This window comes from Ekhidna sp. (assembly GCF_040220215.1).
GTDB lineage: Bacteria > Bacteroidota > Bacteroidia > Cytophagales > Cyclobacteriaceae > Ekhidna.
In genome coordinates, this window is record NZ_JAVJTR010000016.1 from 173,015 (window position 1) to 230,685 (window position 57,671).

Consider the following 57,671-nt stretch of genomic DNA (forward strand, 5'->3'; position numbering starts at 1 on the left):
ATGGGTATTGGGCTTTGCTATTAATGGTAGCTGCAGGGGTGGCTCATAGCTACAAAGCAGGGCTATATGAATTTTATAAATCTGAATACCTATACCTGGTAGGGAAATCACCTGCTGGTTATATTCCTCTTACTAAAGATGAAATTAAGCCAACCGGGGATAAATGGTTTCATAAAATCATCCATTATATTAATCTGGATTATACAGGAAAGCAGATTGGGTCTACTACACGATCAGTGTATGAACGTAAGAAAATGCGTCAATTATCTAAGGATATCCCTGAGAAATTTGATCCGCTCTATTCTGAAATGAACTTGAAAATGTTGTTTTGGTGGGCCTGGTTGGGTGGGAGTAACACCCATAGAAACGCTATGATTGTATCTGCCCTGCTCGGTCGGTTTGACCTTTACCTTGCACTCAGTTTAATTTGGACGGTTGGATACTGGCCACTAAACCGAATGCAGAGGAGTTATGATCGAAAATTGCTAAACGAACTAGCCAATAATTAGGCAGTTTTTTGCAAAACTACATTGATTGAATCCTGAACTGTGTTCATTTCACCAATCACGTCATCATCAATCATGATGTCAAATTTATCTTCAATATCAAGTACGATATCTACAATGTGAGCTGAATTGATCATCAAATCGTTGATCAGATGCTTATCTTCAGACACCTCATTTGCGGTGATATCCTCAGGTAAATAAGGCTTAATGATATTAATAAGGTCGGTTTTTACAGTTTCTCTTGTCATTATTCTTTGTATTTCCGTAAAACGAGTGCGCAATTTAAGTCACCAAAGGCAAAATTAGCCTTAATAACAGTGTTTACTTCCTTGCTTTGGCAACTCGTCGGAATACAACCCCCAAAAATTTCTGATAAAATTTCAGGGTGAATATTTTCTACGTTCAGATTAGCATGAACAAAGTCTTTATATAGCTGCAAAACGCTGGCAACTAATTCTACAGAACCAGCTCCTGCAACAGCATGTCCAATCATAGACTTTGGAGTGTTGATCATCGGAAAATCCTTGCCTGATCTTCCCAATGCACTTACCCAATTTCTTATTTCTGCCGGATCACCCTTCGTGGATGTAAGATGACCGTTGATTAAGTCAATTTCATCAGGTGTGATACCAGCGTTTTTCATTGCTCGCGTGATGCAATCCTGAACTGCTTCCGGATTTGCAGCAGTCATTGTGCCACCATTTCTTTGACCACCGGAATTCACGTGTCCACCCAGGATTTCACCGTAAATTTTTGCTCCTCTTGCTTTTGCACTTTCTAATGTTTCAAGCACCAGTGCTCCAGATCCTCCGGAGGGTACGAATCCGGTGGATGAATCACTCATCGGCCGTGAGCCAAATGCCGGATTATCGTTTGAGTCAGAGCACAACACTCTCATGGCATCAAATGCGGCCCAGATGTATCTACCATCACCCTCTGTGCTCCCGCAAATCATTTTGTCAGCCTTTCCGTCTGCTAAATATTCATATCCCATAAGCACAGCTTCTGAGCCAGTGATACATGCAGAGGAGTTTGATTGGATGCGATTGCCTAGTCCTAAAATTGAGTTGAGGTAAGCAGCAGCTCCACTATTCATGCATTCGGAAAGGGTTCTGGACCCAAGCCTTCTGCTTTCACCATTATCAATTGGGTAAGAAGGAAACTCACGATTAATGAAGCTATCGAAGCTAAGGTCACCTGCTCCAAAAATCATCCCTGAATTAAAATCGCGCTCTTCAGTATTGGGTTCAAGACCTGCATCCTTCCATGCCTCAACGCCTGAAAGCATCGCATACAAAATGCCTTTATTGGTAATTTTTTCTGCAAGTAATCTAGGAAGATGATCCCCCAGGTTTACGGAGGCAAGATCCGGTGCACCACCGATTTGACATTTAAGGTTTATTTTGTCAAGCTCTTCCCAATGTTTGATTCCGGATTTCCCTTCACGCAATGCTTTCTCGAAATTATCAACACCAATCGCATTGGCGGATACTACTCCTAGTCCGGTAATTACAACTCTATGTTTTTTCAAAATTTACGCTTCTGATTTTACAACCATTCCGGCAAGTTCGCCTTTGGCCACAACCGTTCCGTCGGTTTTTTTGCATGTGACCGTGCATTTCAACTTACTGAAGCGAAAATAGACTTTTTTTGATTCAACAATAAGTTTGTCTCCTGGGATTACTTTGGAAAGAAAGTCAACATTGGCACTCGTGAAGGCAGGAAGTACTTTGGAATCTTCGCCCAAATTCATGAGATACATCGCCAAAGTGACCAGTCCTATTTGGCACATTATTTCGGTTAAAATCACCCCTGGAACTATGGGATTGCCAGGAAAATGACCTTCAACGAAGAACTCATCCTCACGGATGGTATAGGATCCGATTGCTCCTTCATCATCCAACGAAATGATTTCATCAACAAACAAAAAGGGTCTTTTGTATGGTAGCAGACGTATGATGTTTTCGTAAACTTTCATATCAAATGTTCACCTCCATCTACATGAATCAAAGAGCCGTTGATCCAACTAGCCTCCGGTTGGGCTAAAAGAAAAACAGTATTGGCTACATCTTCCGGAGTGGTTAATCGTCCATACGGATTTCGCTTTTTTGATTGTTCAATCAGTTCTGCAGAACCCGGAATTAATCGAAGTGATGGTGTGTCTGTGACACCAGCCTGGATGATGTTAACTGTTATTCCTTTAGGAGCTAATTCAATGGCCAAATATTTCGAAAGGGTTTCGAGTGTTGATTTAGCCAATGCGACCGCTCCATAGCCTTCCCAGAATTTGTCATTTCCTTCGGATGTAAGGGTGAGTATTTTGCCTCCCTTTGAAAGCATTCCGCTTGCGAGTAATTCATCTAACCAGAGTTTTAAGTTAGTGCCCATAGCCTCTATAGTTAGCGCCAAATCTTGGGATGTTAATTTCGGCCCATCGGCAATGAATGGCTTTAAGTTTCCTCTGGACACAGCATGTAAAACCACATCGAAATTCGGAGTGCCTTTATCCTTAATTGCTGTGATGCATTCTGAAATTTTTTCAGGATTAGTTGCGTCTATGTTGAAATTAGAAATTGAAACTCTAAACTCATCTCTTAATTGAGTGATCGTTTCTTCTAATTCCATTACTCCCTGCTTTCGATCCCTGTGAACAATGGAGATGCTGCATTGATGAGATGCCAATTTCTTCACAGTTGCTAAACCAATGCCGCTGGAACCTCCAATAATCAGTGCGTGTCTGCCTTTCATTTCCATTTTGTGAAACTACTAAACTCAATCTAAAAATGTTTGATGAAACAACTACGCTTTATTTTTCCGATATCTAGATCAAACTCACTCCACGTATTTAAAACATTACTATTGTTTTCCAGCATTGGTCCGGATGCCATGTATTTAATCCCTTTTTTCTCGTAGACTTTTTGCAGGTAGTCAAAAATGAGAGCATGTATTCCTAATTTTTGATATTCGGGTTTAACTCCTATTAAAAAAAGATCAGCAGTGTCATTAAAGTAGAATGACTTCAGCACATGGATAAAACCAAACGGATACAAAGAGCCTTTAGCTTTTTGGAAAGCTTTTGAGAGGGATGGTAATGTCAATGCAAACCCGACCACTTTATCCGCTTCATTCACAATGATGCAAACGAACTCTTTACGAATAAAACCGAAGTACTGCTCCACATAATAGTCGATTTGCTTTTGGGTCAATGGTATGTAGCCATAAAGGTCAGAATAGGCTTCATTCAATACTTCAAAAACACCCGGAGCATACTTTAAAATTTCTTTCGTGTTTTTAAACTCCTTTACTTTTACTTTGAACCGTTCCTCAATGATGCGAACGGCCCGACTTACTTTTTCGGGATTTTTTTCCGGAGCTTTTCCTCGTAACTCTACCCATGTTGCGGCAATCTCCATATTCCAGGCTCTGAAATGGTCTATGTAATAGGAATGATTGTAAATAGTTGCCTGAGTAGCGATTTGATTAAACCCCTGAATAAGTGCACCTTCAAAATCAAGATCGGTGAATCCCATGGGGCCGTGAATGGCTTTGGCTCCTTTTCCTTTTGCCCATTTTTTGGCGGTTTCTAGGAGGAGGTGAGAAACTTCTTTATCATTAATGAAATCTATCCAGCCAAAACGAGCCAGGGACTTCTTTTTCAATTCTTTTTCAAGGACTATTGCAGCAATACGACCGACAATTTTCCCATCTTTTTCTGCTACCCAGTATTGTGCTTCAGCATGATCGAAAGCCGGATTCTTTTCTTTTAACAGTGTGCTCATCTCGAATTCAATCAAGGGTGTCACGTAATATGGATTGTCTTTATAAAGTTCAAAAGGGAACTTGATGAAGCGTTTAAGTTCCTTTTTGGAGTTAACCTCCTTTATTTCTATCGTCATTTAGATTAGGTTGTTTTCCCTGTAATATTTCAAAGCATCCTTAAACCCCTCTTTCAACGATATCTCTGCTTTTACGGTTGAGTGTTTTAAATCTGTCGTGTGAAGATCCCAATGTTGGGATATTTCATCAAATTTTTCGAGTGTTATTCCCGGTCGCTTTTTAATGAGTTTATGCCAGACATCCGAAGATCCCATTGAAAACTTGGCTAGCCATTTAGGCAAAGGGAACTTTCGTACTTTTTTATTGAAAAGCTCCTGAAAAATCTCAATAAAGTCCTGATGAAGGTAGGTGCTTCCATCATTGTAATGAATGATTCCGGCATGGTTTTGCATATCCTGAACAACCATTTTAGCCAAATCTGCAGCATGAATCATGCTCATGCGCTGCTTGCTGTCTGTTACAGGATACACACCAAGTTTTGCACCTTTGAATAGTGGAAGAAATGCCTCATCACCAGCTCCGTAGATTGCCGTTGGCCTTACAAGCAGGTAATTAGCCATTTTTTCTTGAATGACTTTTTCTGCCTGTAACTTACTGCTTCCATAATGGGAAACAGGCTTGTTGATGCTGGCAGGTCCTTGCGCAGCATAAGAGGACGTATAGATGAATTTCCCTGATTCTTTTAAAAGTTTGGTTTCAACCAGAGCTTCTGTTATTGCTGTGGTGATACCAACATTGACCAGGTAATACTCCTCATTTTTGAGGCTGACCGTCATGCCTGCATTATGAATGAAGTAATCTAGCTCTCCGAGTTTGTTTTTGATTCCTTCAAATTGTTCTGCGAGGTTTTTTCGATAGTCGAGGTGATGGATGGTGAGGTTCTGATGATCGGGAAGAAAGGACGTATTAGCATTTGCTCTTATAAAAGCATGAACCTCCATCTGCTGATGAAGGCACTCTTTTACTAAATAAGACCCTAAAAAACCATTGGCTCCAGTGATTGCAACTTTCAACTTAAGCCACTTCGGTTTGACGTTTTACATCAAGTTCATTTGCCACCTTGACTATTTTGTCAATAGCAATGTCGATTTGTTCGATGGAGTGGGTAGCCATCAATGAGAATCTAATGAGTGTGTCTGTTGGGGCAACTGCCGGAGCTACCACAGGATTGACGAAAACACCTTCTTCAAAGAGACGCATGGTCATTTTGTAGGCCTTCTCATTGTCTCTGATATAGATAGGGATAATTGGAGTCTCAGCATACCCTGTGTCAAATCCAAGCTCTTTTAGTCGCTTAAGAGAGTAATGTGTGTTTTCCCACAATTTAAGTCTTCTGGAATCATCTGTTGACATAATGTCCAATGCAGCAATGGTTGCTGCGGTAGATGAAGGAGTCATACTTGCACTAAAAATCAGTGAACGTGCAACGTGACGAATGTATTGAATGGTCTCTCTATCACCGGCCACAAATCCTCCCAGAGAGGCAAGCGATTTACTAAATGTTCCACCGATCAACTCTACATCATCAGAAATCCCAAAGTGGTCAGGAGTACCTCTTCCATGGTCTCCCAATACACCTATTGCATGCGCACAATCACTCATGACAGAGGCTTTGTATTTTTTTGCAAGTGCTACAATTTCCGGAAGCTTGGCAATGTTTCCTTCCATACTAAAGATGCCATCAACCGCGATAATACGGTGATTTGCATCCTGAAGATTAGCTAATTTCTTTTCTAAAGCTTGCATGTCATTGTGACGGAAAACGACTGTAGAAGCATCACTTAATTTTGCTCCTTCGTATAATGAAGCATGGTTAAGCCTGTCTAGAAGAAGTGCATCTCCTTGCTTAGCTACTGTTGGAAGAACGCCGAGATTAACCTGAAAACCTGTACTGAAAACAAGTGCTTCTTCTTTATTGAGGAATTTAGCAAGGTTATATTCAAGAGTTTCATGCATATCAGTTGTCCCGTTCAAAAAACGTGAGCCTGAACAGCTTGAGCCATATTTTCGAACAGCAGCTTCTGCAGCTTCAATTACCTTGGGGTGTGTAGTAAGACCCAAATAACTATTGGATCCGAACATAAGCACGTCTTTCCCATTTACTTTTACCTGCGTCTCCTGCTTAGACTGGAACGTTCGGAAAAATGCATAGTATCCGTTCTTTTTTGCATCTTCCGCAAGCTTGAAACTTGAAAATCGTTCTCTCAAAAAATTCCCCATTCTGCAAATTTAGTTATATCACTTGGAAACATTTTCGTAACATTGACTTTTGAATCGAATCCTTTGTCAATTTTGACATATTTGTAAAAATCCACACAATTTGAATCTTGTAATATTAGCTGCTGGTAAAAATACCCGATTAGATACAGGCATACCAAAAAGTCTCGTCACTTTAAATGGTGAGACTTTAATGGCTCGTCACATTCGAATCTTTAAGCGCTTTGGCGTTAAAAAATTCTGCATTATTTCCGGCTATGGTGCCGAAAAGTTACAAAACGCTCTGCCCGGTCTTCAAAGCACTCACGATGCAGACATAACCATATTGCATAACGATAGGTTTGATTTAGAAAACGGATTCTCTGTTTTCAGGGCTAAAGAGTGGGTTGAGAAAAACAACATGGGAGATTTTTTCTTGACCATGGGCGATCACATCTTCGATCCTGCCTTTGTTGAGGAGTTTGTGAAGAAGTCGTCAGGTTTGGGAACGACCCTTCAATTAGCGGTGGATATGCCTGGAGAATCGAACAAACATATTGACATAGATGATGTAACCAAAGTACTGGTTGACGATGAAGGATTTATTGATTCAATAGGGAAGAAGATTCCTGATTATAATCGATACGATACCGGCTTATTTCGATTGAAATCAGAGGTGTTTGATGTTTTTCAGAAATCTTTTGATCAGAAAGAATACACCATTTCTGAGTCAGTGTCAAAGTTGATGGATAGCCATGAGGCTAAGTCGGTTTTGGTAGAAGGGTACACCTGGAATGATGTAGACAATCCAGATGACCTTCAAAGTACCATTAAACTGATGGACGAATCCAGACTTTAGATCAATCGTAATAATCTAAACCAAGATTAGTAATCAAATCTTCACCTGCCATATATCTCAACGTATTCTTTAGCTTCATCAACTGAACAAAAATGTCATGCTGAGGCTTCAATCCTTTTAGGGCTTGGGGTGACTTCAGATAGAATGATAACCACTCCTGAATGCCTTTCATGTTTGCTCGCTGAGCAAGATCAAGAAATAAAGCTAAGTCAAGAACGAGAGGTGCTGCGAGAATAGAATCCTTACATAGGAAATCGACTTTGATTTGCATTTTGTATCCAAGCCAGCCTTTGATGTCGATGTTGTCCCATCCCTCTTTATCATCACCTCTTGGTGGATAGTAGTTGATTCTTACTTTGTGGTACAAGTTGCCATAAAGTGAAGGATGTAATTCCGGTTCAAGAATCTGCTCCAACACTCCAAGTTTGGAAACTTCTTTTGTTTTAAAATTATCCGGATCATCTAATACCTCTCCGTCCCTGTTTCCAAGTATGTTTGTTGAGAACCATCCATCAATCCCCAACGACCTTGCTTTCAATCCTGGAGCAAGGATAGTTTTCATTAGAGTCTGACCTGTTTTAAAATCCTTTCCACAAATAGGAGCACCGGTTTGTTTTGCGAGCTCAACCAGGCAATCAACATCACAAGAAAGGTTCGGAGCACCATTGGCATACGGCACACCCATCTTGATCGCCGCGTAAGCATAGATCATACTTGGTGGAATATCCGGGTGGTTATTTCTAAGCCCTTCCTCAAATTTTTCGATGGTCGAGTGCACTTCGCCTTCCTCAATGTAGATTTCTGTTGATCCACACCATACCATCACAACTCGCTCACAGTTGTTTTCTTTTTTGAAGTTTTTAATGTCTTCCATTAGCATCTCTGCTAATTCCATTTTGTTAGCACCAGTTTTTACATATGTGCCGTTCAGTCTTTTGACGTAATTCTTGTCAAACACTGCCTTCATTGGCTTGATTTGCTCCAACTCACCCTTCAGATCGTTCAAAAGATCCTTGTCTAAAACTTTAGCATGCATGGCCGCTTCGTATGCATTGTCCTCGAAAACATCCCAACCACCTAGTGCTACATCTTTGAGTGATGCCAGAGGAACAAAGTCTTTAATGAGTGGATTTCTTTTTTCAGTTCTTTTGCCCAAACGGATCGTCCCCATTTGAGTAAGTGACCCAATTGGCTCTGAAAGGCCTTTTCTTACACTTAATACTCCGGCCATAAACGTAGTTGCTACGGCCCCCATTCCGGGTGTGAGAATTCCTAATTTACCGTTTGGTTTTTGGATAGTTGCTTTATCTGACATGTGTTCGTTCTATTAAAACTTGAAGCTTTGTTCCTCTGTCATAATAAAAAGCCTATAGCCCCAAAAGACAAAAGAAATTTTGCGCAAAATAAATTAAACCATACCGGATAAGCTCAATATTTTAATAATTTGATTGCAAAGTGGATACTTTTAATTGTTTTTATAACTTAATCATGTTTGAGAATTGGTTCATTAAATGACTGCAGAGTTTATTAAGCTATATCCGGAAAATCCTGAGCGAAGAAAAATCGTTGAGGTGGTTAAAATTTTAAGGAATGGAGGTATTATCATCTATCCCACTGATACGGTTTATGGTTTGGGGTGTGATATTTTCAATCAAAAAGCGATTGAGCGAATCAGGATTATTAAAGGAATAAAAGGGAAGCACCTTAATCTTTCTTTCATTTGTTACGACCTCAGCCATATTTCGGAGTATACTAAGCACCTGGATACACCGACCTTTAAATTGATGAAGAAGGCGCTCCCCGGCCCATTTACTTTTATTTTGGAGTCTTCTTCTAAGGTTCCTAAAATTTTGAATGTGAAAAAGAAAACGGTTGGGATCAGGGTGCCGGACAATAATATTCCGAGAGAGATTGTGAGAGAACTTGGTAACCCAATAATAACTACCTCCATTCACGATGATGAGATTCACGACCATGCTACAGACCCGGAGCTGATTTATGAGGATTTTAAAAATTTGGTAGATGTGGTAATTGATGGAGGGTTTGGACAGGTACATCCGAGTACCGTAGTTGATTGCACCGGAAGTGAGCCAATAATTGTGAGAGAGGGAATGGGGGACGTGAATATTATTGCATGAGTAGGATTGTTATCGAACCCCATTACCTCGGGAGCCTTGAATATTTCGTGCTTTTGGCTCAGAATTCAGATATCTGTTTTGAAATACATGACTCCTTCTCAAAGCAGACTTTTCGAAACCGGGCTTATTTTCTTTCGGCTAATAAAATTCAACCACTGATTGTTCCGGTGAGCTATTCTAGTGGAACGCTTACAAAGGATGTAGAAGTGGATTATTCTCATAGATGGATAAAGGATCATTGGGGTGCATTTTATTCTGCATATGGCAAATCTCCATTCTTCGAATATTTTGGAGAGGAGTTTAAAGCTTTATGGGATAGGAGACTTACAAGTCTTGTTGAATTAAATCTGGCCTTTATGAAAATGGTGTTAAAAATCCTGCAGCTCGATATTCAGATTTCATTCACATCAGAGTTTAGAAAAACTTACGACCAGGATCACAGGAATGTCGTCAATCCCAAGAAACCATTTTCTGATCGAAAAATATACAGCCCTACAGCTTATTCACAGCTTTTTGGTGATACCTTTGTGCCTAATCTGAGCATTGTAGATTTGATCATGAATGAAGGCCCGAATGCGGCACAAATTTTGAAAAGCTCACAACGAAAAAACTGATCAGACTTTAGCAGTACATCGATCCATCAAGTATTTCGACGAGAGAATGAACAAATCTGAAACTGCTCACGTTTTTTCATCTACATTAAAGGGATATTTCTTCGTATATCCTATATTTTTACTTTAAAGCGAAAGACAAAACGCATGTCAAAAGAGGCAAAATTTTCAAATAGAGTCAAAGAAGTCATCTCACTAAGTAGAGAGGAGGCACTACGTTTGGGTCACGACTACATTGGCACAGAACACCTCTTACTGGGGATGATCAGAGAGGGAGAAGGCGTAGCTGTTAGCGTAATGAAAAAACTTGGCTTGTCCATGAAAGAATTACGTTCTGCAATTGAGCAGGCTACCAAAGGAACGGCAACCAGCAATGTTAAAAACCTGGCGAACATCCCGCTTACCCGTCAATCAGAAAAAGTTTTAAAGATCACATATCTGGAGGCTAAAATCTTCAAAAGTGCTTTGATTGGAACTGAGCATTTATTGCTCTCCATTCTAAGAGATGAAGATAATCTGGCAACTCAGATTCTGGAGAAGTTTGAGGTAAACTACGATCTGGTAAAAGAGATGCTGGAGTATCAAACCGAAAACCCGATGGCTTCAGCAGATACAGATGATCCCAACGATGAAGGAGATGAGCTTTATTCATCTACACCACGTGGATCAGGGAGGTCTGCAGGAAAAGATAAAGGAAGTGAAAAGTCACGTACTCCTGTGCTTGACAACTTCGGAAGAGATTTAACAAAGCTTGCTGAAGAAGATAAGCTGGACCCGATCATTGGTCGGGAAAAAGAAATTGAGCGAGTGGCTCAGGTTTTGAGTCGAAGAAAGAAAAACAATCCAATTCTAATTGGAGAACCGGGAGTTGGTAAAACTGCAATTGCAGAAGGCCTGGCGCTTAGAATTGTTCAGAAAAAAGTTTCCAGAATTCTTTTTGGAAAAAGAGTTGTAACGCTTGATCTGGCTTCATTGGTCGCAGGGACAAAGTATCGTGGACAATTCGAAGAGCGAATGAAAGCGGTGATGAACGAGATTGAAAAATCCCCGGAGGTTATTCTTTTTATTGATGAGCTTCACACGATTGTAGGAGCAGGGGGAGCGTCCGGATCACTTGATGCCTCTAATATGTTCAAGCCTGCTCTTGCAAGGGGTGAGATTCAATGTATCGGAGCGACAACTCTTGATGAGTACAGACAATACATTGAGAAAGATGGTGCACTAGCGCGACGTTTTCAGATGGTGATGGTGGACGCAACTTCCCCGGAAGAGACTCATCAGATTCTGGATAACATAAAAGATAAGTATGAGAGTCATCACCATGTGAATTATACTCCTGAAGCGATTAAAGCGTGTGTAACTCTCTCAGATAGATATATTTCTGATCGATTCTTACCGGATAAGGCTATTGATGTAATGGATGAAGCCGGGGCGCGGGTTCATATCAATAATATCAATGTTCCAAAAATCATAACTGAATTGGAGGAGCAGATTGAGGATGTGAAGAAGGAGAAGAATAAGGTCGTAAAAAGTCAAAAGTATGAGGAGGCTGCTCAACTCAGAGATAAGGAGAAAAAGCTAATTGCTCAGTTGGAGAGTGAGAAAACCCGATGGGAAGAAGAGACCAGAACCAAGAGATATGAGGTAGGTGAGGATAATGTGGCGGATGTAATTGCCATGATGACCGGAATCCCAACCAAGCGAATTGCCGAGAATGAAAGCGCTAAGCTTTTGACCATGGGCAAAGAGCTGGAAGGAAGTGTGATTGGTCAGGCTGAGGCAATTAAAAAGCTATCAAAAGCCATTCAACGAACAAGAGTAGGGTTGAAGGATCCAAGAAAGCCAATTGGCTCATTTGTGTTCCTCGGTCCAACTGGAGTTGGTAAAACAGAAATGGCGAAAGTGCTCTCTACTTTCCTATTCGATAAGGAAGATTCCTTGATTCGAATTGACATGAGTGAGTACATGGAGAAGTTTTCCGTATCAAGACTGGTAGGAGCGCCTCCGGGATATGTAGGGTATGAAGAAGGCGGACAACTTACCGAAAAAGTAAGAAGAAAGCCATATAGTGTGGTACTCCTTGATGAAATTGAAAAAGCACATCCGGATGTTTTCAATATCCTGCTTCAGGTGTTGGATGATGGTGTGTTAACAGACGGTCTTGGGAGAAAAGTAGATTTCAGAAATACTTTAATCATCATGACCTCCAATATTGGGGTGCGGGATTTAAAAGATTTTGGTGCAGGAATTGGTTTTGCTACGCAAAGCAGAAAAAACAACATGGATGACATTATGAAGTCAACCATCCAGAATGCCCTAAAGAAAACGTTCAGTCCTGAGTTCATGAACAGATTAGATGACGTTATCATATTCAACTCTTTGGACAAAGAGGATATTTTCAAAATCATTGATATCACTTTAGGGAAGTTATTCTCCAGAATCACTGATCTTGGATATGCTATAGAGCTTACTAAAAAGGCGAAAGAATTTCTTGCTGATAAGGGTTATGACCCACAGTATGGAGCAAGGCCTTTAGCCAGAGCAATACAAAAGCATCTTGAAGATCCGATAGCTGAGGAAATCTTGAAAGGAGAAATTCAGGAAGGCGATACGCTGGTTGCAGATTGGGATGGAAAGAAAGAAGAGCTGGCAATCAAGCTTAAAAAGAAAAAGACTCCTAAGGCACAGGATAAGAAAGAGAAATAAATTATAAATAGGGGATCACGAATAGTGATCCTCTATTTTGAACATTTGGTTTATATTATAAACTATTTTATGTTTGTATCGTATTTATAGTAAAAACCTATAAAATCATGAGCAATAAAGAATTATCGAAAGACGAGAGCCTGGCATTGATCACAGACATGATCGGTCAGGCTAAGCGAAACGTTGCAAAAGGTGGAAGCTTCTACTTTTTGCTTTGGGGCTGGGTAGTGATGATTGCCAATCTGGGTCATTACCTGATAGCTAAGTTCGATTGGTATGAGCATCCTTACATTGTATGGGTACTAACGATCCCTGCCGGAATAATTTCGATGGTATACGGTGCTAAGAGAAGCAATGAAGCCAAAGTGAAAAGTCATCTGGACAGGCTGTATAGTCAAATATGGTTGGCTGTATTTATAGGCGTATTAATCATCTTGTTTTTTATGGATAGTGTGAACTATAATGTGAACGCTATTATTTTAACTTTTGCCGGAATTGGAACCTTCATTTCAGGTCAGGCATTACGATTTAGCCCTTTATCCATGGGAGGAATTGCCTTGTGGATTGCGAGCGTTGTTGCTTTTAACCTCAACCCTACGGATCAATATATAGTAGGAGCAGTGGGTATTTTAGCAGGCTATTTGATTCCTGGATATTTACTAAGAAGAGCAGAAAAATGAGCGACTTTGCACAATTGGATCCTCTGTTACATTCGCAGTTAAGATTGGCTGTTATGTCATTATTGATTGGAGTGGATTCAGCAGAGTTTGTATTCATCAAGGAAAAGACGGGTGCTACGGCCGGAAACTTGAGCGTGCAATTAGATAAGCTTTCTAATGCTGGTTACATAAGCGTTACGAAATCTTTCAAAGGGAAGAAACCACTTACGACGTGTAGCATTACGAAAGTAGGAATTAAGGCTTTTGAAGATTACGTAAATAACCTTAAACAATACATTGATTAATATTTTTTTGAACTTATGGTTTATAAAATAAACCACTTTAGAAATAATGTAATTATGAAAACTATACTAACAATTATGATGCTAATGATTGCAGGGCTTTCGTTGGCACAAACATCTAAACAAACACAATATGCAGCCTATCTGAAGGCCAGCAAAATAATGTGGGAGAGAAGCATTGATCAGGCTAAAAGTGAGAGTGGTGAAGAAAGTTTCCAGACGGCAATGGCAATGTATGGACTACTGAATAACACAATGGCAACCGAAGATGAAGACACATTTGATGAGTACAAAGATTTCACAGTTGAACTTTTGGAAAAGCTAATTGAAGAAAACCCGGAATGGGGTGAACCAAGAGCAGTACTGTCATCGACCTATGGTTTGGTGATGGCTTATAGTCCAATGAAGGGGATGTTCCTCGGGATGAAAAGCTCCTCATTAATGGAGGAAGCTATGAGACTACAACCTGAGTCTCCTCTGGTGCAAAAGCTGTTCGCGGGATCAAAACTCTATACCCCTGAGATGTTTGGAGGTGACCCTGAAGTTGCTGTTTCAACGTTTCAAAAGGCACTTGAGATATATGAACAGTCAGATACCACAGAAAACTGGCTTTATCTGGATACCATGATGGGGTTAGCATTAGCTTATCGCAAAACAGATCAGAATGAAAAAGCGAAGGCAACTCTGGAAAGAGCTGTGGCAATAGAGCCACAATACCACTGGGCTAAGTCTGTATTGGAAAAAATCAATAAATCATGAAGAGCAGAGTTGCCATATTATTCTTTGTACTTGCTACCAGCTTCCTTTCTGCTCAGCAAATAGTAAGCGGGGAGGTTGTTGACGGTGATACAAAGGAAGGGTTAATTGGGGCACATGTCTATCTGCTTAATAATTGGCGTAAAGGGGCGATTACCGATATGGAGGGTAGGTTTACTTTGGAACTGACATCAGAGGAAATGGAGGACTCATTGATTGTTTCGTACGTTGGTTTTCAGGAAGTGATAGTGCCAGTAACCGATGGTATTACTATTGTGATGGAACCAATTGAAAGAGAAGGGGAAACGGTGGTTGTCACTGCAAAGCCGCTTATCGCTGAGGAATTTAAGTACATGGAGATCAAAAAGATTGACATCTATACAAACCCTTCCGCAAAAGCAGATCCCATGCTTGCGGTGAACTCACTCCCATCATCTACCACCACCGATGAGTCAGCGAATATTAGTTTGCGTGGGAGTAGTCCCATTGAAACAGGCGTGTTTCTTAATAATGTGCCTATATACGATGGCATACGCTATTCACAACTCAATGGCATTGGCACTTTCAGCATATTCAACACCTCTATAATTCAAAATGTGACCGTATTTCCGGGAAACCCACCTCTTGAGTTTGGGAATGCTACTTCCGGTATTATTTCAATGGAAACCGACGATCGGGTACTAGAAGGGAATACCAATTCTTTGATTCTCAGCTTAGCAAATGTTGGCTTTTCCAGGGAGCAAAAAATCAATCAAAAGCAGAGCTTAAAGCTATTTTCTAACTGGCAGCCAAGCGGACCTATTAAGCTATTAAATGAAAAAGCACTGGAAGAAATTGAGTCATTTACTTCCAATGATCTCGGTTTATATTGGTATGGGTCTGATGAGAATCTTAGCTGGAAAGTGATGAGCTATTCTGTAACAGAGGGATATGAATTCAATTTTAAGCATCCCACATATCAAGGAATTTTTGACCAGGGAAAACGAAGAAGTTTTCTTATATCAAGCATTGAAAAGCCAATCGGTTCGGGGAACCTAAGCTTTAATAATGGATTGAGCTACAGTGATGGCGATTACTCATATTCCAATGTTTCTTTTCAAGTGAAAAAGAAGGATCTGTTTGCAGGGATAAATTATTTACTCACAAATCAGAGTTTCAGTCTGAAAACAGGAGTAAGCTACGATTTTAGGAATTCGCAAGTCAATGGGAATTTTCACGAATACTTTTATGCCCTTGGACAAAATCATCCAACCGTTTCATTAAACGAGGGTGTGCATGTGAAAGTGTTGGAGGGATTCGGGTACTTCAAATATTACTTCTCTGAAAAGATCGCATTCGGTACCGGGCTTAGAAAAAATATTCCTATCGAGAATGATAAAAATTATCTAAGCAACCAGGCCAACTTATCCTATACTGATGAAGAATGGACAGTAACAATTGGGGCAGGTGTTTACCATAAATTAGGTCTTTTTGAAAACACTGGTGAGCCATTTGAGGCTAAAAACCTACAGAAATCCATTGATATCAATCGAAAGAAAAATGATCTGGAACTAGCAGTCAGTTTCTTCGATAAGGAAGGTGAGGTGAACAATGCAAAATACACCGCCAGAGGGGTTGAATTTTTCTCAGATTATCGTTTTTCATCAAAACTGAGCATGTCAGCTTCGCTCACCCTGCTGGATGCAAAGGATGAATCCGAGACTGATTACAACTATGATCTTTCTTATTTTGCCCGGGGAAATGTGTCCTATTCACCCGGAAGACTATGGACCATCGAGTCTATTTTTGTTGCAAGGCAAGGCACTACCTTTTCTGAAATTTCGTCAGCCAATTTTGATAATAATCTGAATGCTTATGAACCCATTTATTCAAATGATGAACTAAGGCTTCCTGACTATTCCAATATTGGATTGTCAGTTAGTAAGGTTTTTGCTATTTCGGATGATTGGAACATCATTGCTTTTGCCAGCTTAAACAATATTTTTGATCGGGAAAACATCCGAGGATTCGCTTACAACTTTGATTATAGTGAAAGGGAGGAAAGCTTCTTTTCCAGAAGAACGGGATATTTGGGTGCGGTAATTAATTTTTAATATCCGCCCCAATACTTCCTTAAAAACCACTCGGATGAAAAAAGAAGAAATATGATTAAATACCACCACCAGGATCGGTAAAGCGGTATTAAATCCTCTTCACTCCTTATGATGGACTTGAAATCCCTATCTTTTATCTGGTCAATCAGTTGATCCAGTTGGTCTAAGTGAGCATAGGTACCTCCTGTTCTGCTACTCAGATTTTTCAGAAGCCGATGATCAGCGGTAAGGTTTAGAAATTCCGGATTCACATTTTGAACCGAAAACTCTCCACGGTCCGAAAGTGTTTTATCGCCCACCTCGGTTCTTGCATTGTATTGATAAATGCCAGGATTAAGGATAGGTGATCGAAAGGTGGCATTGTATTCTGAATCAGTGAAATTGAAATTCTGTTCTGCTCCTTCTTCACTGGTTAAAGTGATTTCCAGATCATTCCCATAAATTCTTTCATAAATATCATTGTAGACTTCAACATCAAAAAGCGCAGGTTCAGTGTCACTGAAGTTATTCTTTCTTGCCTCAAACCGAAATTGTTTTTTATCGTTTTTCACGGATAGAAACTGAATGGTTTTGTTGATTAGGTTTTCAAATTGAGCAGCATTATCGTTAATGGCGGCTTCCTGAAGCTTCCACTTCCAAATATTCTGACCTAGTAAAATGGCGCTCTTTTGAGCTCCATCATCGTAAACCGCCATGAGGGGTTTTTGTGTCTTCACACTTCCTAATTGCTGATACATTAAAACCTCTACAGGTCCGCTGAGTGTATAGTTGCCAAAAGGCACTTCGACGGGTGGGTACTCTTCAAAGGCAGAGACATCCTCAATTTTGAATTTGCTAAAATTTTGATTGAATGAACCCACTACTTTATCGGGTTGAGAACCTCTTCGCTCAATTTTGATATATGGGAGTATTTTGTTTACCGATGTTATAGAACTTTCATTACTGAGAATATACCACAGTCCAGGGCTCTCCTTCGGGATATAATTGATACCTGATGTAAAAGCACCATGAAAGACCACCACATCGAAGATTTCATTTGGTTTTTCATCATTAATCTGTGGTATATAAACCTGAGTTTCATAATTGCCGGTTGCTTCCAGGGTGCTGCGAATGGCTTTAATGTCCGGGTGAGGTGAGTTAGCAACTATCAGTATACGCTGACGTCCATCTATAACCTCCATGAAGATATTAGATCGGTTATTCTCTAAAGTGGACTCTTCTTCTAAAGACGAGATGCTAGCCACAAGATGGCGTAAGCCCTCTTCGGAGGATTGAACAGTGAACTCTACTTCCTGAATAGCGTTTCTTAATCGAATCTTTTTTTCCGCCATTAAATTTCCCTTTTCTCTTAGCTGAACAGATACTTGTTGGTTGTCATACCCTTCCTGACTGATCTCTAATCGAATAGGAGCCTCATTTTCCTTGAAGGAGACCTTATTATAAAGCGTTCTGGAGATACTTATATCTTTTGGTGGAATAGTATCCCCCAAACCGACAGTAAAAATTGGTGTTAGGTAATTTCGGTATAAGGGAGAGCTTCCTCGATTATATATGCCATCTGATGCCAGCACCATGCCAACAAAGTTCTTGTCTTCCATTTTTTCAATTGCCTTATCTAGGAGATTTGAAAGATTACTCGTTGAGGCATTGAAGGATGTTGAATCATTAAATGTTAAAATCGAAGCTTCTATTCCATCATTTTTAAGCTCTTGTTCCAGCACGGAAATCTGCTCCAGTACCTGGCTCTGATCTAAACCTCTTGCAACTACTGATTGAGAATTATCTAAAGCAATGGCTATAGACGGAGGATCAACTGTGTTTGTGACTGTTCGGATAGAGGGTGAAAGCAGGAGTAATAGAATAGCAGCAATGCCGAGAAAACGGAAAGAAGCCAGCGTCCAATTCTGCGTCTGATTCCAGGGAATGTTTTTTTTCGCGTATAAAAAATAAGATAGACCGGCAGCTATAATAATGATGAGCAAAACCCACCAGCCGGAATATTCTAATTGGAGAAAGCTTTTATCCATTAATTATCGTAATCATTTCACTCGTTGAATTACTGGCAAAACTGCCTGAAATTGAAATCTAATTCAAAAGAACAATACGAAGTAGGGTTTTGAGAGATACTATTTTTTGTTGAGTGGCTAATTGAGGAATGCTGAGATTTCATTTTCTGAAATCTTCTTCAAAGCAATTCGCTCAAATCGCTCCGCTACGAAGGTGGTTCCAAGCACAAGCAGTGAATTATCACTTCCGGTTTTAATGGATGCAAAAGTGAAAGGATTTATGTGTCCGATTCGATGAACGCCACTTATCGCTCCTGAATTATCATAGAAGTTCAATAGAATTTGCCTGCCCTTGGTTTCTGAAGCAAAGACAGAATATGACGAACCATTATTGTAATTGATTATTTGAGTTGGAGTATATGGCTTTATTTCTGCCATATTTCCTGTGAATAAGTCTACACTTGAAGTTGTACCCCCGGTGGATAGAGTAGCAGTGGCGAGTTGAAAATTCGCATCAAATTGAAAACCTGCAACTGCAAAATCACTACCACTAATTGGCATAACAGCTCGCAATCCGGCATTACTTGATTGGCCTTGAACTACTCCATTTGGTGCGTCACCGAAATCTGTGAAAACCAACGAAAAACTGTAATTGTAAAAGCCATTGAAATAATAGTTTCCGGAGGAAACCTCACCACAAAAGAATGGAAGCGGTCGTTCACTGGCATTTAGGTAATGGTTAATAATTTCTTCCTCTACATCATCACCAGGGCCTATAGAGTAGCTATTACCTCCAAGAAATGATCCGTCTAATGAAACTTCCGAAATCTCAGTTTCCTGTGTCAGTGGATCATAGCTCTGCAAAAGGAAATTTCCATTACTCAACACCGCCGACGATAGGGGATAGTTGAGTCCTCCAATAAGCGTTTCAGTTTGTACTTCCAATTGTGGATTAACACCAATTAACACAGCTTCCAGAGAAGTTGGGTTCATTACGAAGAAGTAGCTATTGCTGTCTGTTTCATTTAAATACATGTTACCAACAGGTACTACATAATCAGTGAGGTCGCTATCATATTCGAAATTTCCCTCCTTATCCATTTTCATAAGTTTCACACCCATGAAATCTGATTTAGAAAGCTCAGTGCCTGCAAGCACAATAAATCCATCCACGGTTTCTACAACATCAATAGGCCGATAAGTCACATCCAGGTCAGAATCATCATAGATTTTCAAAAATGACTCACTTAAAGAAGGCTCATCGTCTGCACATGAAAGCAATAGCGGGATCAGCATAAGAGAGCATAATTTCTTAATTGCGATTTTGAGCTTAGCAGTTTGGCAGTATTTATTTTTTATCCACATTTTATCTCAAATAAATTGGTTGTCCGCCAGCTGGCGGATCAATAGGCTTTAAATTGTTGGTCGATAAATCGGAACGGGAATACAAAGCTCAGCGAAATGTTAATGTCTCTAAGTAAAATCTCATCGTTTGTTTCACCCAATGATGACAACTCATTTTGTTGTGCATTAGGCTGAGTGACAGAGGTGAGTGAATGTTTATAGTTCACCTCAAATACGGTCCTGATATTCCAATAATCCAGGTTTACTCCAACGCCTCCAGCAACACCTGAAAAAGGTTTGAAAGCATCTTTAACCCCAAGTGAAGTTGACCCTCCATCAGATGTAAGTGGGTTCCCTGAAGAATAGTCAATTTGAGTAATCTCTACTTCTTTTTGCGCAGATAATATGCGGGTGTGAAATCCACCAACCATCACAAAAGGGCGAATCTTGCCTGACCGTATGACATCATATTTAATCATTAATGGAAGTTCAAGAACATCTAATCGTTGCTCTATATCATACCGTGTTTCAAACCGATTCCCGGAAGTCACTCCCCTCCAGGCTAGCATGCTATTGTATTTATATCGACTTCTCTTATATGCAGGCTGAAATGAAGCTGAAAAACCTTTATGGTAAAAATTCATCTCCAATCCTACATGAGCACCGGGTAGCGTAAAGTCGCCATAGCTTTTTTGAAGGCTGTCTGCATTGTAGTCTATAGGGCTAAATCCGGTATTTCTTGTTTCAGGAAAGGCCTGGGTGTAGTTCATGCCCATTTTAATCCCAAGCCAAAACTGGGTATCCAGGAAAGATTCCAATGGATTTTTATCGGGTTTCTTTTGAGCCATGAGCACGGATGCCATGAGCATAAGGATGACGAATCCCTTGAGCTTATTTACGGATGATGAGTCTTTTTGTATCATCTAACATTTCGGATTTTGCTTTGATAAAATAGAAACCCGGACTCATTGAATCCAGTGTGAATGAAAAGGTGTGCTCTCCGGGGGCAACACGTCTATTCGTTTGTGCAACCACATTCCCTCGTACATTGATCAACTGCACGTTTACATCCTGATAGTTGTTAACGAAGATTTTTGCTTGCGTATAGTTGGAGGCAGGATTCGGATAAACAGATTCCATTCTGTAGTTTTTCCTGAGTTGTTCCTTTTCCCCTAAGATAACTTCTTTTATGAGATCCATTGGCTCATAGTTGCCTCCTTCAGGATTGGCCCCTTCAATAAAGTCTCTGAAGAATATATCATTTGAGATTACTGATTGTTCTACGCCCATCCATTCATACAGCACGTTTGCATAAATCTGGCGATAGTCAAACTGCATGCCCACGTTGCTTTGAGAGACATCAGGAACAGTCCCATAGATTCCGGGCTTAACACCCAAACCAAACATCATTACCGGCCCGCCCGTACCGTGATCGCTTCCATAGCTTCCGTTAGAACCAACACGTCTACCAAACTCTGACATTGACATGGTAAGCACACGATCCTCAATCCCCCGCGAACGAAGGTCTTTTTGAAAGGCTGCCATTGCCGACGATATATGATATAATAAAGCGGAATGAACCCCCATGGTAGGATCATAACTTTCTACCTGTGAGGCATGTGTATCAAAGCCACCTATTTTCACCAGAAACACCTTGGTTTTCACCCCTCCTGCCAATAACCTGGCGACCAGTTGTAGTTGACTACTTAACGGATTTCTTCTTGAACCTTCAGGCGCATTGAAGGGGTAAGTTTCTGGATAGGTAACTGTCGTATCAGCAGCAGAATCATAAATCTCCGCCAGCCTCCTTATATAGACTTCTGATTTATCTTCAAGGCCAAGAATCCAGTTCATTTCCTGGCCATAGGGTGAGCTATTTAAAAATTCTGGAGGATTACCCCTTGGGTCTACTCCCTCATCCGCAAACCCTTCAAGTTGATCAATGAGATTGGCAAGATTGCCTGGACTGCTACCAAGTGAGATCGATGTTGGAATGTTCCCTTCCTGGTGGAACAGTAGCGAAACATCATTGCCCATTTCCAGCGCCAAAGGATCAGGCATTGCTTCAGTTGGGAAGTCGGCCGGGTAGGTGAGAGGGTCATACTCTGTGCCAAGATAACGACCGATCCACCCCGAACTGAAGTAATCATCTGCATCGCCCCCCATAAACCAGATGTCTCTTCCTCTGAAGTGCGAGCCATTATTTTTTTCATAAGATACGCCTTGAAAAACTGCAGCCTTACCTGTATCATAAAGCCTTTTGAAATCATTCATGTCTGGGTGAAGCCCAACCTGCTCCTCGCTTGCCACCGTGCTATCAAGTGGTATCAATGTTCTGTTTCCAACTTTATAAGGAATGGCAATGTTTGCTCTTCTACTGTAATATTCGTCGTAATTTGAAATGGGTATGATCGTATTCAATCCATCATTACCTCCATGTAGCTGCAAGATGACTAGCACCCTGTCATTGGTGCTTTGCTGTGCAATGCGTTGAACCTCCTCATGGCCCGCAAGTAATTTTAGCGGAACACCTTGAAATGCAATGGGGGCGCCTGCTGCAAAACCAATTTTCTTTAAAAAATTTCTTCTTTTCATGGCTGCTACATTAACTGGTATTCTGGTGATTGAAGCATTGCGTTGAAGAGTTCCTTAATCTGATTGGCTCGAGTGTTGGCATCCAGATTATTATCCCATCTTGTGGTCCAGGCAGCCTCAGGATCGGCATCTATAGCGAAGGCAAACATGGCAGTCTTGAAGTAGTTGAGTCGCTCGATGGTTAACTCGCCACCATCTGTATCAAATGATAGGTTATCTGAAGTAGGAAGAAAGTATTCTGCTACCGCGATAATGAAATCATCAGCTATCCGAACAACTGCCGGGTCAAAATTTGTTTCAACAAAATCAAAAACATTCACCTGGCCCATTTCCATGTTTGTGCCATCTGATAGTGCTAGCCGAACGAAATTGTATCTGTTGGTTAGATAATTCGTAGTGATCCAACTCCTGTTAAAGATTGGAAACTGGTGATAAGCAGCATATCCTGCAACTTCGAATGGTTCGTAGTAGTCCATACCCTGACGGCTGATTTCCCCAAGTAAATCTCCTGTAAATTCATAGTAGTCCTGTAGTTCAGTTTCATAATCCGGAAGTTGAATTTCAAAATTCCGCATGAAACCTAGTACAACATCCAATGGTGATTTGATGATGCTACCAAAATTGTTGTCATCTTCACCAGCATCTGCTTCATAAAAATGTGTACTAGTTAAAAGTGCTTCTAATACAGGCTGCAGTTTGAATTCATTGGCTGTAAAGATGTCAGCCATTTCTTGAATGATGTCATTCTGAAGCGTCAGGTCTACCTGATGATATACAAAGAATCTGTAGACTTCTCTACAGATACTTCTGGTGGTCTCTTCCTGGTCATAAACCAAATCAACAAACTGACTGATTTCATCTAGCACGCTTTCTTCTGTAGGATTGCCAGCCGTCAATAAATCAGCGTCTGGTGTGACCACACCATTACTCATTCTGGAGCTAAATGTTTTTGGTCCCTCCTCATGACTGGTCGCTATGGTAGTGCCGCGAACCACTCCTCTTGGCAACCCAGTCTCTTCATCAATATTGGAGAAAGTTGGATCGACATTGAATCCGGACAGAACCCGTGCACCTGCTTGTACATCTTCTTCTGTGAAATAGAAGTAGTCACCTTCAAATTCAGGCTCGGGCACATTCCCTTCTAACCCCCTCCCAACGGAATATAGCTCTAGCAGCTCACGTGCATAATTTTCATTGGGACTTCCTTTTACATTAAATCGGCCGTCAAGGAAAACAAGCATTGCATTGTCAACGCTGAGTTTCTTTGTGAGCTGTTTAAAATTTCGAGGTACGATAATATCAGGATCCATTGGATCATCTGCTGGGATACTTAGATCCTCTCCATCGAATGCAAATAATCTGAATAGTGCTTGTTGATAATAAAGTGCTCTTGAACTGCCAACTACTGACCTTTTTGTAGTGAAATGAGTGTGAAGGAAGAACACCAGACGCTCCCGAAAGATATAAGGCAGTTTGAGAGATTCATCAATACCATTTGCCAGCATCTGGCCCAAATGCCAGGATAGAAAATATCTTTCCAGTTCAAATCCCTCGCTTTGTGCATTACCGGTTGTTATCCATTCATTCCCAGTTAGTGGGTCAATAGGCAGAGCCGGATCGGGCAAAGCAGTATTAAAAAGCTGCCCAACTGCCTGAGCAGGAGTGAGTGAGGCAAATGCGTCTATCTCAGAAACAGAACCACCAAAACACGTCCGTCTAAGTAGGTGAGCAGCTCTCTTTTTTCCTAATGTGCTGGTAAGTGCAGTTAAGGGCATTGGAGCTGATTTGGTAATAGAACACTAAAATTAAATCAATTATTATAAATTAAGTGATAAAAAATCTCCAAATAGTTTAACTGATTGTTTTTAATGACTCCCCCTAAAAAAAGAGTGTCAAGCGATTAGACCTAGAATTACTATAGGATTAGGCATCAATCTGAACACTTCGTGGCTTTTCTTTTAACTCTACCCCAGTTTGAAATGCGCAGCATAAAGAGGGGTAGAGTGTAAAGGTAGTGTGAGTGTGTGATCCTCAGCGTCGCACATCAAACAGAAATCCATTACACGAAAGTGTGATGGATTTTTTGGTTTTGTACACAGGAACTTAGACCTATATTTAGCAATGGCTACAAGTAGCTGCAGGTAATCCCCAACTTCTCAGTGGTTTATGATTTTCGACAGTAAGAATTACATGGTTGTACCTAATCAAATCACCTAATTCAAAAGCGATTCTTTCACTGATATTTCATTGTCATGCAAACCTTCAATTTTGTAAGAAATTCAATCAAATAGTATTCAATGCGTTTATTCACTTTCATTAAAAATTCATTGGTATTCAGTCTAATATTGATCAGCCTTAGTTCCATGGCGCAAATGTCTTTGGAAAGATCAGCGACTAGTCAGACCAATGAGAAATCAATTTTAAAAGATAACACAGCGCCAAGAACAGATTTGCTTCGAACTGAGGCTGGCGATTTTGTTTTTGGCCCAGCCACAAGAATCAAGTTTAAATTTATTGAGGAAGAGTCCGGAATAGAGACTACCTATTTTAAAGTGGCTGATCTTCCATACTTGAAATCTGATGGTCGCCAAATGATGCCTCACGATTTGGCAGATGGACAATATCGAATGCTCTACTACAGCGTGGATAAGAATGGAAATCAGGAAGAAGTTCGGGCGGATATGATATTCATTGATAAAAGAGGTCCGGAAATATCTTCGGCTTTCAGCGACTCTCCGGTTGCTTTTGAAGAAGGTTTGCCGGTTTTTCCTAATAATGTCAATTTGATTGTCGGGGTAAAGGATCATCTAGTTGATGTGCAGAAAGTGAGCTATAGCATAAATGATGGTTCTTTAGTGCAAAGTTCATCGCTGAATATGATAGACCTGACAAATGAATTGTCTGTGATACAGGATGAAAAGATCAGTATAGAAATTACAGCGTATGACTTCTTTTACAACATCACCAAAGAGGTCATTGAGTTTAAGATACAGAGATAGGTTTAAGCATTGATTTATTTGTGTTATGACCCGGTGATCAATCATCGGGTTTTTTATTTAGGTTCTTTGAGTAAATGGATGGTGCATAATCTGATAGGTTAAATCAAATCCATATCCCTAGCCAAAGTGATTAACTCAGGAGAGTTGGCAACATCAAGTTTGCGAACCATGTTTCTTCGATGAGTATCTACAGTGTATTTAGATATTTTTAGCATTCGAGCTATGTCGCGGGAATAAAATCCCCGAGCAACAAGTCGGAGGATTTCCAATTCTCGCACACTAAGGATTTTTTCAAACCTTCTAATTTCAGGAAACTGAAAATCAAACCCCTCAGTATTCGGACCTATTAATTGCCATGATCCTGGTGTTGGTCGCATCCAAGTTACATCGTTTATAAATGAAAAATTACTCACTAATAGTCCGTTGGATTGTCCATTTGCAATTCCATGTCTTTGCAAATAGTAAAGCTTTCCACCTTTGCCTCTTGCACGATAAACAATTTTTGATTGATGCTTTAGAATCAACACCCCTTTTTGGTTCATAAACTTGATGCTTGAAATAGCAAATTGGGTAACCAACTCCAAATCTGATGGATGGATTAACTCATAAAGTTTGTCAATTGTATCTATTTCACTGATTCTAAAACCGGCAATTCTTTGATTGCCATTGGGGTATAGATTACCCTCATTTATTTCATACATGCATTGCAAACCAAACTCATTTGGGCTGACATATTGCTCAGGTTGTGATTTTCTGAACAGGGAACTTACTTCGCTAGCGGCACCCATTAGATACAATTTAAGAAAAAACAGATATAATTTCTTCATGGAATTCGTTTTCAAGAACTCCATTGTGGCTACAATAGAAATACTTTAAAAATGCAATTGCATGTTGAAAGGGTAAAATCTATCAAGATGGTTGAGAAGCCCTCAACTAACCAAATACTCCTTGGCTGTCTCCTCATCATCAAAAGGCCTCATGGCACCACCCAGTAATCGATTGTATCCGGATAGCAAAACCTTCTTCGCACCTGTGATACCAACCACAGCTCCCTTTACAGGTACATCTTTGGTTTCTTTTCCCATTTCGCGTATGTAGGCTGTGAATTTCCGAGTTGCAGGTGTCTCGGTAATATTAACCAAACGTAAATGCTCTCCTGGATTGGAAAGTAAGAAATCACGAAGGGAGGATGCGGTTTCAAGCATTTCCTCTTCATTCTGTCCACGATAGTCTACATAAACGATCTGCTTGCCCTTGTAAATGATTTTTTGAATCTCCGGCATTGGTAATAAGGTATGTGTGAAAAGCGAAAATAATCAGTTTATGAAAAAATCCTAATATTCCATTGGTATTGCAATAGACTGAGTCTAAAACCGGGTGATTCTGCAATGTTAAATTTTCTTCTCATTAGCAACATTCCCAATGTTTTGAAAGCATAATTTCTATCTTGGCAGCTTGGTTTAGAATGCAGTGAATGGCTGAGAGCAATCAGATAACTACTAAAAAGCTTTATAAAAAACTCGACAAGTTGTTCGAGGCTAGCCCTGTTTTAGAGCTTAACTCAAAAAAGCGCTGGGTCATTTTTTCTGATCTTCATATGGGGGATGGAGGTATGACAGATGACTTCAAGCAAAATGCGAAATTGTTCAAATCAGCACTTTCAGATTATTACCTCAAAAAAGATCATGCGCTGATTTTAAATGGCGATATTGAAGAACTACAGCGTTTTCAAGTGAAAAATATTGTGAATAGATGGCGTGAGGTTTACGACCTCTTCGATGCATTCAATTCAAAAGAAGCCCTCTATAAAACGATTGGAAATCATGATCTGGAACTTCAGTTAATGAAGAATTTGCCATTTGATTACAAGCACTATGACTCTTTAAGGTTAAAATTTCAAGACAACAGTCTTTTTGTGTTTCACGGACATCAGGCAAGCAAAAAGTATCAGGAGCACAACGAGCTAATCGGCTTTACGCTTAAATATTTTGCTAACCCATTAGGAATAAAGAGCTATTCAGTTTCACATAGTAGCAAGAAGCAGTACAAAATTGAAAAACGAGTTTATGGTTTTTCTGCTTTCAATAAAGTTGTTTCCATCATCGGTCATACACACCGTCCACTGTTCGAATCACTTCATAAGGTGGATCGGATCAAATATAAAATTGAGCAACTATGCCGAGATTATGCCGGAGCTACCTCAGGCCAGCAGGAAACCATCAAAGTAGATATAAAGTCTCACAAAAAGGAACTCAAACAATATTATCGGGAGAATAAGGATCATAGTTTTCAGAGCTACGTGTACAATACACTCTTCCATATTCCATGTGTCTTCAACTCAGGATGTGTGGTGGGCAAAAGAGGAATGACATGTCTGGAAATCGAAGGGGATAAAATTCGCCTGGTGCATTGGTTTGATAAGAAGATCAGTAAAAAGTACCTGAAGCAAAGCGGATATAAACCTCAACAATTAGGCGATACGGATTTTTATCGGTTGGTAATCAATGAAGAGTCTCTTGACTACATCTTTACACGAATAAAATTCCTGGCATGAAATGGTATGTTATTTTCATTGGCTGCTTTTTACTAGCATGCGAACACGGTCATAAGGAGAATATAGATATTCAGGGTCACAGAGGTGCCAGGGGTCTTGCTCCGGAGAATAGTTTGCCTGGATTTATTCTGGCCACTGAGTTGGGAGTTAATACGCTCGAACTTGATCTTGTTGTTTCTGCAGATAGCCAATTGATAGTAAGCCATGAGCCATTTTTCTCTCCGGAAATTTGTCTAGATGAATTTGGAAAGGCATTCCCACATGATTCCATTATCAATATTTACAAATTAGACTATTCGCAAATACAATTGTTTGACTGTGGGTCAAAAGGCAATATGAGATTTCCTGAACAAAATAGGGTCAGCATATATAAGCCATTGCTGAAAGATGTTATCGATAGTGTTGAGTCTTACATTAAATCCAATGGATTAGATATGATCAATTACAATATTGAACTTAAAACTACACTTGAGACCGATTCGGTTTTTCACCCGCATCCGGAAACATTCTCCGATTTGACCTATTCGCTTTTAAAAGAAATGGAAATTTTGGATCGGATCACAATTCAGTCGTTCGACTTTAGAACGCTTCAATACTTTCACATCCATTATTCTGACGTGGAGTTAGCTTTACTCATTGCCAATGAGTTAACCTGGAAGGCTAATATTGATTCCCTGGGCTTTACTCCGGAAATTTACTCACCTTATTATCTATTACTTTCACAGGAAAATGTGACAGAATTGCAGAATGCTGGTATGAGAGTGATACCCTGGACTGTAAATAAATCACGAGAGATTAAAAATGTTTTAGCCTTAGGTGTGGACGGAATTATCACCGATTACCCTAATCGGGCAATTGAAATAATTAATGAATGATGAGTAAAAAATATGACGTTTGTGCCATTGGTAATGCTTTGGTGGACTATGAAATTGAAGTTGAAGATCAGTTTTTTAAAGACAATCAGGTGGAGAAGGGATTGATGACCCTTGTTGATGAAGACAGACAAGGTGAGTTGCTGAAGGCAGTAGAAGGAAATGTGAGAAAAAAACAGGGTGGGGGTTCTGCCGCTAATACCATTTTTGGATTGGCTGAATTTGGGGGGAAAGGTTATTACACATGCAAAGTGGCAAATGATCCCGACGGGATGCTATATGTCAATGACCTGATAAAAGCCGGAATAGATACCAACCTAAATCCAAAAAATCTTTACAAAGGAACAACTGGTAAATGCCTGGTAATGATTACTCCTGATGCTGAGCGAACGATGAATACCTATCTGGGTATCACTACAGATTTCTCAGCGAATGAATTGAACGAGGAATCCATCAAAAGTTCGAATTACTTGTTCATGGAGGGCTTCCTGGTGTCATCACCAACAGGTCTGATAGCTATGAAAGAAGCTAAACGAATAGCACATGAAAACGGAGTAAAAGTTAGCCTTACATTTTCTGATCCATCCATGGTAAAATACTTCAATGATCAAATGAAGGAAATTGTTGGGAATGGTGTAGATCTTTTATTCTGCAACATTGAAGAGGCAGAATTATTTGGAGGTGTTGCAGGAATGGAAGCAGCAAAAGAAGCGATTCGAAAGGTGGCCATGGAATTTGTTATCACGAAAGGAAAAGATGGTGCCCTTGTATTTGATGGTAAGGATTACCATGAGATAGCACCATTTCCAACAAAAGCGGTTGATGCTACAGGTGCCGGAGACATGTTTGCCGGGGCATTCTTATATGCAATCAATCATGGATTATCACATGCAGAAGCCGGAAAGTTGGCAAGTGCCGCCAGCTCAGCTGTAGTTGGCAAATATGGACCTAGGCTCAATCAGTCCCACATAAAGGAAATATACACAAAGCTTGGTAAATAATATTTTGATATAATTATTATTGCCAATTCATTTTTATTGTAAAACCAAAACAACTATGCGAAACACCCTAATCTTAATCTGCATGTTCGCCGTGTTCGGAGCTATAGCTCAGGACAGACGGATAGACTTTGAGGAATACGACCTTGACAATGGATTACATGTAATTCTGCATCAGGATAATTCCACCCCAATCGTTAATGTATCTGTTCTTTACCACGTGGGCTCCAAGAACGAGCCGGAGGGAAGAACAGGATTTGCTCACTTCTTTGAGCACTTAATGTTTGAGGGATCTCCCAATATTCCAAGAGGAGAATTTTTCAAGATCATTGAAAGTGCCGGCGGACAACTGAATGCGAATACTTCAAATGACCGAACATTTTATTTCGAAACACTTCCCTCTCACCAGTTAGAGTTAGGACTTTACATGGAGTCTGAACGGATGCTTCACGCGAAGATTGATTCAACTGGTATTGCCACACAGAAAGAAGTGGTAAAAGAAGAGAAAAGGTTGAGAGTAGATAACCAGCCATACGGGTCTATTCTTCAAGAAACTTTTTCAAGGGTTTTTGAAGGAACGGCTTATGAATGGACACCAATTGGATCATTCGAAGACATTGATGCTGCCACAGACGAAGACTTCAAAGATTTCTTTGAGACATTTTATGTGCCTAATAATGCGACACTCTCCATCGCAGGAGATATTGAAATAGAACAAACCAAAAAGCTAGTAGAAAAGTATTTTGGTGAAATCCCAAAAGGTACGAAAGATATACCACGACCTACTGTGGAAATGAAGAAGCTTGGCAATGTACAAGCAGAAGTGTTTGACAATATTCAGTTACCTGCAGTCATTCAGGCATATCAGATGGCAGAGCAAGGATCGGAAGACTATTACGCAATGCAAATGTTAACAACCCTTCTATCAGGAGGTCAGAGCTCACGATTCCAAAAGGAGCTGGTAGATAATCAGGAGTTAGCGGTTGCAGCAGGATCATTTCCATTTGCTTTGGAAGATGCAGGTGTTTTCATCTCTTTTGGTATCATGAATATGGGCAAAACCCCAGAAGAATTGCAAAGTGCCATGGATGCAGAAATTGCACGAGTGAAGAATGAGCCTATTGATGATAAAGAGTTCCAGAAGCTGAGAAATCAAATTGAGAATTCATTTGTTTCATCTAACAGCACCATGCGAGGCATTGCAGAAAGCCTGGCCGATTACCATGTATACTTTGGAGATGCCAACCTTATCAACAATGAAATCGACAGATTCATGGCAGTCACTAAAGAAGATCTTCAAAGGGTGGCAAAAAAATACCTCGATCCTGAAAACAGGGTTCAATTGGTGTATTTGCCAAAATCTGCCCAGCAGAAACCTGAGGATGAAAAAATTGAAGATCAATAACCTAAAAAAGCTTTAAATCATGAACATTAAAAATATACTAACCCTTGTTCTGGCTATCGGAATGATAAGTGCTTTTGCACAGGTGGACCGGAGCAAATTGCCAGAACCGGCAACCCCAAGACCAATCAATATTGGTGAATATGAGTCCTTTGAGTTGAAAAACGGGCTCAAAGTATTTGTAATAGAAAATCACAAACTGCCACGAGTGAGCTACAACCTAATCCTGGATCGGAAGCCAATTATGGAGAATGACAAGGTAGGCTACCTATCAATGGTTGGGCAGATGATGAGAAGAGGGACAGATACGAGAACAAAAGAGCAGATCGATGAAGAAATTGATTTCATTGGAGCATCTATTGGTGCGGGATCAACCAGCGTCTTTGCCTCAGGTTTGTCAAAATACAATGAGAAAATTCTTGAATTGATGACAGACATTGTTTTCAACCCATCTTTTCCGGAAGAGGAGTTAGAGAAGATCCGTACACAAACCATCTCCAACCTGGCAGCAAATAAGGAAGATCCTGGAGCCATCGCTTCTAACCTCAATCAGGTTTTGCTTTATGGTAAGGATCATCCCTATGGAGAAATCCAGATAGAAGAAACCGTAAACAATATTACAGTTGATGATTTACGCACCTATCATCAGACTTATTTCAGGCCAAATATTGCATACCTGGCAGTGGTTGGTGATGTCAACCTGAAGGATGTGAAGAAAATGGTTAAAACCTATTTTGGTAGTTGGGAAGCTGGTGATGTACCCAGCCCTGAATACGCAATGCCAGCCGCTCCTGAAAAGAATAAGGTCGGAATTGTCAACAGATCCAGTGCCGTTCAGTCAAATATTGATATTACTTATCCGGTGAATCTTGCAATTGGATCGGAAGATCAAATTAAAGCACGTGTGATGAATCAGATTCTTGGAGGATCCGGTTCAGCAAAGCTTTTCATGAATCTCAGAGAAGACAAAGGGTACACTTATGGAAGCTATTCATCACTTTCTGCGGATGAATTGGTAGGGAGTTTTAACGCGGGTGCAGAAGTAAGAAATGAAGTGACCGATAGCTCCATTGTTCAGATATTTTATGAAATGGAGCAGGTCAAGCAGGGAAACATCTCTGATGAAGAAATAAATCTTGCAAAAAACTCGATTGCGGGCAGCTTTTCTCGTTCGCTTGAGCAGCCTCAGACAGTTGCCAACTTTGCTTTGAACATTGCCCGATATAATCTGCCGGAGGATTATTATGCGACTTACCTTCAAAAAATTCAGGCAGTTACCAAAGAAGACATTCAGGAAATGGCTGAAAAATACCTTAAGACTGAAAATGCTTATATCAATATCGTAGGTAAAGCCAGTGAAGTTGTTGAGCAGCTCAAGCAATTTGGTGATGTGACATATTACGATACGTACGGCAATGAAGTTGATCCATCGCTTTCTAAGCTTCCGGAAGGACTGACTGCTGAGAAAGTGCTTAACAATTATATCGAAGCAATAGGAGGTAGAAAGAAAATTGATGAACTGAAGACACTTAGCATGAAGATGGAGGCGTCAATCATGGGACAGGTTCTAAATATGGAAACTACCAGAATGGCACCTAATAAGCTATTCATGGAAGTAAAAATGGGTGGAAACCTGATGCAGAAACAAGTTTTTGATGGTGAAAAAGGAGCAAGTTCTGGAATGCAGGGGAATAAAAAGATTGAAGGTGAGGATGCGCTGGATATGGCCATTAGTTCAGCAATTGTAGAAGAAGTTGAATATTTGGACAAAGGGATAAAAGTATCACTTGTCTCAGTTGAAAACATAAATGGAAGTGATGCTTATGGGTTGGAAGTAACAATGCCTTCAGGTAAGAAATCGACCAGGTATTATGATGCTGAAACAAACCTTCTTATAAGAAGCACTAATACACTTGAAGGACCACAAGGCGCAATGACATTATCTACTGATTATGACAATTATGAAGAGTATGGAGGAGTCCTGTTTGCAACAGGAATTAAGCAGCCTATGAATGCTCAAATGAAGATGGATATAAAAGTCACTGAAGTCCTTGTTAATGAGGATATTGATGAATCAATATTCAATGTAGAGTAGTCTCTATATTTAATTTCACAAAATTTGCAAAGAGGGCAAGGATTTATCTATCTTTGCCCTCCGTTTTTAAGGACGAAAGTAAAAGACTATGAAAAGGACGTTTCAACCTTCAGTAAGAAAGAAGAAAAACAAGCACGGGTTCAGAAAAAGAATGGAGAGCGTGAATGGACAATCTGTCATTGCTAGAAGAAGAGCAAAGGGTCGTAAGCGACTGACTGTTTCTGACGAAATCCACAAGAAGTAAATAACTGGCCTATGGGCCTTTCCAAATACAGTTTTCCTAAAAAGGAAAAACTTACAGGCAAGAAAAAAATTGAGGGACTGTTTAAAAAGGGTTCCTCTTTTTATTTGGGGGACTTCCAGGTTCGCCACCTTAGATCCGACGATATTGGTTCTCATCAAATCCTCATTTCAGTTCCCAAACGAAACTTTAAACGAGCAGTTGATCGCAACTTGCTTAAGAGAAGAATTCGGGAGTCCTACAGACTCAACAAGCAATTAATCGATAATGGCACAGAATCATCCACTCTTTATATTGGTTTCATTTATCTTTCAAAAGAAATTTTGCCATTCCATGCCATCCAGACTCAACTAATCAAGTGTTTGGAACGTTTGGGTAATATCAATGCAGATCGACATGAGTAGAAAAGCAAAAATCATCTTTCCATTTATTTTGGTTTTGATTATCAGCGTGGCTGCCATTAAGCCACCGACCGACAGATATTTCGAGATTCTGAAAAACTTGGACATTTTCGCCACACTTTTCAAAGAAGTCAACACTCATTATGTGGACGAAATCAACCCTACAACACTGATGAAGTCGGGGATTGATGAAATGTTGGAGACATTGGATCCGTACACCAATTACATCGCTGCGGATGACATTGAAACCTACCGCATGATGACTACCGGTGAATATTCCGGGATAGGTGCTGTAGTCGAGCGAAAAGATGGTATCAGCACAGTAGTAATGCCTTATGAAGGATTTGCCGCTCATGATGCAGGATTGCGAGCGGGAGATGAAATACATGCCATCAACGGAATATCGCTCGACGGAAAATCCCAGGAGGAAGTTAGATTCCTGATGAAAGGCCAGTCAAACTCTGAAATAACCTTAACAATTAAGCGCTTTGGGCAGGATAAGATGTTTGACGTACAGGTAAAACGAGAAAAAATTGCTGTTGATAGTGTGCCTTATGCTGGAATGGTAACAGATGATATTGGTTACGTTCGTTTAACAAGCTTCACGCAGAATGTGGGAAGATCCATCGGTATCAAAACCCTTGATTTGATGGAGCAAGGGGCTACAAGCATCATTTTGGATTTGAGAGGGAACCCAGGAGGACTACTGCATGAAGCAGTGAATGTTTCAAACGTTTTTGTTGAAAAAGGAAGAAAAATAGTGACCCAAAAAGGAAAGGTCAGAGCTAATGACTGGGCCTATAATACCTTGAATGACCCTGTAGACCCCAACATTCCGGTTGTGGTATTGACGGACAATGGCAGTGCATCAGCATCTGAAATTGTATCCGGTGTAATTCAGGATTACGATCGTGGGGTGTTGGTTGGCAGAAAGACTTTTGGAAAGGGATTGGTTCAAATAGAGCGCCCACTTTCTTATGATGCAGTTGTTAAAATCACCACTGCAAAATATTATACTCCAACCGGACGATGCATTCAGGCGATTGATTACAGCAATAGAAATGAAGATGGAAGTGTTGGAAAAATTCCAGATTCACTGAAGAACGAATTTTACACATTGAACGGAAGAAAAGTATTTGATGGTGGAGGGATTGATCCGGATGTTGAAGTTGAAAAGTTGGAGTTTGCACCCATCACCAAGAGTCTGATGCGTAACGATCATATCTTTTATTATGCTACAGAATACTTCTACAAAAACGAAGATTTAGACCCAGCCTCACCGAATGACCTTCGATTGTCAGATGCCGAGTATGATGATTTTGTTAAGTGGCTGGCCAATCGAGATTTCGATTATGTGACTCGTGTTGAGCAGGAAACGAAAGATCTGATCAAAATAGCCAAAGAAGAGAAGAAGTATACCAAGCTGAAAAGCTATTTTGACAGCCTGGAAAAAGCCACAAAACACAATAAAGAAGAGGATCTCATCACTTTCAAAGAGGAAATAAAGATGCTTCTAGAACAAGAGATTGCTGGAAGATATTTCTATGAAAGAGGCATCATTGAATCCACTTTTGGAAAAGACCCTGATGTTCAAGCAGCTATCACTATTTTAGATGATACTGCAAAATATCAATCCATCCTAAAACCTAATTAATTGGCATTAATTCTGAGCATAGAGACATCTACGATGGTATGCTCCGTGGCGCTGCACAGGGATGGAGAGTTGCTGGCAAGTCAATCCCATCAAGTAGAAAAGTCTCATTCTTCATTGTTACCAGGAATCGGTATTGAAGTCTGCAAAGAGGTCAACCTTACTTTCAATGATTTAGACGCTGTAGCTGTGTCATCAGGGCCCGGATCATATACAGGTCTCCGCATTGGAGTCACAAGTGCAAAAGGGATATGCTACACGCTACAAAAGCATTTGATAGCCATACCTTCTCTTGAAATAATGGCGGAGGCAGTCAGAGGAAAATTCGAGGGAGATCATTTGCTGTGTCCCATGATGGATGCTCGTAGGATGGAAGTATATACACAGGTGGAAGATCAAAACGGAGAAAAATTATGGGACTTACAGCCTAAAATTCTCAATGAAAATTCGTTCGCAGAATTCAATCAGCCACTTTACCTATTTGGTGATGGAATGCCCAAGTTTAAAGAGATTTCAAGTCAGGAAAACTTGACTTTTATTGATGATATTTTTCCTGATGCTACCAATATGGGTCGACTTGCTTATGAGAAATTCAAAAATGAAGACTTTGAAGATGTGGCATATTTCGAGCCGAATTATTTGAAGGAATGGCGAACTACTACACCTAAAAAACAGTTGCTGTAGCTCATGGAAGAAATTGTAAACCGAGTAGCTAAAAGTCCATTAGTATCCGTCGATCTGGAGGACTACCTTCATAAGGGCGAGTACTCAATCTTCGACTTGAAGGATGTGCTTTATGAAGGAATCATATTGCGGGAGAAGGATTTTCGAGGTTTCATGAAGGATAATGATTGGGCTGTTTACAAGGACAAGAATGTAGGTCTGGTTTGTACAGCTGATGCTATCGTTCCGACCTGGGCTTATATGTTGTTGGTTACTAAAATCAAAGAATTCGCAAACGTTGTGACCTTTGGCGATGAATTAGCTATCGAAAAGGCGCTAATTGATCAGGCGATTGAAAGATGCCTGGCTGAAAATGAGCTGAAAGATAAAAAAGTGGTGATCAAAGGATGCGGCAATGTCAAGAGCATTGAATATGCCTATACAAAAACCACTGAAAAACTATTCCCTTTGGTTAGCAGTCTGATGTATGGCGAACCTTGCAGCACTGTACCTATCTTTAAACGCAAAAAATAACCTAGCTAGTGAATATAGATGTATTAAAATACCCTGTTGGACAGTATGATGCTCCAACAGAAATCACAGAAGATATTTTCAATCAATGGATAATTACGCTGGAAAGTTTGCCGGAAAGGGTAAAAAAGCTGGTGGGAAATTTATCCTATGATGAACTTGAATTGCAATATCGTCCCGGTAGCTGGAATATAAAGCAAGTGGTGCATCACCTGGCTGATAGCCATATGAACAGCTTCATTCGGTTTAAGCTTATTCTGACAGAAGACAACCCTACTATAAAGCCTTATGATGAAGCAGCATGGGCAAGGACAGCCGATGCGGATAATGAAGAGATAATGGAGTCTATAGAAATTCTGGAAGGCCTTCATAATCGTTGGGTGATGCTTCTAAAATCTTTGAAACCGGAACACAAAAAGCGAACCTATTTCCACCCGGAATACAATAAAGAATTTACGCTGGAGTGGATGCTTGGACTGTATGACTGGCATTGCAAGCACCACCTTGCACACATCAAACAAGCGATAGAACTGGAAGGTGAGTTTACACCGGAGAAGGTTGGGTAACTTATTCTTCCGATTCATTTTCTCCCCCTTGAAGGGGGTTAGGGGGAGGCTGAGACCAAGCCCTAATAAAGGTTAAAAGATAAAAAAGCCTCTCAGATTTCTCCAAGAGGCTTTCAGACTAGGTTAGTTAAGTAGTTAGTCTTTCTTTTTACCGGATCCTTTTTTGCTTCCGGAACCTGCAATCGAGCTTCGCATATCTGTATCAGCTTCAATATTCTGGAACTTATAGTAATCCATGATTCCAAGATTACCACTTCTGAATGCTTCTGCAATCGCTTTTGGTACTTCGGCTTCAGCAAGGATCACTTTAGCTCTAGCTTCCTGCGCTTTAGCAAGCATCTCCTGCTCTTCAGCAACAGCCATGGCTCTTCGCTCTTCCGCTTTAGCTTCTGCTACTTTCAAGTCGGCAGATGCCTGATCCGTTTGAAGTTTCGCACCAATGTTTGCTCCAACATCCACATCAGCAATATCAATGGAAAGAATTTCGAATGCAGTTCCTGCATCCAGCCCTCTTTGCAGAACCAGTTTAGATATCTTATCTGGATTTTCAAGCACCTCTTTGTGGGATGCTGCTGAACCAACGGAGGTCACAATACCTTCGCCTACTCTGGCAAGAATAGTTTCTTCACCAGCCCCTCCAACTAATTGTTGGATGTTAGCACGGATGGTAACTCTCGCTTTCGCTACCAGTTGAATACCGTCAGCTGCAACTGCAGCAACAGAAGGTGTATTAATAACTTTTGGATTTACTGAAATCTGAACTGCTTCGAATACATCCCTACCTGCTAAATCAATAGCAGTAGCTTGCTTGAACGTTAAGTTAATGTTTGCTTTCTCTGCAGAAATCAATGCCTTAATGACCTGCGGTACATTACCGCCAGCCAGGTAGTGAGTTTCCAGATCTTGTGTTCTTAAATCCCGTCTGGCGTCTCCTTCTTCTTCTGTAATCTTGAGGCCGGCTTTGGTAGCGGTGATCAAAGAATTTACAATTATTGATGGAGGAACCTTTCTTATCCTCATGAAAAAGAGCTCAAAAAGACCAACACGTACGTTAGTCACTTGAGCTGTGATCCACAATCCTACTGGTATGTAGTAGAGCAAAATAAATAAGGCAATTACTCCTAATACTACAAGAACCACTGTTAATACTCCAAATCCCATATGCTTATTTAACTGTTTTTACAAAAATTTTTGAAGAGTCTATTCTTTCGATTTCAATTTCGACATTTTCACTGATATAATTTCCTTTCGACCGCACCTCAATTACATTTTCCCCAAAAAGCGCTTTACCAATTGGCTTTAATGTGGATATGGTTTTACCTCTATCACCAATTTTCAGCTCAATTTTAAAATCCTCATTAACCTTAGCAATATGAGATTGCCTTAATGAAAATTTTTCCCATGTCTTCCCTCTTAAGGTCAAAGCTACAGCAGTGACATTCGAAATGATAGCAGCGAGCAAAATAAAAGTTCCTGTAGTCGCTCCATACGCCTCATAGCCAATGTAAATGCCCCAGATCGACAATAATACTCCAATTGTTCCCGCGATAAATATTCCAGGAATAAAGAGAATTTCAGCAACTACGAGAAAAGTGCCGATCAGAATTAGTCCAATAATTGTAATCCAATCCATTGTGTTTTAATAAGCCTTGGCAAAAAGCACACGTCCTTTTGAAGGTTTTCCTGTAAAGATACAAGTTCCTTCCTCTTCTTTTTGATCTAAAGGAATGCATCGAATGGTTGCTTTTGTCTCGTCTTTTATCTTCTCCTCCGTCTCAGCAGTTCCATCCCAGTGTGCATAGACAAACCCTTGTTCTACCAGCTTCTTAAACTCATCATAAGTGTTGGCTTCTTTCGAGTTTTCCTCTCGCAATTCTTTTGCTTTATTATAGATATTCACCTGAATATCTTCAAGCAGATGTATCACATGGCTCACCACTTCATCAATTGGATGGAATGATTTTTCTTTAGTATCTCTTCTGGCAATTTCAACGGTTCCTTTTTCTAAATCTTTTGGTCCAATAGCCAGACGGACAGGAACTCCTTTTAACTCGTACTCCGCAAATTTCCAACCTGGCTTATGGGTATCTCGGGCATCAAATTTTACTGAGACGCCCTTCTCTTTCAATTGAGCAACAAGAGGCGCTACTACCTCTTCTATTTGAGTAAGCTGCTCGTCTTTGAAATATATTGGTACGATTACTACCTGGATAGGAGCAAGTTTTGGAGGTAGAACCAATCCATCGTCATCTGAATGTGCCATAATTAATGCACCCATCAATCGAGTACTTACACCCCATGAGGTGCCCCAGACAAGCTCTTCTTTGCCTTCTTTTGTCGTGAATTTTACATCAAAGGCTTTGGCAAAATTCTGGCCAAGAAAGTGTGATGTTCCAGCTTGAAGGGCTTTTCCATCCTGCATCATAGCTTCAATGCAGTAAGTATCTACGGCACCCGCAAAACGTTCACTTTCAGTCTTCACCCCTTTGATTACAGGCATAGCCATAAATTCCTCAGCGAAGGTTGCATAAACATCAAGCATCTGTCGGGTTTCGTCAACAGCCTCCTGTTTGGTAGCATGAGCTGTGTGACCTTCCTGCCACAGAAATTCTGCTGTTCTAAGGAATAGTCTGGTTCGCATTTCCCAACGCATTACGTTAGCCCACTGGTTAATTAGTAAAGGCAAGTCCCGATAAGATTGAATCCAGTTTTTGTATGAATCCCATATCACTGTTTCAGAAGTTGGACGAATAATTAATTCTTCCTCTAGTTTAGCCTCTGGATCAACAACGATTCCTTTACCATTCTCGTCATTTTTCAAGCGGTAGTGCGTTACCACAGCACACTCTTTGGCGAATCCTTCCACATGGTCAGCCTCTTTACTAAGAAATGATTTAGGTATCAAAAGCGGGAAATATGCATTTTCATGACCAGTTTCTTTAAACATCTGATCAAGGGTCTGCTGCATTTTTTCCCAAATAGCAAAACCGTAGGGCTTTATCACCATACAGCCTCTAACAGGAGAATTTTCTGCTAATCCGGCTTTTTTGACCAGTTCATTGTACCATAGTGAGTAATCTTCCGAACGAGATGGAATTGCTTTAGCCATGTATAAATATTTCTTTTGGTATGGAGTTTGCTCTTTTAGTAAAAAAAGATTTCTACGGGACGCAAATATAGCGGAGGTGTTGAACAGAGAGCCCTAAGAGATCGTTAAATAAAAAAAAGGAGGAGTCATGAGACATTATCTAAAAAATTTTCTGATAGTAGTTTTCGCAATTTCAATGATCGGAGTTTCCGGTCAGGAGTACGATGATCTATACTTTACAAAGGAAGATCGGGTGAAACAGAAGAAAAAGAAATCTACTCAACAGACTCCTTATTACAATGAGGACAACTCGTCTACTGATGAGGAATTAAGTTTTCTAGGGCGTCAGTTTCAAGAAAACAATCCATCCGGCAATGTGAGTGATGAATCGCTCGAGTATTATGCGCCGGAAAAAACTCAAGAAGATTACTATTCTGAAAGTGATTATGCCTCAGGGCAAAACCCAAACTTTAGCAATCCTCAGGAAACATTCGATAACGTTTCTCAGCAACCTATTATCGTAAACAACTATTATAACGATAACTGGAACACTTGGAACCGCTGGAGCCGTCCTGGCTTGAACATTGGAATGGGATGGAATAGCTGGGGTGGAAATTACTGGTCTGTTTCTTTTGGCAATGCTTGGGGAAATCCTTGGTACGATCCTTTCTGGGATCCATGGTGGGGATGGAATTCATGGGGTCCCAGATGGGGATGGAATGCAGGCTGGGGATGGAACAGTTGGGCCTGGAATGGATGGGGCTGGGGTGCCGGTTCACTATGGTGTCCTCCGGGTTATTATGGATACAGAGGAAGGCCTGTTTATATAGTTGATGGTAATAGATATAGAGGACGTGATGTGGTACGAGGCGCAAGACCATCAAGAGGTTCGGTAGCTGCACGTGAAAGCCGATCTTCATCTGGAAGAAGGTCTGTAGCAAGCGAATCCAGCAGAAGTGAACAGGCGAATTTTAGTCGTCAGCAAGCTGACTATTTAAATAGATCAAGAAGCAGCCGATATAATTCGGGAACAACCCGAGGATCAAGTGATGTTAACTCCAGAACTTTCAATTCTTCTAATTCTTCAAGTCGAATTAATAATTCAGGGGCAAGAACGAATACGAACTACAATAGATCAAGCTACAACAATAGATCTAGCAATTCTGGCACACCTTCCAGATCGTATACACCACCTGCATCACGCAGCAGTAGAGGATCATCAGTAGGAACTTCATCCAGATCTTCAAGAAGTTCGGGCTCAGTGAGTCGGGGGTCTTCTTCGAGTAGGTCGTCCGGTTCAAGATCCTCCTCTGGTAGGTCCAGTTCGGGTAGAAGAGGTGGCAACTAATTAAATAAGATAACAATCCATGAAAAATAGATTAATCATACTCTTGTTTTCTTTTTTTGGCTATTCAGTTATATCCAATGGGCAGTACTTTGAAGATGCTTATCGGTTTAGCCAGAGTAATTATAGCCTGGGGAGCACCGCAAGGATGCAGGCGATTGGAGGGGCCCAGATAGCACTTGGAGGTGATATAAGTTCAGCAGTTTCAAACCCGGCCGGTTTAGGATTTTTCAACAAGAGTGTGTTTGTTTTCTCACCTTCACTTGATTTCATCAATAGTGATACTGAATATGGGATATTACGCGATGGAGGTTTGGAGACCCAAGGTTCCGAAGAGACCTTCAAGAACAACTTCAATTTCGCCAATATTGGAACAGTAATCAATTTTTCAAAGGGGAGGTTTACGGATGATAAATTCAAGGGTGGTTCCCTGGCCATTTCATTAAATAGAAGGAATACTTATCATTTGACTCGTACTTATGAAGGGGAAAACGGATTCAATTCGATTGTAGATAATATTCTGCAGGATGCCGGCAACCAAAGTTTGGATGAGTTAAGCGAACTTGGCTATGCTGCGTTCGACCAGTTCTTAATTACTCCTACTCAAAATGGATATGATGCGTTTGTCGGTGGATATCCTATTCAAAGGGAAACGATCAAAGAGCGTGGTTCACATTATCAAATGAATATTGCCTGGGGTGGAAACTATGATGATAAACTCTATTTCGGTGGAGGAATGGGAGTTCAATTTTTAAATTACAGACAAGAACGAGCTTATGAGGAATTTGATTTTCTGCAGGGAGGTTCAGATTTTGATTCTTTGAATGCCATTTTCATTGATGATCAGATAGCTGTTAGAGGTTCGGGTGTGAATTTTAATTTTGGTACCATTTTCCGACCAGTCGAATTTTTAACCATTGGTGCGAGCTACACCTCACCTACATTTATGTCGCTGGATGAAGAAAGCTTCCTTGATTTAGAAGCTGATTGGGATGCCGGGACTACCTACACTGAAACAGTTGATGGAGAAACTGAAACGTATGATTTGGGAAGAATTGATCCCTATCAAAGCAATCTTTTTGTCAACACTTATCGGTTAAGAGCTCCTTCTAAAATTGGTTTGGGTGCTGCCGTTTTTGTAGGAAAAAATGGGTTCTTATCCGGTGATTTAGAGTTTGTGAATTATGGAACTGCTAATCTGAATTCTGATGATTTTGCCACATCGGTAGATAATGACGTGATCGAGGATATTTATGAGTCAGTAATGAACGTTAGAGTAGGCGGAGAATATAGATTTGACAACTTCAGATTGAGAGCCGGCTATGCTTTTTTTCCAGATCCTGTAAAGGATTCCAGCCTTCAGGATAGAACCAATGTGACTTTTGGATTTGGCTATCGAACACTTGATTACTTTTTAGATTTTGCCGTGGTTTCAAGTGAAATGCAGCAACAAGCAGTGCCTTACTTTATTGGTAGTGACCAGCCGCTAGCAACATCAGATATCCAAAACACCACCGTATCAGTAACGTTTGGCTTGAATTTTTAAAAGAGCTTAATTAATTCTTTGTATTCCTGAATGGTATGGTCTGCTTGATTATACCATTCTTTTCTTTTCTCCAAAAGGCTTTCTAGCGATTGATTTTTCATCAGCGGACGGCTGGTGTCTTTTGCCAGACGCTGCTGAATTTTATCAATCGGAGTATTGATATAGCAGACTGTCCCAGCCTTTTGCATGATGTCCAGATTGTTGAAAAAACAAGGAGTGCCACCTCCTGCCGCCATCACAAAAGCATCCAATTCATTAATAACCTTTTCAAGGTGAAATTTTTCCAGCTGCCTGAAATGTGCTTCGCCCTTTTCTGCAAAAATTTCTTTAATAGAACACTTCTCTGCCTTTTCAATATCCTGATCCAGATCAACAAATTGAATTCCAAGATCAACTGCCAGGTCCAGGCCCATGGTGGTCTTACCAGCACCGGGTAATCCAATCAGAAAGATTTTTTGCTTCACTGACGATTCAGGATTTCGATCACATCATCGGCCAAAGGAGTATCGTTGTAATGCCACTTTGCCAAAACAGTCCCGTCCTTCAAAAGGAGTATTCCCGGATTAGATCGCACCATTGTTTTCAGCACAGTTGCATCTGCAAAGAAATAAGGAGCGGCAAGCTGATTTTCATGACGGAAGGCTTCAAATCTTTCATAACCGGAGGAAGTCAGAATCCAGGTGTCAAACCTTTGGTTGTCAAACGTCAGGTTTCTTAGCCGATCTATTTTATCCAACGAAGTTTTCTCAATCTGATGTATTATGATGATCAGCTTAGTTCCTGATAGTAACTCATTGGTGTAGTCATTATCGCCCTGCCATACATTCAAATCAGTAATTTTAGCAGCTGCCTCGGGATTAATGAGTTTAGCTTCTTTGTATTCATATCCACCTTCTGATGGGTAAGTTTCGAACTCAAAGGTCTCCCCATCTTTTTCCATGATGTACACGTATTTCAGTGGTTCTGAATTTTTCATCAGTGAAGGAAGGTGATTGCCAACCTTATATGCTCTGAAATCAATAAACGGCAAATGCATGATGGCATAAATGGCCAAGATCAACATGACTAAAGTTGTTCCAATAATTTTTACTTCTTGAAATACCGGTCCGAGCATTGGCTTATAGCTATCCTTTTTCCAGAAAATAACTCCGATGAGTACGAGCAGAATGATGTCTTTGTAAAACGACTCCCAAGGTGTGAGTTTAATCGCATCGCCGAAACATCCACAATCAGTCACTTTATTGAAATAAGCTGAGTAGAAAGTAAGAAAGGTGAAAAAGATGATCATGGCCAGTAAAACCCATGATGTAATCCTAATGCGGTAACCGACAATAAGAGCGACACCTAATACAACCTCAAGCACACTTAAAAAGACACTTAAGAAAAGTGCAGCCGGTACAAACCACTCGAAAAAAGGTGCGATATCGGAAGCAAAAACCTGGAAATACTCTTCTAGCTTGATAGCTGTCCCGACTGGGTCGTTCACTTTAATGATTCCAGAAAACACAAACAGTGCTCCTACCGCGTATCGTGCAAATTCTTTGATGATTTTCATAGATTAATGGCTTTAATCATTTCTTTTAGTTCTTTATCGGTAATAGTTTCTTTATCAGACTTGTCGAATATTGAGAGCAAGTAGATTGTACCCAGTTTATCTACAACGTAAGTAATTAATCTGCCTCCTCCGCTTTTTCCTGAAGATTTGCTTTGAATATTAACCCTAATTTTGTAGACATTATTCCCAAGTGAAATTCCCGTTTTTGGGTTATTGGAAAGTAAATGCTCGACTCTTGCCACATCTTCTTTTACACTCGGATACTTTTTGAAGAGTTTCTTTAGTTCTTTAATGAATCGAATAGTTGGGACTATCTTAAAGCTCATCCAATACTTCCTGTAGAGTTCTTTCAGGCAATTTTCCTTCTTGAATCAACTTCACTTCTTTAAACGCTTGGGTCAACGATTCTTTTAATTCGTTATACTCCTTATCGTGGCGAAGTTTTTTTTGTATGGCTTCCCATTCCTTAATTGGTATCTGAACGGCAGTTCTTTTACCCTTTTCATCCTGAAGATATTGCACTTTGAAATCCATATTCAAATATACGAATCAAAAGTTTTTATGATTCTTTCAATTTGATCAAACAAAAAACCGAGTAATTGATCATATCCTGATAGTTGGCATCTATTCCTTCAGAAATGAGTGTTTTGCCGGCATTATCTTCAATCTGCTTCACTCTCATTAGTTTCATCAGAATGATGTCTGTCATTGAGCTAACTCTCATGTCTCTCCAGGCTTCTCCATAATCATGATTTTTGACTGTCAAAAGATTTCTAGTATCATCTGCAACTTCATCATACATCGGTTCCAACTTGGCAAATGGAATTTCCATGCCTTCGGTTCCATTAAGTTTCATTTGGATAACGGCAATGATGCAGTAATTGATGATACCTATAAACTCATTGCTGATGTCTTCACCCACTTTATTCTCACCTTTTTCCTGGATAGACCGAATACGTTGAGCTTTGATAAAAATCTGATCGGTAATTGATGGCAACCTTAAGATTCTCCAGGCTGTGCCATAATCTTTGGTTTTCTTCTCGAAAATCTCTTTACACTCAGAAATGATTTCTTTGTATTGCTGTTCAGTTTCCTGTCTCATGTAATTTTACTGTCCAAGCAAAACTAATCCATTGAGCCCCAAACATACCATCAATATTGGAGGAGAAATTATTGATCTTTCATCACCTAAGCTGATGGGGATTATCAATGTAACTCCGGACTCTTTTTTTTCAGGAAGTAGAAAAACAGCACTTACTGACATTCTGAAATCAGCAGAGAACATGCTGAAAGATGGCGCTACATTTCTGGATATTGGAGGTTATTCATCACGGCCAGGAGCAGAGGATATTTCGATAGAAGAAGAACTAGAACGCGTAATCGAGCCGATTGAATCAATCTCTAAAGAATTTCCGGAGGCCATTATCTCAATAGATACATTTCGGTCCGAAGTTGCTAAGAAAGCAATTGACTTGGGAGCGGATTTAGTCAACGATATTTCAGCCGGGAATTTAGATAGTGGCATGTTATCTGCTGTATCTGAGATGGGTGTTCCGTATATCGCTATGCACATGCGTGGAACTCCACAAAACATGAAGGAGTTAAATAAATACGATGACCTTCTTCACGATGTATTGAAGTATTTTTCATCCGTTGTTCATGATTGCAACCAGTTGGGGATAAAGGATGTCATAATAGACCCGGGGTTTGGATTTGCAAAAACCGCCGATCAAAGTTTTGATCTACTGAATAAGCTGGATCATTTTCACCACCTTGATCGACCGCTAATGGTAGGTATTTCGCGCAAGTCCATGATCTACCGAACACTTTATTCGACCGCTGAGGAGGCATTGAATGGCACAACGGTACTAAATACCGTAGCTTTGTTGAAGGGTGCTGCAATACTGCGTGTGCATGATGTGAAGGAAGCTGTCGAAGCAATAAAACTTGTAAACGAATTGAATTGATTTTAGCGTTTCAAATAGGGTTTTTAGATATAAGCTGGAAGGATGTGTTAGATATCCTTCTGGTCACATTTCTATTGGCCCAGGTTTACAAACTCATGAAGGGAAGTGTGGCCATCAAGGTCTTCGTTGGCTTCCTCTCAATTTATTTAATATACTTAGTCGTGAACGCCCTTCAGATGGAGCTTTTGAGTACTATTTTGGGACAATTCATGGGCGTTGGAGTTCTGGCTGTAATTATTCTCTTCCAACAGGAAATCAGGAAATTTCTTTTGCTGGTAGGTCGAACAAATATTTTTGAAGATCGAAACCTCATGAAGAACCTCAGGTTTTGGTCTCAGAACGGGAACAGCAAACGGGCTAATATCACACCAATAGTTGAAGCAGTAAAGTCTTTAGCGGGATCAAATACCGGAGCATTAATTGTGCTTTCGGAAGATTCTCCTTTGAAATTTTATGCCGAGTCCGGTGATGCAATGGACTCATTGCTTTCTAAAAGACTATTGCTGGCTATCTTCAACAAATACAGTCCACTACATGATGGAGCGGTGATTGTACACAAGGATCGAATTGTTGCAGCACGTTGCATTCTTCCGGTTACCGAACGAGATGTTCCGGCACAGTTTGGGTTGAGGCATAGGGCTGGACTGGGGATGTCAGAGAATACAGAGACATTTATCATCGTAGTTTCGGAAGAAACAGGTCAAATTTCAGCCATGCAAAATGGGGAAACGATGCACAACATTTCCGCTCAGGAATTAAGACGTCAGATTAACAAATATCTCAACGAACCAAAAGAACTTAAGAAGGAAAAGGAAAAAGGGAACAAAGAAAAAGTAAAAGAGACTGAAGTTGAGGTTGAAGTGAAGGAAGAAGTGGCTTAACTACCCGACTGACTCCTTATTAAATTTCATTTCGCTACAAAAAAAACTATCTACTTTATTTAAATCGATAAATTTTTCAAATTCAGTATCTTAACTGAATGGCCAAAGTTAGTTTTCTTATTTTATTCATTCTTAGTGCACCAGTCAGGGCTCAAGATTTGAACGAGATTTCCTCTCTTCAATCACGACTAAAAGTTTCAAAATCTGATAGTCTTTGTTCATTTCTACACAGTGAAATCTGCTATCAATGGTGTGGGATCAATTTTGATTCTGCCATGTATCATGCACAAAAAAGCTATCATTATGCCAGACTTTCCGAGAGACCAAAATTAATTGGTCTGGGTCTGACAAGTATTGGATGGGCGTTTGATTACGACTATCAGTTTGATAGCGCAATTCATTATTATACGAAATCATACAATTATGCTTTACTACATGAGGATACAAAACGAGTTGCTACCTCTTTGTTCAATGTTGGGGTAGTCTTCTATTACCAAGGACAGCTTGATTCGGCATTATATTATTATTTAGCTTCAAAACCGAAATTCGAAGCTTTAAATGATGAACCAAATTTGTCACGGCTATATAATAATCTCGGAAGGATTTACGAGAAAACTAACCAATTAGAGCATGCGCTTGAAGTATCAAAAAATTCAATCTTGATTAAAGAACGATTAGGAGACACGAAAGGTCTCCTTAATACATATACCAATATGAGTTCCATTTTTCAACGTCTTGAGAACTACGATTCAGCATTGATTTACTCAGAGAAGTGTATAGATAAAGCAAAAGAGATTGGTGATTTGTCTGCATACAAATCTGAACTTGTAAACCTTGGCATTATTTACAAAAATTTAGAAGAGAGGAATAAAGCCGTTAGTTCTTTTCAGGAGGCAGAATCACTTGTTTTGGATAGGGAAGACCCATATGTATTATCACAAATTTTTCACAATCTTGGAGAGTTCTACTTCGAGCAAAATGATTTAGCTAAAGCCAGTACATACATAAAAAAAACTCGAGAAGTTTTACTGGAGGAGAAATATCTTGAAACAGCTTTGAAGCACTATCATTTAGATTACGCAATTAGTAAGGAACAAGGGAGCACTGCAAATGCCCTTCGGAGTTTGGAAAAATATCTTGATCTGAATGAAAAATTCATCTCGCAAGAATTAATTAATCGAACCAGTGAATTAGAACAGCTTTATCAAAAAGAAAAAAGAGAATTAGAGATTGAAAATTTAAATGCTGAAAATCAAGTTCAGAATTTAAAAATTGAAAAAAGCCAAAAAGATCGAAATGTTCTCATCCTTCTTTCTATTCTTGTTTTTGGTATTGCCTTATTATTATTTAGGCTATTTAGGATCAAACAAAAATCTTTGAATGAAAGGGACGTTTTGCTTAAGGAAATTCATCATCGTGTGAAAAACAACCTTCAGGTTATTTCAAGCCTTTTAAACCTTCAGGCAGATTCGCTTGAAAGTGATATTGCTAAGGATGCAGTGAAAGAAGGACAGCACCGAGTGAAATCCATGGCATTAATTCATCAAAAATTATACTCTACTGAGGATGTAAGAGGTGTTGATGTTCAAGATTATCTGGAAAATCTGACTGGAGAATTATTTAAAGCCTTTGGCGTTGATCAGGAAAAAGTTAATTGGGAAATCAATACGAACGCACTAAAGCTCGATATTGATACAATTATTCCTTTAGGGCTGATCATCAATGAGTTAATTACCAATTCTATTAAATATGCTTTCAAAGAAACAGATAAGGGATTGCTTAAGATTGAAATGAAAGAAGATGGTGAAAATTTAAAGGTAGTGATTGCTGACAATGGAAAAGGAATGGATGAAGATGGTATTCAAGAATCGAATGCATTTGGATGGAAGATGATCCAATCCCTAAGTAGAAAATTGAAAGCTAAAATACAGGTTAATTCTGATAAAGGAACATGCGTTAACCTAACCTTATCAAGATACAAATTGGTGGCATGACTAAAACTTCCGTTCTAATTGTAGAAGACGAGCCTTTGATTGCGGATGATATAGCCCTAATCATAGAAAGAGCTGGTTATGACATATTTGGCATTGAAGATAATGCGGATGACGCAATGCTTTCATTAATCGGGAACAAGCCTGATATAGCACTTCTGGACATTAATATTGAAGGTGAAAAAGATGGTATACACTTAGCTCACCTTATCAATCAAAAACATCACATTCCATTTGTTTATTTGACTTCTTACTATGATAAAAACACATTGACTCGGGCAAAAGCAACAAATCCGGGCGGTTACGTGGTGAAGCCATTTGATGAAGGAGATTTGATGGCAAATATCGAGTTAGCTCTTTCAAAAAAGTATGCAATCAATGAGGCTCCAAAGGAAAAATTTTTTGTAAGAAATCAAGGTCAGCTTCAAGCCATAGATCCATCTGAAATCTTATATGCAGAGAGTGAAGACAACTATGCAAATATTTACATTGAAGGAAAGAAGTTGGTCGTCAGCCATACGCTTAAAAGTGTGGAGGAGCAATTAACTCCTTTCGGATTTATACGCATACATAAGTCGTATCTTGTCAACTTTCAGAAAATCACCAGTATCCATGAAGGATATGTTTTTATTGATGAATTAAAAATTCCGATAGGCAGAGCTTACAAAGAAGAATTTCTTAGAAGGCTGGCTATACTCTAATGGTCGTTTGCTTAATTCACTCTGTCGTTCGCTAAAAGCAGGTTTTTGTTGAATTTATTGTATGGCAAATTCATGGCCTAATCAAACTCATTGCTGCCATGAAACGACTATTTGCACTCATTCTTACAGTACTATTATCACACATTTCCTTTTCTCAATTAACCATTACAGGTGTAGACCCATCTGCAAATAGTACATCACTTCCAGTCGATGGAAATATCACCATAACTTTTGATGCAGCGATTGATGGAACAACACTTTCCGGGAATATATTCTTGCGCAGTGAGCATAGTGGATTGCTCTCATTTACTACCAGTGGTAGTGGCACAGCGACGATTGCCATAAATCCGACAAATGATTTTCGATCTGGGGATAACATTTTCCTTACAATCACGGATGGAATTAAGAGCACACTTGGTGAATCCCTTATTAGCGGACAAACTTTTCGATTCAATTCAACGGTTGATCCTGCATATGAGAATCCTCCAGTTTTGGCTCGGAATGATATATCAACATCTAGCTCTCTTGGATCAGCGATTGCGGTTGACCTTGATAGTGATGGTAATATGGATGTGGTTAGTGCAACATCCTCATTAACCTGGTTTCAAAATGACGGAAGCGAAGGTTTCAATCAAATTTCTCTATTAACTGCTTCGAATATACTCCATGGATTACACCCTTCTGATCTGGATAGCGATGGAGATATGGATATTGTTGCTTTTTCTGTCACTGGCGATGAAATAATGTGGTTTGAAAATGATGGATCTGAAAACTTCACTGAACATTCAGTGATTACATCAGCGGACGGAGCGTATCATGTCCAGACAGTGGATATGGATGGTGATGGTGATGTGGATATAGTTGCAGCTGTTGAGAGAGAAGGAATATTTTGGTATGAAAATGATGGAGCAGAGAGCTTTACTGAAATCGAAGTAAATACTGCAGATGTATCCTGGCCACACGCTGTAAGTGGTATCGACCTGGATTCTGATGGTGATATGGACATTGTCTCAGGTTCATGGGCAAATGATAAAATTGCCTGGCACGAAAACGATGGATCTGGAAACTTCACATTCAATGAAATTTCAGCAAGTGCTGATGGTGTGTGGTCAATATATACAATAGATCTAGACGGTGATGATGATGTCGATGTTCTATCAGCTTCATGGTATGATGATGAAATTGCTTGGTATGAGAATGATGGAAATGGAAACTTTACTACGCATTCGATTTCAACTAACGCCGATAAAGCATACTGGGTACATGCAGCTGACTTAGATGGAGATTCGGATATCGATGTTCTTTCCGCTTCCGAATCTGACAATAAGCTTGCATGGTACGAAAATGATGGTAGTGGAAACTTTACGGAAGTTCTAATTACAGATCAACTTAAATCAGTTGGTTTTGTATCAGCAATCGATTTGAATGGTGATAATAGAATGGATGTTCTATCATTTTCCAGTGCTGATAAAGATATTGTTTGGTATGAAAACAAAACCAATTCAACCCCTCAACTAGATAATCCAATTCCCGACCAGTCAGCGACTGCTTTTCTTTCATTTTCCTACACGTTTAATGAAGATGTCTTTAGTGATCCAGACGGAAGTCATTTGATGTCATATTCAGCAACCCTAAGTGATGATTCAACACTCCCCTCTTGGTTGTCTTTTTCCGGACCCGAAAGGAGATTTTCGGGTGTCCCAGGCTCAGAAGATGGCGGTATAATCACAGTTAAAGTGACAGCAGAAGATCCTAATGGGGCTTCCGTGACTGATGAATTTGATATTACAGTTACAGTTCCTACACTCATGTCTATTTCATCAACAAGTCCGGCAGTTAACGAAAATGGGGTTTCGAGTACCTCCAACATTCAAATAGAGTTTAGTGAAACTATTGCATCCGGGACAATTAATGATTCCAATATTGTCATTAGGGGTAGTCTAACTGGAGTCATCGCTGGAAATTTTTCTGGTGGCGGAACGAATACATTCACATTTGTTCCTACAAATGATTTTAAAAAAGGTGAACTAGTAACTATCACAATTACTACAGGATTGGAAAGTGAGGCTGGAAGCATTTTACAAGGAGGTAAAAGTTTTAGTTTTATCGCATCATCAGGAGCATCTCCTACTACACCAGCTTTACTTGTTGACGAGACTACCTTAAGCGCTAATTCAAAAGCTGAAAAGATTGATGCTGTAGATTTAGATGGAGATGGTCATATTGACATTTTAGTTCCTATTACCAATTCTAACAGAATTGAGTTCCATAAAAATGATGGGAGTGGCAATTTTACTGCTTCAAACATATCTACTGGATCATTTAATGCGCGGACAATTTTTGTTGATGATCTTGATTTAGATGGTGATCTTGACATGCTTGTAGGTGCAACCAACAATACATTAGCCTGGTTTGAAAATGATGGTAGTGAAAATTTCACAAGTCATGTGATTGATACAGACTTTTCCTCCATTCGATCGTCAATATCTGGTGATATGGATGGGGATGGAGACATTGATATTCTCGTTGCGTCACAGCAAGACAATACAGTATCCTGGTATGAGAACGATGGAAATCAAATTTTTTCCAGGCATGAAATCACCACGAACTTGTCCTGGACATACAACGCTAAAATGGCTGACATGGATGGTGATTTGGATATGGATGTGGTGGCCGGATCAAGATTGGCTCAGGACGATATACTTTGGTATGAAAATGACGGTGGACAGAACTTCACAGAACACACGGTCAGTCTAAATGCCAATGATGTTGATGAAATTATTCCAATTGATCTTGATGGAGATGGCGACATGGATGTAGTTGCCGCTGAACGGACTGATGACGAGGTAATGTGGTATGAAAATGATGGAGATCAAAACTTTACTCCAAGAACCATTTTTAACAATACAAATGGGCCCATTTCATTAGAAATTGCTGATCTGGATGGCGATGGCGATTTGGATGTGATAAGTGGTTCAGATATTGATAATCAAGTTATTTGGTACGAAAACGATGGGAATGAGAATTTCACTTCGTTCATGATTTTTGAAATGGAAGGCCATGATATTGAAGCAGCTGATTTTGATGGTGATGGCGACCTTGATATTGCAAACATTTCCGATGCTGAAAATACACTGAAGTGGGCCAAGAATAAGTCAAATACAACTCCGACGGTTGAGAATTTTATAGATGATCAGAACGCTATTGGAGGTATTACTTTTTCTTTCACCTTACCGGGAAATATCTTCAATGATGTTGATGGTAATCATTTGTTAAGCTACCAGGCAACACTTTCAGATTCATCACCGCTTCCATCATGGTTGTCTTTTGATAATGAAACATTGCAGTTTTCCGGCACGCCAAGTACTGAAGATATTGGAACTATAACTGTTAAAGTGATCGCATCAGATCCTGCAGGTGCCAGTGCTGAAGATGAATTTGATATTGAGGTAGCACAACCGCCAATCCTGGCAATTCTATCTACATCTCCAGCTAGAAACGAGAATCACATCTCTACTACAGATAATATCGTAATCAATTTTGATGCTAATGTTGAAAGCTCAACGCTTAATACTTCCAACATAATAGTTCGGGGCGAAGCAAGCGGTTTGATTGATGGTGCTTTTTCTGGAGGAGGAACATCAACAATTACTTTTAATCCTGATAATTCATTTATTGTCGGGGAACGTGTGCATGTGCTTATAACAACCAATATAGAAGGTACCGTATCGGAGGTTGTTGCAGTTCCATATATGTTCAGTTTTTCGGTAGAATCAGGGTCTTCAACTGCTCTTTTTGTTGCTCAAGATCCTATTGAATCAAACGTATTTCTTCCTACTTCGGTACACATCATTGATTTAGATGGAGATGGGAATTCGGATGTTCTCTCGACATCTCGAGACGATAAGATTAATTGGTATGACAATAATGGAGCACAGTCATTTTCCACAATAACACTATCATCTGCAATCAATGGAGCCAGAGACCTTTTTCCTTTAGACTTGGATAATGATGGTGATTTGGATGTTGTTACAAGCGCAGAAGATGATGGTAAGCTATTATGGCTTGAAAACAATGGTAGTGAGTCATTCGCTGTTAATACGATTGCGCAATCACTTAGTGGTATTAAAGGTGTCTACTCGATAGACATGGATGGGGATGGTGATCTGGATATCGTATCTGCTTCGACATTCAGCCTTGATTGGCATGAAAACGATGGGAATCAAAATTTTACCACACATGATCTGGGATTGTCAGGAAATAGCCCTACAGCTTGTTATGCAGCAGATATTGATAATGATGGTGACATAGATATTATAGGGGGTTCACAAACCAAATTAAGTTGGTTTGAAAATGATGGAACACAATCATTTACACAGCATGACTTACCATTTTCTATTGGTGCTGCGGGGGATGTTTTTGCAATCGATTTAGATGATGATGGGGACATAGATCTCGTCTCAGCAGAACGAATTGATGATGAGGTGGTATGGTATGAGAATGATGGAAACCAGTCCTTTTCGGAGCATATTGTAAGTAATGATGCTGACGAAGTTTACGCAATAGTCGTTGCTGATTTGGATGGAGATGGGGATATTGATATCGCGTCGAGTTCGAATTCAGATGACAAAGTAGCATGGTATGAAAATGATGGCACAGAATCGTTTTCTACGCATATTATTTCACTCTCCTCTAATGGCCCAAGGTCTCTATTTTCTGGAGACATTGATGGGGATGGAGATTTGGATTTGGTATCAGGAAACTATGACGGCAATAACATTATTTGGTATGAGAACAGAGCAAATGTGTCGCCGGTTTTGGAAAATGCAATCGTAGATCAAGTGACTAATGAGGACGAGGAATTTTCATTTAGTATACCAACAAATACGTTCGATGATCCTGATGGAGATGAACTGACTTATGATGCAGAATTATCAGATGGTTCATCGTTACCCGACTGGTTAATATTTAACGGAATATCTGGCTCTTTTAGCGGAACACCAGAACAAAACGATGTTGGAATACTAACATTGAGCATAACTGCTTCCGACGGACTCGGTGGGGAAGCCACCGATGAGTTCAGCCTCGAAGTAATCAATGCCAATGATGCCCCCATACTTGAAAATACAATAGTTGATAGGAGTGCTGTTGCATTAGAAACTTTCGAGTTTGTGGTCCCTTCAAACACTTTTTCAGATGAAGATGGCGATGATTTAACATTGTCAGCAGAATTGACAGATGGGTCTCCATTACCGGGATGGCTATCTTTTACAAGTAGCACAAGCACTTTTAGTGGAACTCCAGGTAATGATGATGTTGGAGCAATAAGTATAAAAGTCATTGCTGATGATGGGAATGGTGGAAGCACGAATGCTGAATTTGACATTGAAGTTTTATTTACAAATCAAGATCCTGAAGTATCAAATGCAATAGCAGATCAAAATGCTTCTGAAGATCATGAGTTCACATTCATATTTGATATTACAACATTTTCTGACCCTGATGATCAGGAGTTGACCTATGAGGCCTTACAAGTGGATGGCTCTGACTTACCAAATTGGCTAACATTTACCGCCACGGAAAGAAAATTTGTAGGAACACCAGCGCAATCTGATGTTGGTGAGTTGCAAATCCGTGTGGTTGCAACTGACCCGGCTGGAGCGAGTGTTTTTGATGATTTTATAATTGTTGTTTCAGCCACCAATGATGCGCCTGTTCTTTTAAAAGGTATCGTAGATCAGACCGCCTTTGAGAATGAACTGTTTACATTCACGCTGGACGAAGAAACATTTGATGATGAAGATGGTGATGCACTGAGCTATTCTGCTCAACAAACTGATGAAACTGATTTACCGGCCTGGCTTTCATTTAATGATGTAGAGTTGACTTTTTCAGGAACGCCAAGTGTGACTGATGCTGGTACGATAACAATTGAGGTGACTGCTTCAGACCCATCTGGAGAAAGTGTAAGTGATATTTTTAATATTGTCGTCGAGTTAGTGAATGATGCACCAACAGTTTTAAATCCTATTGCAGACCAGGAGGCTACTCAAGGAAAGTTTTTTTTCTTGGAATTCGCAGAGAATACATTTGTTGACTTGGATGGAGATGAGCTTACCTACACCAGCACATTATTAGATGGTTCGCCATTACCAGAATGGCTAACATTTAGTGGAATCGATCGCACGTATAGTGGTACACCTTCTTCAGATGACGTAGGTTCAATATCTATTCTTTTGACTGCTGCTGACAGTAATGGAGGAACTGCACAAGACACGTTTGTTATTGAAATTATTGCCTCTAAAAAGGATCAAACCGTATCCTTCGAAGAAATTCCGGAAAAAACATATGGAGATGATTCATTTGAATTAAGCGCTTCAGCAAGCTCCGGATTGACGGTTATGTTCTCAAGCTCAAATGAAAGTGTAGCCACTGTTGAAGACAATTTAGTTACACTTCATAATGCTGGAACGACAACCATCTCGGCTTTTCAAGAGGGCAATGAAGAATTCAATGAAGCGATAAGTGACCAGATACTAATCGTAAGAAAGGCAGCTCAAACTATCCAGTTTGAGACAATATCTGAAAAAAGCATTGATGCCCCTGATTTCTCACTAGCGGCAACAGCTTCATCAGGTCTGGAAGTGTCCTTCACCAGTTCTGATCTGAATGTGGCCACCATTACAGGAAATGTCGTCTCAATAGTTGGTGAAGGAACAACAGTTATAACTGCGTCACAAGAAGGTAATTCCAATTATAATGCTGCGCCTGAAGTAGAACAAACACTGAGTGTAACAGCATCAAAGCAGTCACAAACCATAACATTTGAGTCAATAGATGATAAAATCTTTGGAGATGCTCCGTTTGAGCTTAATGCGTCAGCATCTTCAGGTCTAACTGTTTCTTATGAAAGTTCCGACGAATCGATTGCCACTATTTCGGGTAATGAAGTTACCATTGTAGGGACGGGAGTTACAACAATCACTGCATCGCAGGCAGGAAATGATGATTTCGTA

Annotated in this window: 51 protein-coding genes (2 of these 51 running past the window's edge); 28 read left to right on the forward strand and 23 right to left on the reverse strand. The window is 40.0% G+C overall.

Annotation, left to right across the window (positions count from 1 at the left end; translation table 11 throughout):
• Positions 1–509: the 3' portion of a CDP-alcohol phosphatidyltransferase family protein gene (locus tag RIC88_RS09440; RefSeq protein WP_350217293.1), read on the forward strand. The gene continues 409 nt to the left of window position 1, outside the view; only the last 509 of its 918 coding nucleotides appear in the window; the start codon falls outside the window, past its left edge; the stop codon is at positions 507–509.
• Here RIC88_RS09440 and RIC88_RS09445 read toward each other — a convergent pair.
• From RIC88_RS09445 to RIC88_RS09475, 7 genes are read right to left on the reverse strand one after another with little or no spacing between them, the layout of a single operon-like run.
• A complete protein-coding gene (locus RIC88_RS09445) occupies positions 506–754 on the reverse strand; it encodes an acyl carrier protein (RefSeq protein WP_350217294.1) in 249 nt (82 codons plus the stop codon). The two genes, RIC88_RS09440 and RIC88_RS09445, sit on opposite strands and share 4 nt — an antisense overlap.
• A complete protein-coding gene (locus RIC88_RS09450) occupies positions 754–2,037 on the reverse strand; it encodes a beta-ketoacyl-[acyl-carrier-protein] synthase family protein (RefSeq protein WP_350217295.1) in 1,284 nt (427 codons plus the stop codon). The genes RIC88_RS09445 and RIC88_RS09450 overlap by 1 nt, the downstream gene beginning before the upstream one ends.
• 3 nt (positions 2,038–2,040) lie before the next feature.
• Positions 2,041–2,484 (reverse strand): 3-hydroxyacyl-ACP dehydratase FabZ family protein, encoded by a 444-nt coding sequence (locus tag RIC88_RS09455; protein ID WP_350217296.1) that lies wholly within the window; start codon positions 2,482–2,484, stop codon positions 2,041–2,043.
• Positions 2,481–3,254 (reverse strand): SDR family oxidoreductase, encoded by a 774-nt coding sequence (locus RIC88_RS09460; protein WP_350217297.1) that lies wholly within the window; start codon positions 3,252–3,254, stop codon positions 2,481–2,483. The genes RIC88_RS09455 and RIC88_RS09460 overlap by 4 nt, the downstream gene beginning before the upstream one ends.
• A 29-nt stretch (positions 3,255–3,283) precedes the next feature.
• Positions 3,284–4,402 carry a hypothetical protein gene (locus tag RIC88_RS09465; protein WP_350217298.1) on the reverse strand — a complete coding sequence of 373 codons (1,119 nt, stop codon included), beginning with the start codon at positions 4,400–4,402 and terminating at the stop codon, positions 3,284–3,286.
• Positions 4,403–5,356 (reverse strand): NAD-dependent epimerase/dehydratase family protein, encoded by a 954-nt coding sequence (locus RIC88_RS09470; RefSeq protein WP_350217299.1) that lies wholly within the window; start codon positions 5,354–5,356, stop codon positions 4,403–4,405. It abuts the gene before it with no gap.
• A gap of 1 nt (position 5,357) precedes the next feature.
• Positions 5,358–6,563, reverse strand: a complete 1,206-nt coding sequence (locus RIC88_RS09475) for an aminotransferase class I/II-fold pyridoxal phosphate-dependent enzyme (RefSeq protein ID WP_350217300.1) — start codon at positions 6,561–6,563, stop codon at positions 5,358–5,360.
• 100 nt (positions 6,564–6,663) lie between these two features.
• Between RIC88_RS09475 and RIC88_RS09480 the strand changes: the two genes are divergently transcribed.
• The gene (locus RIC88_RS09480; protein WP_350217301.1) at positions 6,664–7,398 is read left to right on the forward strand and encodes a phosphocholine cytidylyltransferase family protein; all 735 of its coding nucleotides are present in this window, start codon (positions 6,664–6,666) and stop codon (positions 7,396–7,398) included.
• A gap of 1 nt (position 7,399) precedes the next feature.
• Here the strand turns inward: RIC88_RS09480 and RIC88_RS09485 are convergent, their stop codons facing one another.
• Positions 7,400–8,713 (reverse strand): inositol-3-phosphate synthase, encoded by a 1,314-nt coding sequence (locus RIC88_RS09485; RefSeq protein ID WP_350217302.1) that lies wholly within the window; start codon positions 8,711–8,713, stop codon positions 7,400–7,402.
• A gap of 196 nt (positions 8,714–8,909) precedes the next feature.
• On the opposite strand from RIC88_RS09485, the gene RIC88_RS09490 reads away from it, so the two are divergent.
• From RIC88_RS09490 to RIC88_RS09520, 7 genes are all read left to right on the forward strand, one after another.
• Positions 8,910–9,536 carry an L-threonylcarbamoyladenylate synthase gene (locus tag RIC88_RS09490; RefSeq protein ID WP_350217303.1) on the forward strand — a complete coding sequence of 209 codons (627 nt, stop codon included), beginning with the start codon at positions 8,910–8,912 and terminating at the stop codon, positions 9,534–9,536.
• Complete coding sequence (locus RIC88_RS09495) at positions 9,533–10,150, forward strand: WbqC family protein (protein ID WP_350217304.1); 618 nt, start codon at positions 9,533–9,535, stop codon at positions 10,148–10,150. Before RIC88_RS09490 ends, RIC88_RS09495 begins: the two co-directional genes overlap by 4 nt.
• A 144-nt stretch (positions 10,151–10,294) precedes the next feature.
• Entirely contained in the window at positions 10,295–12,853 is a 2,559-nt protein-coding gene (locus tag RIC88_RS09500) for an ATP-dependent Clp protease ATP-binding subunit (protein WP_350217305.1), read from the forward strand.
• A gap of 107 nt (positions 12,854–12,960) precedes the next feature.
• Positions 12,961–13,533, forward strand: a complete 573-nt coding sequence (locus RIC88_RS09505; protein WP_350217306.1) for a hypothetical protein — start codon at positions 12,961–12,963, stop codon at positions 13,531–13,533.
• Positions 13,530–13,817, forward strand: coding sequence for a winged helix-turn-helix domain-containing protein (locus tag RIC88_RS09510; RefSeq protein ID WP_350217307.1), 288 nt, complete (start codon positions 13,530–13,532; stop codon positions 13,815–13,817). The genes RIC88_RS09505 and RIC88_RS09510 overlap by 4 nt, the downstream gene beginning before the upstream one ends.
• A gap of 54 nt (positions 13,818–13,871) precedes the next feature.
• Positions 13,872–14,573 carry a tetratricopeptide repeat protein gene (locus tag RIC88_RS09515; RefSeq protein WP_350217308.1) on the forward strand — a complete coding sequence of 234 codons (702 nt, stop codon included), beginning with the start codon at positions 13,872–13,874 and terminating at the stop codon, positions 14,571–14,573.
• Positions 14,570–16,663, forward strand: coding sequence for a carboxypeptidase-like regulatory domain-containing protein (locus RIC88_RS09520; protein WP_350217309.1), 2,094 nt, complete (start codon positions 14,570–14,572; stop codon positions 16,661–16,663). Before RIC88_RS09515 ends, RIC88_RS09520 begins: the two co-directional genes overlap by 4 nt.
• Here the strand turns inward: RIC88_RS09520 and RIC88_RS09525 are convergent.
• From RIC88_RS09525 to RIC88_RS09545, 5 genes are all read right to left on the reverse strand, one after another.
• Positions 16,660–18,690, reverse strand: a complete 2,031-nt coding sequence (locus RIC88_RS09525) for a hypothetical protein (protein ID WP_350217310.1) — start codon at positions 18,688–18,690, stop codon at positions 16,660–16,662. The two genes, RIC88_RS09520 and RIC88_RS09525, sit on opposite strands and share 4 nt — an antisense overlap.
• 117 nt (positions 18,691–18,807) lie before the next feature.
• The gene (locus tag RIC88_RS09530; protein WP_350217311.1) at positions 18,808–19,965 is read right to left on the reverse strand and encodes a hypothetical protein; all 1,158 of its coding nucleotides are present in this window, start codon (positions 19,963–19,965) and stop codon (positions 18,808–18,810) included.
• 107 nt (positions 19,966–20,072) lie between these two features.
• Complete coding sequence (locus tag RIC88_RS09535; RefSeq protein ID WP_350217312.1) at positions 20,073–20,936, reverse strand: outer membrane beta-barrel protein; 864 nt, start codon at positions 20,934–20,936, stop codon at positions 20,073–20,075.
• Positions 20,905–22,608, reverse strand: a complete 1,704-nt coding sequence (locus RIC88_RS09540; protein ID WP_350217313.1) for a DUF1501 domain-containing protein — start codon at positions 22,606–22,608, stop codon at positions 20,905–20,907. Before RIC88_RS09540 ends, RIC88_RS09535 begins: the two co-directional genes overlap by 32 nt.
• 5 nt (positions 22,609–22,613) lie before the next feature.
• A complete protein-coding gene (locus RIC88_RS09545) occupies positions 22,614–24,383 on the reverse strand; it encodes a DUF1800 domain-containing protein (RefSeq protein WP_350217314.1) in 1,770 nt (589 codons plus the stop codon).
• Positions 24,384–24,905: 522 nt separating this feature from the next.
• Between RIC88_RS09545 and RIC88_RS09550 the strand changes: the two genes are divergently transcribed.
• Positions 24,906–25,607 (forward strand): hypothetical protein, encoded by a 702-nt coding sequence (locus tag RIC88_RS09550; protein WP_350217315.1) that lies wholly within the window; start codon positions 24,906–24,908, stop codon positions 25,605–25,607.
• Between the two features lie 98 nt (positions 25,608–25,705).
• Here RIC88_RS09550 and RIC88_RS09555 read toward each other — a convergent pair whose 3' ends face one another.
• Together RIC88_RS09555 and RIC88_RS09560 are read right to left on the reverse strand one after the other, a co-directional pair.
• Complete coding sequence (locus tag RIC88_RS09555; protein WP_350217316.1) at positions 25,706–26,434, reverse strand: response regulator transcription factor; 729 nt, start codon at positions 26,432–26,434, stop codon at positions 25,706–25,708.
• Positions 26,435–26,536: 102 nt separating this feature from the next.
• Positions 26,537–26,890, reverse strand: a complete 354-nt coding sequence (locus RIC88_RS09560; RefSeq protein WP_350217317.1) for a hypothetical protein — start codon at positions 26,888–26,890, stop codon at positions 26,537–26,539.
• A 191-nt stretch (positions 26,891–27,081) separates the two neighbouring features.
• On the opposite strand from RIC88_RS09560, the gene RIC88_RS09565 reads away from it, so the two are divergent.
• From RIC88_RS09565 to RIC88_RS09615, 11 genes are all read left to right on the forward strand, one after another.
• Entirely contained in the window at positions 27,082–28,161 is a 1,080-nt protein-coding gene (locus RIC88_RS09565) for a metallophosphoesterase (protein ID WP_350217318.1), read from the forward strand.
• A complete protein-coding gene (locus RIC88_RS09570) occupies positions 28,158–29,036 on the forward strand; it encodes a glycerophosphodiester phosphodiesterase family protein (protein ID WP_350217319.1) in 879 nt (292 codons plus the stop codon). The genes RIC88_RS09565 and RIC88_RS09570 overlap by 4 nt, the downstream gene beginning before the upstream one ends.
• Entirely contained in the window at positions 29,036–30,034 is a 999-nt protein-coding gene (locus RIC88_RS09575; RefSeq protein WP_350217921.1) for an adenosine kinase, read from the forward strand. Before RIC88_RS09570 ends, RIC88_RS09575 begins: the two co-directional genes overlap by 1 nt.
• Before the next feature lie 55 nt (positions 30,035–30,089).
• Positions 30,090–31,436 carry a M16 family metallopeptidase gene (locus RIC88_RS09580; RefSeq protein ID WP_350217320.1) on the forward strand — a complete coding sequence of 449 codons (1,347 nt, stop codon included), beginning with the start codon at positions 30,090–30,092 and terminating at the stop codon, positions 31,434–31,436.
• A gap of 19 nt (positions 31,437–31,455) precedes the next feature.
• On the forward strand, positions 31,456–33,528 hold the full coding sequence (locus tag RIC88_RS09585) for an insulinase family protein (RefSeq protein ID WP_350217321.1): 2,073 nt from the start codon (positions 31,456–31,458) through the stop codon (positions 33,526–33,528).
• 88 nt (positions 33,529–33,616) lie between these two features.
• Entirely contained in the window at positions 33,617–33,772 is a 156-nt protein-coding gene (rpmH, locus tag RIC88_RS09590; protein WP_348279338.1) for a 50S ribosomal protein L34, read from the forward strand.
• 11 nt (positions 33,773–33,783) lie between these two features.
• A complete protein-coding gene (gene rnpA, locus RIC88_RS09595) occupies positions 33,784–34,173 on the forward strand; it encodes a ribonuclease P protein component (protein ID WP_350217322.1) in 390 nt (129 codons plus the stop codon).
• The gene (locus RIC88_RS09600) at positions 34,166–35,824 is read left to right on the forward strand and encodes a S41 family peptidase (protein ID WP_350217323.1); all 1,659 of its coding nucleotides are present in this window, start codon (positions 34,166–34,168) and stop codon (positions 35,822–35,824) included. Before rnpA ends, RIC88_RS09600 begins: the two co-directional genes overlap by 8 nt.
• Positions 35,825–36,505: a tRNA (adenosine(37)-N6)-threonylcarbamoyltransferase complex dimerization subunit type 1 TsaB gene (gene tsaB / locus RIC88_RS09605; RefSeq protein ID WP_350217324.1), complete on the forward strand. Its 681-nt coding sequence runs from the start codon at positions 35,825–35,827 to the stop codon at positions 36,503–36,505.
• Between the two features lie 3 nt (positions 36,506–36,508).
• Positions 36,509–37,018: a DUF2480 family protein gene (locus RIC88_RS09610; protein WP_350217325.1), complete on the forward strand. Its 510-nt coding sequence runs from the start codon at positions 36,509–36,511 to the stop codon at positions 37,016–37,018.
• 8 nt (positions 37,019–37,026) lie between these two features.
• Positions 37,027–37,581, forward strand: coding sequence for a YfiT family bacillithiol transferase (locus RIC88_RS09615; RefSeq protein WP_350217326.1), 555 nt, complete (start codon positions 37,027–37,029; stop codon positions 37,579–37,581).
• Positions 37,582–37,716: 135 nt separating this feature from the next.
• Here the strand turns inward: RIC88_RS09615 and floA are convergent, their stop codons facing one another.
• The 3 genes from floA to proS are packed head-to-tail and all read right to left on the reverse strand — an operon-like array spanning position 37,717 to position 40,690.
• On the reverse strand, positions 37,717–38,742 hold the full coding sequence (gene floA, locus RIC88_RS09620; protein ID WP_350217327.1) for a flotillin-like protein FloA: 1,026 nt from the start codon (positions 38,740–38,742) through the stop codon (positions 37,717–37,719).
• Between the two features lie 4 nt (positions 38,743–38,746).
• Positions 38,747–39,214, reverse strand: a complete 468-nt coding sequence (locus RIC88_RS09625; protein ID WP_350217328.1) for an NfeD family protein — start codon at positions 39,212–39,214, stop codon at positions 38,747–38,749.
• 6 nt (positions 39,215–39,220) lie between these two features.
• Positions 39,221–40,690, reverse strand: coding sequence for a proline--tRNA ligase (gene proS / locus RIC88_RS09630; protein ID WP_350217329.1), 1,470 nt, complete (start codon positions 40,688–40,690; stop codon positions 39,221–39,223).
• 127 nt (positions 40,691–40,817) lie between these two features.
• On the opposite strand from proS, the gene RIC88_RS09635 reads away from it, so the two are divergent.
• Positions 40,818–42,017: a hypothetical protein gene (locus tag RIC88_RS09635; RefSeq protein ID WP_350217330.1), complete on the forward strand. Its 1,200-nt coding sequence runs from the start codon at positions 40,818–40,820 to the stop codon at positions 42,015–42,017.
• Positions 42,018–42,036: 19 nt separating this feature from the next.
• The gene (locus tag RIC88_RS09640; protein WP_350217331.1) at positions 42,037–43,560 is read left to right on the forward strand and encodes an OmpP1/FadL family transporter; all 1,524 of its coding nucleotides are present in this window, start codon (positions 42,037–42,039) and stop codon (positions 43,558–43,560) included.
• Here RIC88_RS09640 and RIC88_RS09645 read toward each other — a convergent pair.
• Genes RIC88_RS09645 through RIC88_RS09665 form a run of 5 tightly spaced genes read right to left on the reverse strand, consistent with a single transcriptional unit; the run spans position 43,557 to position 46,217 of the window.
• A complete protein-coding gene (locus RIC88_RS09645) occupies positions 43,557–44,024 on the reverse strand; it encodes a shikimate kinase (protein ID WP_350217332.1) in 468 nt (155 codons plus the stop codon). The genes RIC88_RS09640 and RIC88_RS09645 overlap by 4 nt on opposite strands.
• Complete coding sequence (locus RIC88_RS09650) at positions 44,021–45,115, reverse strand: BT_3928 family protein (RefSeq protein WP_350217333.1); 1,095 nt, start codon at positions 45,113–45,115, stop codon at positions 44,021–44,023. Before RIC88_RS09650 ends, RIC88_RS09645 begins: the two co-directional genes overlap by 4 nt.
• Entirely contained in the window at positions 45,112–45,441 is a 330-nt protein-coding gene (locus tag RIC88_RS09655) for a type II toxin-antitoxin system RelE/ParE family toxin (protein ID WP_350217334.1), read from the reverse strand. Before RIC88_RS09655 ends, RIC88_RS09650 begins: the two co-directional genes overlap by 4 nt.
• Positions 45,431–45,649 (reverse strand): hypothetical protein, encoded by a 219-nt coding sequence (locus RIC88_RS09660; protein ID WP_350217335.1) that lies wholly within the window; start codon positions 45,647–45,649, stop codon positions 45,431–45,433. The genes RIC88_RS09655 and RIC88_RS09660 overlap by 11 nt, the downstream gene beginning before the upstream one ends.
• A gap of 25 nt (positions 45,650–45,674) precedes the next feature.
• Positions 45,675–46,217 (reverse strand): DUF1599 domain-containing protein, encoded by a 543-nt coding sequence (locus RIC88_RS09665; protein ID WP_350217336.1) that lies wholly within the window; start codon positions 46,215–46,217, stop codon positions 45,675–45,677.
• Between the two features lie 31 nt (positions 46,218–46,248).
• Between RIC88_RS09665 and folP the strand changes: the two genes are divergently transcribed.
• From folP to RIC88_RS09690, 5 genes are all read left to right on the forward strand, one after another.
• Positions 46,249–47,082 carry a dihydropteroate synthase gene (folP, locus tag RIC88_RS09670; protein WP_350217337.1) on the forward strand — a complete coding sequence of 278 codons (834 nt, stop codon included), beginning with the start codon at positions 46,249–46,251 and terminating at the stop codon, positions 47,080–47,082.
• Positions 47,079–47,963, forward strand: a complete 885-nt coding sequence (gene cdaA, locus RIC88_RS09675; protein ID WP_350217338.1) for a diadenylate cyclase CdaA — start codon at positions 47,079–47,081, stop codon at positions 47,961–47,963. The genes folP and cdaA overlap by 4 nt, the downstream gene beginning before the upstream one ends.
• A 98-nt stretch (positions 47,964–48,061) precedes the next feature.
• Complete coding sequence (locus RIC88_RS09680) at positions 48,062–49,957, forward strand: tetratricopeptide repeat-containing sensor histidine kinase (RefSeq protein ID WP_350217339.1); 1,896 nt, start codon at positions 48,062–48,064, stop codon at positions 49,955–49,957.
• Positions 49,954–50,655, forward strand: a complete 702-nt coding sequence (locus tag RIC88_RS09685; protein ID WP_350217340.1) for a LytR/AlgR family response regulator transcription factor — start codon at positions 49,954–49,956, stop codon at positions 50,653–50,655. The genes RIC88_RS09680 and RIC88_RS09685 overlap by 4 nt, the downstream gene beginning before the upstream one ends.
• Before the next feature lie 98 nt (positions 50,656–50,753).
• Positions 50,754–57,671: the 5' portion of an FG-GAP-like repeat-containing protein gene (locus tag RIC88_RS09690; protein ID WP_350217341.1), read on the forward strand. Its footprint extends 771 nt past the window's final position; the window shows 6,918 of its 7,689 coding nt (coding positions 1–6,918); it begins with the start codon at positions 50,754–50,756; its stop codon lies off the right edge, out of view.

What these genes read in the sequence shown, in the direction of transcription:
- RIC88_RS09445 (WP_350217294.1), bottom strand. Translation starts at nt 754, where the DNA reads ATGACAAGAGAAACTGTAAAAACCGACCTTATTAATATCATTAAGCCT.
- RIC88_RS09455 (WP_350217296.1), bottom strand. Translation starts at nt 2,484, where the DNA reads ATGAAAGTTTACGAAAACATCATACGTCTGCTACCATACAAAAGACCC.
- RIC88_RS09460 (WP_350217297.1), bottom strand. Translation starts at nt 3,254, where the DNA reads ATGAAAGGCAGACACGCACTGATTATTGGAGGTTCCAGCGGCATTGGT.
- RIC88_RS09465 (WP_350217298.1), bottom strand. Translation starts at nt 4,402, where the DNA reads ATGACGATAGAAATAAAGGAGGTTAACTCCAAAAAGGAACTTAAACGC.
- RIC88_RS09475 (WP_350217300.1), bottom strand. Translation starts at nt 6,563, where the DNA reads ATGGGGAATTTTTTGAGAGAACGATTTTCAAGTTTCAAGCTTGCGGAA.
- RIC88_RS09485 (WP_350217302.1), bottom strand. Translation starts at nt 8,713, where the DNA reads ATGTCAGATAAAGCAACTATCCAAAAACCAAACGGTAAATTAGGAATT.
- RIC88_RS09490 (WP_350217303.1), top strand. Translation starts at nt 8,910, where the DNA reads ATGACTGCAGAGTTTATTAAGCTATATCCGGAAAATCCTGAGCGAAGA.
- RIC88_RS09495 (WP_350217304.1), top strand. Translation starts at nt 9,533, where the DNA reads ATGAGTAGGATTGTTATCGAACCCCATTACCTCGGGAGCCTTGAATAT.
- RIC88_RS09500 (WP_350217305.1), top strand. Translation starts at nt 10,295, where the DNA reads ATGTCAAAAGAGGCAAAATTTTCAAATAGAGTCAAAGAAGTCATCTCA.
- RIC88_RS09505 (WP_350217306.1), top strand. Translation starts at nt 12,961, where the DNA reads ATGAGCAATAAAGAATTATCGAAAGACGAGAGCCTGGCATTGATCACA.
- RIC88_RS09510 (WP_350217307.1), top strand. Translation starts at nt 13,530, where the DNA reads ATGAGCGACTTTGCACAATTGGATCCTCTGTTACATTCGCAGTTAAGA.
- RIC88_RS09515 (WP_350217308.1), top strand. Translation starts at nt 13,872, where the DNA reads ATGAAAACTATACTAACAATTATGATGCTAATGATTGCAGGGCTTTCG.
- RIC88_RS09520 (WP_350217309.1), top strand. Translation starts at nt 14,570, where the DNA reads ATGAAGAGCAGAGTTGCCATATTATTCTTTGTACTTGCTACCAGCTTC.
- RIC88_RS09525 (WP_350217310.1), bottom strand. Translation starts at nt 18,690, where the DNA reads ATGGATAAAAGCTTTCTCCAATTAGAATATTCCGGCTGGTGGGTTTTG.
- RIC88_RS09530 (WP_350217311.1), bottom strand. Translation starts at nt 19,965, where the DNA reads ATGCTGATCCCGCTATTGCTTTCATGTGCAGACGATGAGCCTTCTTTA.
- RIC88_RS09535 (WP_350217312.1), bottom strand. Translation starts at nt 20,936, where the DNA reads ATGATACAAAAAGACTCATCATCCGTAAATAAGCTCAAGGGATTCGTC.
- RIC88_RS09540 (WP_350217313.1), bottom strand. Translation starts at nt 22,608, where the DNA reads ATGAAAAGAAGAAATTTTTTAAAGAAAATTGGTTTTGCAGCAGGCGCC.
- RIC88_RS09545 (WP_350217314.1), bottom strand. Translation starts at nt 24,383, where the DNA reads ATGCCCTTAACTGCACTTACCAGCACATTAGGAAAAAAGAGAGCTGCT.
- RIC88_RS09550 (WP_350217315.1), top strand. Translation starts at nt 24,906, where the DNA reads ATGCGTTTATTCACTTTCATTAAAAATTCATTGGTATTCAGTCTAATA.
- RIC88_RS09555 (WP_350217316.1), bottom strand. Translation starts at nt 26,434, where the DNA reads ATGAAGAAATTATATCTGTTTTTTCTTAAATTGTATCTAATGGGTGCC.
- RIC88_RS09560 (WP_350217317.1), bottom strand. Translation starts at nt 26,890, where the DNA reads ATGCCGGAGATTCAAAAAATCATTTACAAGGGCAAGCAGATCGTTTAT.
- RIC88_RS09565 (WP_350217318.1), top strand. Translation starts at nt 27,082, where the DNA reads ATGGCTGAGAGCAATCAGATAACTACTAAAAAGCTTTATAAAAAACTC.
- RIC88_RS09570 (WP_350217319.1), top strand. Translation starts at nt 28,158, where the DNA reads ATGAAATGGTATGTTATTTTCATTGGCTGCTTTTTACTAGCATGCGAA.
- RIC88_RS09575 (WP_350217921.1), top strand. Translation starts at nt 29,036, where the DNA reads ATGAGTAAAAAATATGACGTTTGTGCCATTGGTAATGCTTTGGTGGAC.
- RIC88_RS09580 (WP_350217320.1), top strand. Translation starts at nt 30,090, where the DNA reads ATGCGAAACACCCTAATCTTAATCTGCATGTTCGCCGTGTTCGGAGCT.
- RIC88_RS09585 (WP_350217321.1), top strand. Translation starts at nt 31,456, where the DNA reads ATGAACATTAAAAATATACTAACCCTTGTTCTGGCTATCGGAATGATA.
- rpmH (WP_348279338.1), top strand. Translation starts at nt 33,617, where the DNA reads ATGAAAAGGACGTTTCAACCTTCAGTAAGAAAGAAGAAAAACAAGCAC.
- rnpA (WP_350217322.1), top strand. Translation starts at nt 33,784, where the DNA reads ATGGGCCTTTCCAAATACAGTTTTCCTAAAAAGGAAAAACTTACAGGC.
- RIC88_RS09600 (WP_350217323.1), top strand. Translation starts at nt 34,166, where the DNA reads ATGAGTAGAAAAGCAAAAATCATCTTTCCATTTATTTTGGTTTTGATT.
- RIC88_RS09610 (WP_350217325.1), top strand. Translation starts at nt 36,509, where the DNA reads ATGGAAGAAATTGTAAACCGAGTAGCTAAAAGTCCATTAGTATCCGTC.
- floA (WP_350217327.1), bottom strand. Translation starts at nt 38,742, where the DNA reads ATGGGATTTGGAGTATTAACAGTGGTTCTTGTAGTATTAGGAGTAATT.
- RIC88_RS09625 (WP_350217328.1), bottom strand. Translation starts at nt 39,214, where the DNA reads ATGGATTGGATTACAATTATTGGACTAATTCTGATCGGCACTTTTCTC.
- proS (WP_350217329.1), bottom strand. Translation starts at nt 40,690, where the DNA reads ATGGCTAAAGCAATTCCATCTCGTTCGGAAGATTACTCACTATGGTAC.
- RIC88_RS09635 (WP_350217330.1), top strand. Translation starts at nt 40,818, where the DNA reads ATGAGACATTATCTAAAAAATTTTCTGATAGTAGTTTTCGCAATTTCA.
- RIC88_RS09640 (WP_350217331.1), top strand. Translation starts at nt 42,037, where the DNA reads ATGAAAAATAGATTAATCATACTCTTGTTTTCTTTTTTTGGCTATTCA.
- RIC88_RS09650 (WP_350217333.1), bottom strand. Translation starts at nt 45,115, where the DNA reads ATGAAAATCATCAAAGAATTTGCACGATACGCGGTAGGAGCACTGTTT.
- RIC88_RS09655 (WP_350217334.1), bottom strand. Translation starts at nt 45,441, where the DNA reads ATGAGCTTTAAGATAGTCCCAACTATTCGATTCATTAAAGAACTAAAG.
- RIC88_RS09660 (WP_350217335.1), bottom strand. Translation starts at nt 45,649, where the DNA reads ATGGATTTCAAAGTGCAATATCTTCAGGATGAAAAGGGTAAAAGAACT.
- RIC88_RS09665 (WP_350217336.1), bottom strand. Translation starts at nt 46,217, where the DNA reads ATGAGACAGGAAACTGAACAGCAATACAAAGAAATCATTTCTGAGTGT.
- RIC88_RS09680 (WP_350217339.1), top strand. Translation starts at nt 48,062, where the DNA reads ATGGCCAAAGTTAGTTTTCTTATTTTATTCATTCTTAGTGCACCAGTC.
- RIC88_RS09685 (WP_350217340.1), top strand. Translation starts at nt 49,954, where the DNA reads ATGACTAAAACTTCCGTTCTAATTGTAGAAGACGAGCCTTTGATTGCG.